Source organism: Nitrosospira sp. Nsp13 (assembly GCF_900101945.1).
Lineage (GTDB): Bacteria > Pseudomonadota > Gammaproteobacteria > Burkholderiales > Nitrosomonadaceae > Nitrosospira > Nitrosospira multiformis_D.
The window spans coordinates 57,672-113,182 of record NZ_FMVD01000011.1 but is presented as its reverse complement, the minus strand read 5'-3'; the positions used below and the strand labels follow the sequence as shown (position 1 = coordinate 113,182).

The window sequence follows — 55,511 nt, the reverse complement described above, 5'->3', positions numbered from 1 at the left end:
CTATCCCCGAAGATGCGCCAAGTCAAGCAGTTTGTCGGACAGGCAATGGCTAAACCCCCACCCGTCAATCCACCCGGCCCTTGCTTTTTTGCGGTTAAGTCCATTGTTTTAAGAAAGATGGCAGAAAACGGATTCCCTGTCCTCTTTCCAAAATGAATTGACATGTCCATTCGGCTTCAATTACGACCGCGCATCGGTTAAATTGCAAGCATATCTCATGCCAATATGGCCGTATCTTTAGAATCAGCGGGTTGAGCATAATTTCCAGGTCCCCGCGCAAAACATGTAAAGAAATCCGACATTCTTGTGCCGCGGGGATATTGACTGAGCATGTCACTTATCCGTCCGTTGCATTGTTTACATAGGTGCTCCGCTGTTGTTTGCAGAACTTGCAAGGATGATATGGATGGCACGCGTAACGCAAACCGCCGGCCTCCGATCCTGATGATAAGTCATTCGTCATATATGATGACGGCTCTCGCAAAGAATCTCTACCAGCGTCCTTAATATTGTTGCGGTTCCAATCAACGGAAGATAAATCAGCGGTAGATTTTCAGAGGATAATATTCGGAATTTCCTATCAATCCAGTTCCAGTCTCCATCCCAAGATGCCTATCATTCGCGTCGCGCTCGACGTTCCTGTCAATACGTTATTCGATTATCTTGCGCAGGACATAACGGCACGGGATATCGGCGTTCGTGTGTCCGTCCCATTTGGAAAAAAGCAGATGATAGGGATGATTATGGAAGTATCCACTCACTCTCTGGTTTCGTCCTCCAAGCTCAGACATGCCGTTCACATATTCCGGGATATTCCCCCCCTGCCCGCGTCATTGCTCGATTTGTTTCGATTTTGCAGTGCCTACTATCACCATCCGCTGGGCGAGGTGGTAATGAACGGCCTCCCCGGCAGGCTACGCAGTATTAAACCCGTTGTGGCCGATCCTGCCGCCTCCCGATATTGCCTCACGCCCGCAGGATACGCAGCCAGCCTATCAGCCATTCCCGCCCGTAATATTGTCAAACGTCGCTTGCTGACAGGGCTGAAAGAATCCGGCGTCATGCACATTGAGGAGGTAAAACGGCTTTCTCGGCGTGCACCCGCCGCATTGAGGGAATTCATAACACTGCGCTGGGTTGAGGAAACATTGGCCGTTCATCCCTCCACCGTGGCTTCCCTTAGTGAAATAACTTCGCCAGGCCCTATCCTTACCACAGATCAGGAAAATGCTGTCAATGACATCGCCGCCAAAATAAGCGATTTCAACACGTGGCTGTTACATGGTATTACCGGCAGCGGCAAAACAGAGGTATACCTGCAACTGATAGCGCTACTGTTGCGTCAAGAACGGCAAGCACTGGTGCTGGTTCCCGAAATCAATCTAACGCCGCAACTGGAAGCAATCTTCCGTGCGCGCTTTCCCGCCATACAATTGGTCAGCCTCCACAGCGGACTCAATCCGGGTGAGCGTTTGAATGCCTGGCTGCAGGCACAGCGGGGTGAAGCCAAAATAATACTGGGCACGCGCCTGGCAGTATTCACGCCACTGCCAAAACTGGGCCTGATCATTGTGGATGAGGAGCAGGATACCTCGTTCAAACAGCAAGAGGGATTGCGCTATTCGGCACGGGACGTGGCGATCTTTCGCGCCAAGCATGCCAATGCACCGGTGATACTGGGTTCCGCCACTCCTTCGCTTGAAAGTTATTACAACGCCCTGAGCGGCCGCTACCTCAGATTGCGCCTGTCATCCCGCGCGGTGAAGAATGCCGCGCTGCCAGTCGTACGCTGTATCGATACCCGCGCCGCCAAGATAAAAGAAGGTTTTTCGGACCCGTTAATCGCCGCGCTGGAGAAGTGCCTCACGTTACATCAGCAAAGCCTGGTTTTTATCAATCGGCGTGGTTACGCACCGGTGCTGCTGTGCAAGTCATGCGCATGGACAGCAACCTGTCATCGCTGCGCCAGCCGCCTGGTGGTGCATCTGCGTGAAAAACAATTACGATGCCACCATTGCGGTCATCAGGAGCGCTTCCCCTCCGTCTGCCCCGAATGTGGCGACCAGGATATCGTACCCTTTGGCCATGGCACGCAGCGGGTGGAAGCCGCATTGACCGAGCGCTTCCCCGAGGCACGAATTGTACGCATCGATCGCGACAGTACGCGCCGAAAGAATGCGTGGCAAAAAATACTGAAGGATATCCAGGAACAGCGTGTGGATATTCTGATTGGAACGCAGATTCTCGCAAAAGGACATGATTTTCCAAATCTGTCGCTGGTTAGCATCCTGAATTCCGATGCCTCGCTATTCAGTACCGATTTTCGTGCGTCGGAGCGCCTGTTTGCTCAGTTGATGCAAGTAGCCGGCCGAGCTGGACGGGCCACTATCTTGGGAGAAGTGCTGATTCAAACCGAATTTCCTGATCACCCCCTCTATCAGGCACTGCGGCGGCAGGATTATGACTCACTCGCGCAAACACTCCTGGCGGAAAGAAAGACAGCGGGATTTCCCCCTTATGTCTACCAGGCCCTGTTGCGGGCAGAGGCGCTGCAAATTGCCGCTGCGCTGGACTTTCTTGCCAGGGCGGCAACCATAGCGAAAGCGCCGAAGCTAGTCGAGATATTCGATCCGGTTCCGGCACAAATGGCGCGGTTAAGAGGAATGGAGCGCGCATACCTGCTTATACAATCCGGCTCGCGCAAGCAATTACAGGAATTTCTCTCTGTATGGCGGGCAAAACTCGACACGCTTTCGGCACACAAGGTGCGATGGACGCTGGATGTCGATCCGCTGGAGTTTTGACTGGGAATCCATGCACCTGAATCCGGCAGTCGACCGCGCATTTTTCGCTACCCGCCTGCCCCCTGCCCGTACCCTCTTAGTGAATTTCGGCAAGTAATCTGCCTGTCATTTGTTCCGCCTGGCGAAGATATCCGCCGCCGAACAGGTTGAGATGATTCAGGATGTGATACAGGTTATAGAGTGTTTTGCGGGTGGAGTAGCCAGGATCGAGCGGATAGGCTTCCCGGTAGGCCGCATAAAAAGCAGCGGGGAATCCTCCAAAAAGTTCGGTCATGGCAATATCCGTCTCGCGATCGCCATAATATACGGCAGGATCAAATAATACCGGTTGCCCCGCATGATCAAAACTATAGTTACCGCTCCACAAGTCGCCGTGCAGCAGTGATGCAACCGGCTTCGCTTCCGGAAAAAAGAAATCCAGCTGCGCCAGCAATTGTTCACCCTGTGTCTGTAATTTTCCGGTGTAGCCATTAACCCGGGCAAGTTGCAATTGATAGCCCAGGCGTTGCTCGCGCCAGAACTGTATCCAGCTGGGAGAATAACTATTGATTTGCAGCGTGGCGCCGATGGTGTTATCGCGCATCCATCCGAATTTTCCGGAAGAGATACGATGCATCGCAGCCAGTCGTGCGCCCAAGGCTGCAGTGCCACTACTGGAAACGTTACTCATTTCCAGATACTCCAGCACCAGCCATGCTTTGGATTTATTTTTCCCCCAGCAGACCGGTACTGGAACACGCAATGTATGGGAGCGGTAAATTTCTTGCAGACCCATCGCTTCCGCCTCGAACATTGCCAGGCTGTCCGCATGGTTCAGTTTGACGAAAAATCGCCGGCCATTACCTTCAATCCGATGCGCTTCGTTGATGCAACCACCACCGATGGAAGCGGCTTTTTCCATCGCGAACGGAAAGCCGGTGGAATTGGAGATTTGTGCGGTGATGTCGCTCCAGGGTAGCATAAGCGAATGCCGGATTATTGCTTCAGGGTAACCACTTCCTTGCTCGCTTGATGGCTGTCCTCACTTGTGCCGGTGCCGTTCCGCCGATATGGTCGCGACTATCTATCGAGCCTTCCAGGGTCAATACGGCGTAGATATCGCTGTCGATCAACCGGGAGAATTCTTGCAATTCCGGGAGAGTAAGCGCGCTCAGATCCCGAGCGCTCCCGTCCGCAAAGCGCACCGCCCGGGCTACGGCCTCATGCGCTTCGCGAAAAGGCAATCCTTTTTTTGTCAGATAATCGGCCAGATCGGTAGCCGTGGCGTAACCACGCATCACGGCAGCGCGCATTGCATCCCGGTTGACGCGCACACCGGTCAGCATATCGGCATAAATACGCAGCGTGTCAGTGAGCGTTTCCACCGTGTCAAAAAGAGGCTCCTTGTCTTCCTGATTGTCTTTATTGTAAGCCAGCGGCTGACCCTTCATCAGCGTCAGTAGCGCAACCAGGTGCCCATTGACACGCCCGGTTTTGCCACGCACTAGTTCCGGCACATCCGGATTCTTTTTTTGCGGCATGATGGATGAGCCGGTACAGAACCGGTCGGCGAGATCAATGAAACCAAACGATGGATTCATCCATAAAATCAATTCTTCGGATAGCCGCGACAGATGCGTCATGATCAGTGCCGCGGCGGCACAAAATTCGATGGCAAAATCCCGATCGGAAACCGCGTCCAGCGAGTTTTCGCAAACCCCGTCAAATCCCAGCTGTTGCGCCACCGCCTTGCGGTTGATAGGATAACTGGTCCCCGCCAGCGCCGCCGCGCCCAATGGCAATTTATTCATACGCCTCCGGCAATCGGATAATCGCTCGACATCGCGCTTCAGCATTTCAAAATACGCCATGAGATGATGACCGAAGACAACCGGCTGTGCCACCTGCAAATGAGTAAAACCTGGCATCACGGTATCCACATGCTGTTCGGCAAGCTCCAGCAATGCGCGCTGCATACTATGGATAAGCCCGATGATATCGTCTATCGCGGCACGCAAATAAAGCCGCACGTCGGTGGCGACCTGATCGTTACGTGATCGCGCGGTATGCAGCCGTTTGCCGGCATCGCCGATCAGTGTGGTGAGGCGTTTCTCGATATTGAGATGCACGTCTTCCAGTTCCAGGAGCCAGACGAATTCACCATTGCGGATTTCGTCGCGAATCTGGCCCAGGCCAGATTCGATGGCAGCCAAATCATGCTCATCGATAATGCCTGCGCCAGAGAGCATTCGTGCGTGAGCAAGCGATCCCTGGATATCGTATTCCGCCAGCCTGCGGTCAAAACCGACCGATGCGGTATAACGCTGCACCAGCTCCGAAACCGGCTCATCGAACCGCCCCGACCAGGTATTTCCGTTTTTGTTGGCGGCCGATGCATTTTTCTTTTTTGAAGTTGCCATTATCCTAAGTTCGGCAGTTGCCGCTTATTTTTATCCGTTTTTCAACTCGACACCATCACCCGTCATAACACCTTATTCCACTGAATTTTCCAGGGAATTTGCTACAAAATATCCCTCTGCCGGATTCAAGTCGAACGATGAGTATAAATCAAAATAACTTTCCTGACGTCACGCCGGATTTCCGCATCAAGGGACTTTGCGGCATTCACAACAAGGTGGCAAGAGATAGCGAATTACCCCTCCAGATGGGTCTGGAATACCAGCCCGGCATGCTCCCGCAATCTGTGGAACTGAATACGCTTCCAGCTCTCCTGAGCGACACTCAATTCTGCTCCAAATGACGCCAGAAAAGTGGGCGCATCCACCGCATCGTAGGCTACCCGATGCGCGTTGGTGTCGATGAACCGCTTCAGTTCGCGCGAATCATCGGACGTGACCCAGCGCGCCATCTGATACTTTGCTGAAGCGAGACGGGCATCTACACCATACTCGTGCTTGAGCCGGTGCGCCACCACTTCGAACTGCAATGTGCCCACCGCACCCAACAGCAAAGCACCTCCGGCATGGGGCCGAAATACCTGGATCGCCCCCTCTTCACCCAACTGGGTGAGTCCCAACTTGAGCTGCTTGCTGCGCATTGGATCGGCAATCTCTACCGTCTGAAAGATTTCAGGTGCAAAAAACGGCAAACCGGTAAACTGCAAGCGCTCGCCTTGCGTCAGTGTATCTCCCAACTGCAACGTTCCATGATTGGGAATGCCGATAATATCGCCGGAGTAGGCGATATCAAGCAACTCGCGCCGCTGTGAGAGAAAGGATACTACGCCGTTGGTACGGATATCCTTATCGCTACGTACGACCCTGAGGTTCATTCCACGCTCGAAGCGGCCCGAACAGATCCGCACGAAGGCGATGCGATCCCGGTGTGCGGGATTCATGTTCGCCTGAATCTTGAATACGACGCCTGAAAACATCGATTCCGCGGGTTGCACCTGACGCTGCAAGGCTTGGCGCGATCCGGGTGATGGCGCCAGGTCGACCAGTGCGTCAAGTACCTCGCGTACGCCAAAATTGTTGATGGCCGAACCAAAAAACACCGGGGTCTGCTCGCCGGCGAGGAAAGCCGCGTGACTGAATTCTGGTGAGGCACCACGTATCAGCTCGATTTCCTGCCGGGCGTGGGCGGCATTCGCCGCGAAACGTATCGCGATTTCAGGATTATCCAGACCTTCGATAATCTCGTCCTGCTCATCCAGCCTATCCGCGCCTGGACGAAAAACGCGCATGCGGTCGCGCCGCAAGTCGAATACACCATGAAAACCACGGCCCATACCCAGCGGCCAGGTAAAAGGCACCGCCGTCATGTTCAACGTCCGTTCGATTTCGTCAATGAGATCGAGCGGCTCACGTACTTCGCGATCCATTTTATTCACGAAAGTGAGGATGGGCGTATTACGCGCACGGCACACTTCCAGCAGACGCAATGTCTGGGCCTCTACACCATTGGCGGCATCGATCACCATCAACGCCGCATCCACCGCGGTCAGCACCCGGTAAGTATCTTCGGAAAAATCCTGGTGACCCGGTGTATCCAGCAGGTTGATGACGCAACCCCGGTACTCCATCTGCATCACGGAACTGGCAACGGATATACCCCTTTGCTTCTCGATCTCCATCCAGTCCGAGGTGGCGTGACGGCTCGCTTTCCGCGCCTTGACGCTGCCGGCGATATGAATGGCACCGGCAAACAGCAACAACTTTTCCGTCAGCGTGGTTTTCCCCGCATCCGGGTGTGAGATTATGGCAAACGTGCGGCGACGCGCCACTTCCTGATTGACCGCCATCAAATATTCCTCATGCTGAATCTTGTTCCTGTGGGTAAAGGTAGCACCGCGCCGTGTGCGTTGAACTGAATGCGCTTGTTTCGGGGTAATGCTCACGGCATATCGGCATGACATGCGGACAACGAGGATGAAAGTGGCAGCCGGATGGCGGATTGGCTGGAGAAGGCAGATCCCCATGCAGGTGGATGATCTGGCGCTTTGATGCGAGATCAATGACCGGTACCGCCGACAGTAGCGCCTGAGTATAGGGATGCCTGGGATGACCCAATACTTCATCCACCCGCCCCTGCTCCACGATTCTTCCCAAATACATCACCGCCACCTCGTCGGCGATATATTCCACCACCGAGATATTATGAGTGATGAATAGATATGCCAACCCCAGGCTGCTCTGCAAATCCTTCAGCAGATTCAGGATCTGTGCCTGTACGGACACATCCAGCGCACTGGTGGGCTCATCGCAAACAATCAGCCGGGGATTGACCGCCAGGGCGCGGGCAATGGCGACACGCTGGCGCTGACCACCCGAGAACTCATGCGGATAGCGCCATTTGGTTTCTGGCGGCAGCCCGACACTTTCCAGAAGCGCATCCACCCTTCCCTTCTTGCGGGTGGAATGATGCTCCGCTTGACTTGCTTCGCCGCCGTCGCCGCCATCTCCGACGTTCAGGGCATCCATGCCCTCTTCAATGATATCCACGATACGCATTCGCGGGTTGAGTGACGAATACGGATCCTGAAAGATGAGCTGGAATTCAGCGCGCATCTTCCGCAATCGCTTGCGTTCCATCCCGACGAGTTCAAGTCCGTTGTAACGCACGCTGCCTGCGGACGGCGGAATCAACTGCAGAATACCCTTGCCGACCGTCGTCTTGCCACAGCCGGATTCTCCCACCAGCGCCAACGTCTTGCCCTGCTGAATCGTCAGCGACACGCCATCCACCGCCTTGACATATCCGGTGATACTTTTCATCAGTCCCTTATGTATCGGGAAGTAAACTTTGAGGCCGGTGACGGACAACAAGCAGCTGGAGTCTCGTGATTCAGAAGCCCGTGTGGGCTGAGGACTTGATTCCGCTGATCTTTCAGAGTCCTGAACGGCAGCTTCGAAATGCTGACTCCCGAGTTTCGGGTCCTGAATGCTGGGACGGGTATCCTCATTAAAGAGATGACACCTCACCTGGTGTCCGCCTGCCACCACATTCCACCTCGGCGCGATCTCATGGCACAGTTCCCACGCATGGTCGCAACGGTCGGCAAAACGGCAACCGGTGAATTCGCTTGACAGCGGCGGGACATTTCCGCCAATCGCCGCCAGCCGCAATCCCTGCTCGCGCAGGGCTTTGCCCGGCAGGGAAGCAAACAATTTCTGCGAATAAGGATGCGCCGGACCGCTAAAAAAATCTTCGCGAGTCGCCGTCTCCACAATTTCACCCGCGTACATCACCGCCACCCGATGCGCCATTTCCGCCGCCACCGCGAGGTCATGAGTAATGAGTAGAATCGCCATGCCGTCGCGCTGCTGCAAGCTGCGCATCAGATCCAGCACCTGCGCCTGAATGGTGACATCCAGCGCGGTAGTCGGTTCATCGGCGATGAGTAGCTCCGGCTCCCCGGCCAGCGCCATGGCAATCATCATTCGCTGCTTCATTCCACCCGAAAACTGAAAGGGATATTCATTCATGCGGCGCGCCGCATCCGGTATACCCACCTGATTCAATATCTCCAGTACGCGTTCTCGTGCCGCCATACCGCTTAAATTGAAATGCCGCCGCAACACTTCACCAATCTGGTCCGCCACCGTCATTACCGGATTCAAGCTTAGCATCGGCTCCTGAAATATCATGCTGATGCGCTTCCCACGAACATCGCGCATGGCGGCTTCCGGCAGCAGAAGCAGATCTTCCTCGCCGATCCTGATAGATCCCGCCACGATCTCTCCCGCCTCTGGCAACAGTCGCATAACCGAGAGGGCCGTCATGGATTTTCCGCAACCGGACTCGCCCAGCAACACGAAGGTTTCACCCCTAAGAATCTGTAGCGTAAGACCATCCACCGCCCATACCGGCGCTGCACCGGTGTGGAGAACGGTTTCGAGATTCTCAATTTTCAATAAGGGACTCATGGCTGGGAGGAGCCTTCAACCGTGGGGGAAACGGATTGAGCCTCCGATTTCTCTCCGCGTCCTCGGCGATGCAATATTACCGCCTTTGCCGGCAACGTTTTTGCTCGTGGATCAAAGGCATTCTGTACCGCATCGGCAAAAAGATTGGCACTCAATACCAACGCGAACATAAAACCGAAGGCCGCAAGCAATGCCCACCACACCATCGGTTCACGCGCCATTTCCAACCGCGCGGCGTTAATCATGGTGCCAAAACTAATCATGGAAGGATCGACACCGACACCCACATAAGACAATACGGCTTCCGCCAGAACCAGTCCGCTGAAATCCATCACGGTGGCAATCAGCACGATATGCATCACATTGGGAAGAATGTGGCGACTGATGATACGCCAATGGGAAACACCGAAGGCATGGGCCGCCTGAATGTATTCCATTTCGCGCAGCTTCAAGGTTTCCCCCCGCAGCAACCGGCATAGGCCGGTCCAGCTGGTGACCCCGAGTATGATGCAAAGAAACAGCAGACGCAGGTCGGCACGCGCGGCAATGGTGTCGAATAACTCGGGATGGGTTTCTATATAGACCTGCATCATCAATACCGTTGCCGCAATCAGCAGGACACTCGGGATTGAGCTCAGCGTGGTGTACAAGTATTGAATGACATCATCCACCCAACCACGAAAATAGCCGGCCATGATGCCCAGAAGCAACGCGAATGGCAGCATCATCAGCGTGGTGAGCGTTCCGATCACCAAACCCGTGCGGATGCTTTTGAGAGACTGATAAAATACGTCCTGCCCCACTTTATCGGTACCAAATATGTGGTAACTACCGGATAGTGCCAGCGCGGCACCGCAGAATAGCAATATGAATGCAAGCGTGATACATACCGCATTCCATGGAACCTGAGTGGTGCCGCGCCAGATGGCGGAAAGCACCGACGAGAATTTTTCACCGCTACGGCGCGCCAATAGTCCGGTCAAGGAAACCACCACGATGCCCCATAGGAGAAGCCCCAAACCTCCACCCACGCCTGCTTTCCAGGCCACATCGGCCGTAAGCTCAGATTCGGGATCCTGCAAATGCGCGCCGCCGAATTGCAACCGGGGGAATTCCCGTACCTGCCGTCCATCCGGAAGCTCCGTTGTTTCTCTGGCGTAAAGAAAGGCGGCAAAAGGCGCGGAATAAGTCTTTTCCACGCGCGTCCGCAAAGGGGCTGCAATCACGTCGAGCAAACTCAGCACTTCCACACCGTAAGCTTTCTCGCCGTTGCCACTGTTACTATTCTCAACGGCAGGGCGTATATGCACTGTATCGAGCAATCCAACGGCAATAAAAAATACCAGAACCGTAAGTGCCGCCATTCCGCTCGCACTGTGTCCCACACGCCGCCATGGCGCCAGAAGATATTCATTGCGCCGCACATACCAGACGAAGGCGATAATCACCGCCACCAACAGGTAGACAAGTGCATCTGTCCAGAGAATTACCGGTTTGAAAGACATTTTAGCGTCGTCATGCCAGTCTCACCCTTGGATCCACCAGCGTATAGGAAATGTCCGTCAATATCAGTCCGACGATATAAAGCAACGATCCCAGAAAAACCATGGCACGCACTACGGCAAAGTCCTGTGAGTTGATCGCATCAATGGTATAGCTGCCTAATCCGGGAATGCCAAAAAAGGATTCGGCAATCAGGCTTCCCAGAAATAGCAGCGGGATCACTACCACCGCGCCGGTGAGTATCGGAATCATTGCGTTCCTGAGCACATGCCTGAAGAGTACAAGACTTTCAGACAATCCTTTGGCGCGGGCGGTGCGAACGTAATCCTTGCCCATTTCCTCAAGGAAAATGGTGCGATACCAGCGAGTGCTGGCGCCTGCACCGCTAATTACGCCGATGATAACCGGCAATACCAGGAATTTAGCGGCATTCAGGCCACTTCCATAACCTGAAATGGGGACCAGATGCCATATCTTGCTGATCAAAAACTGACCGCCAATGATATAGAACAAACTGGAGATTGACATCAGGGCGACGCATAGTACCACACCCCAGAAATCCACGTAGGTAGCCCGGAAAAATACCATTGCCAGCGCAAAAAAAATGTAGACAAACAATCCCAGCAGGAACACGGGCAGCGCAATGGCAAGGCTGGGTATCATGCGTGTTTTGATTTCGTGAGCAATATCGCGTCCGTCATCGGCCCGTCCAAAATCAAAGGCAAACATGGCAACTGATTTCTCAAAAAAAATAGTGCGCGTAAATTTTGCGGTACCCTCCACCGTATCATTAAACATGAGCGGTTTATCATACCCCCGCTCCTGCTTCCACTTGGTAATGGCCTCGGGCGTGACACGCTTGATTCCCAACTGCATCCGCGCCATGTCATCAGGGCTGTTAACCACAAAAAACAGGGTAAAGGTGATTAGATTCACGCCGATCAGAATGGGAATGGCATAAAGCACGCGCCGAATGATGTAATTAAGCAACGTCGCCTCTTGACCCCGGATTCCCGGTCTCTGATTCCCTGCTCCTGATTCCCGCCCTTTGTTCCCTGCGGCGGTAAACGACCACGGCCGGGGTCAGGCCTACCGCCAGCACGATCAATCCCAACACAATGGGCCACAACACCGGCTCATTCCATTCGCGCCGCTTCTGATCCCGCAACTCCGCATCTACACGGAAGTATTTAATGTTATTGTGCGATAGCCTGTTCGGCTTAACATTGCCGTACCAGGCGTGATACAACCCATAATCCTTGGGGTGATATCCCCAAAGCCAGGGCGCGTCGTGACGCAGAATGTCGATCATCCGATCGATGATTTGCTGGCGTTCGGGACTGTTTTCCATATTCTTCATTTCCTCGAACAGCCGGTTATACTCGGAATTGGAGTAATTGGCGGCGTTCTCGCCTTCATTACCGACCTTTTGTTGCGGACCATGCAACAGGAACAGGAAATTCTCCGGATCGGGATAATCGGCGTTCCAGCCCCACTCGAAGATTTGCGCGTTGCCCTTGCGTATCTTGTCCTGGAAACGGTTGTAGTCGGTGCTGCGAACCACCAGCTGAATATTGAGTTTCTGGAATTGCTTGCGCATCCAGTCGAGACTCGATTTATCATCGACACCTCTCGCGGTTACATCAAAATACAGCACCAGCGGCGTACCCGTTTTCGCGTCCATCCCGTTGGGATAACCCGCCTCCGCTAACAGCGCCCTGCCGGCTTCAATCGGTTTGCGCCGTGCCCGTCCGTTTACCCAATCGTAGACGACCGGGTTGATTCCCTCCTCGCCCTCCCGATGACCGGCAATGCCCGGTGGAATAGGACCCTGGGCCGGAATACCGCGGCCATTGGCAAATATCGAAACATATTCTTCGTAATCCACCGCGATCGAAATGGCTTGGCGTAGCTTTCTGGCAGATTCGCGCTCCTGCTTGGTTACTCCGCCGACTACCGGGTCAAGCATATTGAAACCCATGTAGTTCGTGGAGGTCGCCACAGCGGTTTCCAGCCGGATACCCTGGCGCTTCATCGCTTCAGTCACGGTGGCTTCTCCCTGGCCCGTCAGTTGCACCGCCTGATCGAAACTGTCAGATCCAATGCCCGAGGCGTCATAGTAACCCTGGAGGAATTTGTTCCAGCGCGGAATACTTTCCTTATCGCGGCTGGATATCACTTTATCGATAAAGGGTAGGGGCTTGCCTGCATCCGCGAGCAAGCCCGCCTCCGCATCATCCGGCATACCCTCGGACGGATAGGCCTCGCCGTGAAAATTGGGATTTTTTTCCAGTATCATCATACGATTGGGATCGTTCTCGGTGAGCATATAAGGTCCGGTGCCCACGGGATACCAATCAAAGGTGATATTTTTTTCCGCCAGCCCTTTCTGGGTATAAAAACGTTCCGCTTCCCATGGGATGGGCGCAAAAAAAGGCATTGCCAGCCAGTACATAAACTGTGGATATTTCCCCTTGATCTTGATGCGATAAGTATAGCGGCTCACTGTTTCCGCGCCTTCCAGCGGATAATTGTTCAAATCCAGATAGACATCGCTACCCTGCCCATTGAACTGCGCCACGACGGCGGTCTGAAGCGTCATGGAGTACTCTTTAAGACCTACAATGTAATCGGCCATCAGGCCGAAGATTGGCGAATGCAATTTGGGATGCGCCAACCGTTTGATCTCGAAAATATAGTCTTCAGCCGTCAATTCGCGGGAACCCATGTGGCGAAAATCGGACAGTTTGTAGACGTTGGCCAGATCCTCCGCAGTGAGATTATGATAAAGAAACTCTCCCTGCTCATTTCTGGCGAAGGCCGGGTGAGGCTGATATCGGATACCGGGCTTGATGGAAATTTCATAAATTGTATAGGCGATTTGCGCGGCATCCACGCTGTCGTGCAGGCGCTTCCCATTCTTGTCGAAATATTGCGCAACCGGCATTTCGGCGGCCGCCGATGGGATGAGCGTATAGGGACGTTTCAGATAATGGTATTGCAGCGGCGGTTCGTAAATCTGCGCTGTCAGCAGAATTTCGTTGGAGCTGTATGACTGCACGGGGTCAAGGTGCTTTGGGCGCTCGGCAAACGGAGTATAGAGGATATTTTTTCCCGTATCGTCTGCTGGATAGGGACTGTTCCATGAATTACCGCTACAGGCACAAATGAGGACCACAAGCGATGCCGGCAGATATTTGGATAGGGCCTTCATTGATGCGATAGTGTAGCGTAAATATCAGAAATGGAAATGACGCTTCAACGCCGGCGGCGTTCATGATTCTACAAGTGGGAAAGACTTGAAGTTATAATCCTGAATCCGGCAGCTGACCACTCACTTTTCGGCTGGACACCATGATCCACACAGACTTTTGGCGCCATTTGATCTTTACCTTTTTGGTGAGTGCTATGGGATGGATTGCATGGTTTGTGCGGCACATGGCTGCGTTGCAACCCCTTACCCTGCATCCGGGAAAACCATACGCTCCACTCCGCTCAACTGCCGGAATCAGGATAATTCCCCAAACTCCTCATCACTTCAAGGATATGACATGACACTCCTCGCTGACAAACGCATTCTCATCACCGGACTGCTTAGTAATCGCTCCATTGCCTATGGTATTGCAAAAGCCATGCATCGCGAAGGCGCGCAACTGGCCTTTACCTATCAGGGAGAGGGAGTGCGCGGACGAGTTGAAAAAATAATCGCTGAATTTGAGAGTGATTTGCTGTTTCCCTGTGATGTTTCGAACGATGATGAAATCGTCCTCTGCTTTGATAGCTTAGGAAAACATTGGGATGGTCTTGACGGCATCGTTCACTCGATCGCCTTCGCCCCGCGAGAAGCATTGAGCGGAGACTATCTCGAAAGCGTGAACCGCGAGGCCTTCCGCATCGCCCACGATGTCAGTTCCTACAGCTTCGCGGCCTTGGCAAAAGCGGGGATGCCGCTGATGCAGGGCAGGAATGGCTCGCTGCTTACGCTTACCTACCTCGGCGCGGTACGGGTTATGCCGAATTACAATGTGATGGGCCTGGCTAAAGCCAGTCTTGAAGCCAATGTGCGCTTCATGGCATCCAGCCTTGGTCCCAAAGGAATACGCGTCAACGCGATTTCCGCCGGTCCGATCAAAACCCTGGCAGCGGCGGGCATTGGCAATTTCGGAAAACTGCTGAGCTATACGGAGAAGGTTGCGCCATTACGACGCAATGTTTCCATCACGGAGGTCGGTAACGTCGCGGCTTTTCTGTGTAGCGATCTGGCTAGCGGCATTACTGGCGAAGTTACCCATGTCGACGCAGGATTTAATACGGTCGCTTTTGATATCAGCGAACCCTAACCTTGAAGAACCTCTGAACAAACTTCCCGGGCTTGCCGCCAAAGCACTCCACGAGTAATTCAGAGGTCCCTGACCATGAATACAGGACTCTTATTTCTTTTCTAAACTCTCATTCCTGACCGTCACGTCATACTGTTTTCTGACCCCGGCAAGATAAGATGAGAGCTCCTCCTGGGCGTGTACCTGTTGCAATTGCCGGGCAAAGGTCCTGCGTTCGGATGCTTCCGCTGGAACCGGTTCAATGACACGGCTAATGCGGATCAAAGTAAATCCTCCCTGAGAATTCTCCACACCGGCATACGATGGCAGTCTCCCGGCTTCAGCCTTGAAAACCGCGCGCAGGGTTTCATTGTCCAGAGCTTGGGGCTCCTTCCTGGAAACTTGCTGGGTGGCGCCCCACGTAACGGCTCCATCCTTGCCTTCCTGCAACTGCGCAAATTTTTCCCTGCCTGTTTTTTTGGCCGCTTCCACCGCATCCTTGCGGGCCACTTTCTCGCTAATTTTATCCCGCAACATCGCAATGGAAGGCGTCGTCGCCGGCCTGTGTTCCAGAACTCTGGCTGAGACGAGCGTATTGGGCGTCACTTCCACCGCCTCGGTGTTACGCTTATTCTTGAGCGCATCTTCTGAGAATATCGCCTGCAGCAACCTTCCATTAGTAAAATAAGACGGCTCACCCGCGTTTCTTCCAATCCAATCACTCTGCTGGATACGCAAGCTAAACTTCTCGGCGGCGGGCCGCAGGCTATCACTCTGCTCATACACCATGTTGCTGAAGCCTTCAGCCATTTCACCAAAAATTTTTCCGGCTTTTTGCTTCTTCAGTTCCTGCTCGACTTGACTCTTTACTTCCTCAAAACTGACCAGTTTTGGAGGTTTTATGGCGGAAAGTTTAATAATATGAAAGCCGTGATCTGTTTCAACCAGATTACTGATCTCTTCTGGTTTCATCTGAAAAACCGCATCTTCGAACGCCTTGACCATCATGTTACGTGCGAAAAAGCCCAGGTCACCCCCCTTGATCGCCGAACCCGGGTCTTGGGAATGCTGCTTGGCAAGTTCCGCAAAGTTTTGCGGGGCCTGCTTTACCTGAACAAGCAGCTGTTCGGCCTTGGCACGCGCCACGGCTTTCTCCGCATCGGACGCCGTGGCGGGAACCGTTATCAGTATGTGGCTCGCACGGCGCTCCTCGGGTTGCTCAAACTCACTCCGATGCTCCTCAAAATACTTTATTTCCTCGTCAGTGCTCACTTGCAGGTCTTTAGTCAAATCATCCAGAGACAGCACCAGATATTCAACACGCACTTGCTCCGGCAACTGAAACTCGGCCTGGTGACTATCATAATAAGACTTGATAGCCGCGTCATCGGGCCTCATCTGCGACAGGAATTGTTCCGGTAGTATTTGAGTCAGGCTAATTTCGCGTTTCTCACCCCCCAACCGCATAATTCTTTCCGCCACCGAGACGGGAACGAAACCGTTCGCGGTATATGCGTCAGTCAATTGCTGCCGCATCAGTTCCTGGCGCACACGCGCTTCAAATGTTCGCGGATTCATTCCCTGTCCGCGCAGCAGCTCTTCATAGCGCTGCTTGGAAAATTTGCCATCCTCCTGAAATGCGGAAATATCTTGTATGACGGATATCAGTTGCGAATCCGGCACGGTCAACCCAACACGCGCGGCTTCATGCTTCAGCAGCCGCTGCTGGATCAGCCCCTCCAATACCGCAGACCGTAGTTCCGGATTATTCAGCATTGCATCGTTAAAATTTTCTCCCATGGTCGCCCGCATGCTTTCCTGCTGATTGCGCAACGCCTGCTCGAATTCCTGACGCGGGATCTTTTCGCCCGCCGCCAATGCAAGATAGTCTTCGCCGTCACTACTGTTATAGGACTCGATTCCCCAGAAAAGAAATGGCAATGCGGCAAGTGCCAGGATGGCCTGGACGATACGTTTTTTTCTATGAACAAAATCAAACATTATTAAAAGCTTAAGAAATGCATAAAAAAGGCGAACTCGCGTTCGCCCTGGTTTAGCACAAAATCTGGCGGAGTGGACGGGACTCGAACCCGCGACCCCCGGCGTGACAGGCCGGTATTCTAACCAACTGAACTACCACTCCAACAATCTGTAAGTTTCTGCTGGTGGGTGCTGACGGGGTCGAACCGCCGACATTCGCCTTGTAAGGGCGACGCTCTACCAACTGAGCTAAGCACCCCGTCCGAAGAATGCTAGTTTACTGCATCCTTGAGCGCCTTGCCAGCGCTGAATTTCGGAACTTTCGCGGCTTTTATCTTGATTGCCGCACCCGTGCGAGGATTGCGGCCGGTGCGGGCTGCCCGTTTACCTACTTTAAAAGTTCCAAATCCGACGAGTGTTACACTTTGACCTTTTTTTAGAGCGGATTTGATTGCGGATAATGCTCCATCCAGCGCGTTACCTGCAGAGGCCTTGGAGATGTCCGAAGACTTGGCGATGGCATCAATGAGTTCAGATTTATTCACGGTGATTCCCCTTTCGTTATTTTAGTTACAGAAAAACCCTTGCAATTGTTTTATATCAAGCCGTTTGTGCTTGGTCAAGCAATTGTGAAAATATTTCAGAAACATTTTGTACATAAACTTACGCGGGAAAATCCTGCTTTCTCCAGTAAACCCGGTCTGTTTCATGAAATGGAATAAACCGGAGATTGAAAAATAAAAGTTACACGAACCTTTCTGGAATCTAGTGCTTGATAACCGTGGTGGCGCTGTCCTCCTCGACCGCAACGGGACCAGGCACGGGCGCAGGGGTAACGGGAAGCGCTTCCGGCTTGCGTTCCAATGCCAGATCCAGCACCTGATCTATCCATTTAACCGGATGAATATCCAGCCGATTCTTGATATTCTCTGGAATCTCGGTCAGATCCTTGACGTTGTCCTCCGGAATCAGCACTCTCTTTATGCCGCCGCGGTGCGCAGCCAGAAGCTTTTCCTTGAGACCACCGATGGGCAGCACCTCGCCGCGCAATGTTATTTCCCCCGTCATCGCCACATTCGCCCGAGCCGCGATGCCTGTCAGCGCCGATACCATCGCTATGCAAATGCCGATCCCCGCGCTGGGGCCGTCTTTGGGCGTCGCACCTTCAGGCAAATGGATATGAATGTCGTTCTTCTGATAAAAATCATCAGCGATACCCAACGTTCTTGACCGGCTGCGTACCACCGACAGCGCGGCCTGAACCGATTCCTGCATCACCTCCCCCAATTTTCCGGTAGTGATGGTTTTTCCCTTGCCCGGCAACACAACCGCCTCAATGGTCAGCAACTCTCCACCTACCTCGGTCCATGCCAGACCTGTCACCTGCCCTACCTGATTTTTCTCTTCCGCAACGCCATAGGTATACCGTCTTACCCCCAGGTATTTATCCAGATTCCGCCCGCTGATGGTGATCTTTTTCTGATCACCTTTGAGCAGCAATGCCTTGACCACTTTACGGCATATTTTTGAAATTTCCCGCTCCATCGCCCGTACACCGGCCTCTCGTGTGTAATAACGGGTAACATCACGCAGGGCGGATTCGGACACCGCCAGTTCATCTTCCCTGAGTCCGTGATTTTTTATCTGCTTAGGCAATAGGTAACGTGTTGCGATATTGAGTTTTTCATCCTCGGTATAGCCCGACAACCTGATCACCTCCATGCGATCCAGTAATGCCGGGGGTATATTCAGGGTGTTGGCGGTAGCGACAAACATGACGTCCGACAAATCATACTCAACCTCGATGTAATGATCCACGAATGAATTGTTCTGCTCCGGGTCCAGCACTTCCAGTAGCGCGGATGATGGGTCGCCACGGAAATCCATACCCATTTTGTCCACTTCGTCGAGTAGGAATAATGGATTTTTGACACCCACCTTGGTCATGTTCTGCAAGATCTTGCCCGGCATCGAACCAATGTAAGTACGGCGATGGCCGCGTATCTCAGCCTCGTCGCGCACGCCGCCCAGGGGCATGCGCACGAACTTGCGGTTGGTGGCACGGGCAATGGATTGTCCCAATGAGGTCTTGCCCACACCAGGCGGCCCCACCAGACAAAGAATGGGTGCTTTCAGCTTATCAACGCGCTGCTGCACGGCCAGATATTCGACGATGCGTTCCTTGACCTTGTCCAGGCCATAATGATCCTGCTCCAGCACCACTTCGGCGGCGTTAAGGTCCTTGCTGATTTTATTTTTTTTCTTCCACGGCAACGCTACCAGCGCGTCAATATAATTGCGAACTACCGTAGCCTCAGCCGACATGGGAGACATCAAACGCAATTTCTTCAATTCCGCTTCCGCCTTTGCGCGACCCTCCTTGGACATCTGTGCGGCCTTGATCTTCCTGTCGATCTCTTCCAGATCGGCACCATCCTCACCCTCACCGAGCTCCTTCTGGATGGCCTTCACCTGCTCGTTGAGATAGTAGTCGCGCTGGCTTTTTTCCATCTGGCGCTTGACTCTCCCACGGATACGTTTTTCCACCTGGAGGATGTCAAGTTCGGTTTCAAGTAATCCCAGCAGATGTTCCAAACGTTTTGGAACATCGAAAATCTCCAGTACTTCCTGCTTTTGCTCAAGTTTCAATGGCAAGTGGGCGGCGATCGTATCAGCCAGACGTCCTGCTTCATCTATCCCGCTAAGCGAAGTCAGTATTTCGGGCGGAATTTTCTTGTTGAGCTTCACATACTGGTCGAACTGGGCCAGCATTGCGCGCCGCATTGCCTCAACCTCGTGGTTGTCAACGGCATCCGGCGGAAGCAATGCAGCCTGGCCGGAGAAGTAGTTGCCGTCATCAATCACCTTCATGATGCGCGCACGGCGGCTCCCCTCAACCAGCACCTTGACGGTGCCATCGGGCAATTTAAGCATTTGCAGCAGATTTGCAACGCTGCATACGCCATAGAGATCGTCAGGAGCCGGCTCATCCTTGGCAGCAAACTTTTGCGCAACCAGGAGAATGCTCTTGCCGGACTCCATGGCGATTTCCAATGCCTTGATGGACTTGGGCCGTCCGACGAATAAGGGAATCACCATATGCGGAAACACCACTACGTCGCGCAACGGCAATAATGGTAATGACACCTGATTGGGATCGTTAACTGGGGAGGACATATCGGCTCACCTATAAAAGACGAACAAAGGTTATGGGGACGCCGCGAGGAAATTCAAGGCAACGGACCAGGTAATATCAGAACCCGGGTTAAAAACTTTTGGCCACTTTCGGTTTATCCGAGTAAATCAGAATGGGTTTGATATCGCCACCTACCGAACCATGATCAATGACCACCTTGGCAACGTTTTCCAGTGATGGCAGATCGAACATGGTATCCAGCAGTGTACTCTCCAGAATGGAGCGCAGACCGCGTGCGCCAGTCTTGCGCGCCAGCGCTTTCTTGGCAATCGCTTTGAGTGCCTGCTCGCGGAACTCGAGATCGACGCCGCCCTCCATGTGAAACATCTTTTGATACTGCTTGATAAGTGCGTTTTTGGGCTCGGTCAGAATTTGAATCAGTGCCGATTCGTCCAGTTCTTCGAGGGTGGCGACCACCGGCAGGCGTCCGACGAATTCCGGAATCAAACCATACTTGACCAGATCTTCCGGCTCCACTCCCCGCAATACGGCACCGAAGTTCTTGCGATTGTCGTGGCTTCTTACATTGGCGCTAAAACCTATCCCACCTTTCTCGGAACGGGCGCGTATCACCTTCTCGAGACCGTCAAACGCACCACCGCAAATGAAAAGAATATTGGTGGTGTCCACCTGAACAAATTCCTGATTGGGATGTTTTCTCCCACCCTGGGGAGGCACCGAGGCGATCGTTCCCTCGATCAGCTTCAGCAGAGCCTGCTGAACACCTTCCCCCGACACATCCCGGGTAATTGACGGGTTATCCGATTTACGCGAAATCTTATCGATCTCATCGATATAGACAATGCCCTGCTGCGCCTTTTCCGCGTCGTAATTACATTTTTGCAGTAACTTCTGGATGATGTTTTCCACATCCTCGCCGACATAACCCGCTTCGGTTAGTGTTGTCGCATCGGCCATGACGAAGGGCACGTCCAGCAAACGAGCCAGCGTCTGCGCAAGCAGCGTCTTGCCTGAGCCGGTCGGACCGATAAGCAGTATGTTGCTTTTTGCCAGCTCAATATCATCAGCGTCCGTGCTTTTTGCGAGATTCCTCAGACGCTTGTAATGATTGTACACCGCCACCGACAGGATTTTTTTCGCCGGTTCCTGACCAATTACGTATTGATCGAGAATCTGGCAGATCTCATGCGGCACCGGCAAATCCGACTTGGTGAGCTTGGCGGCTTCAGCACCTTGTATCTCCTCACGGATGATGTCATTGCAAAGTTCTATGCATTCGTCGCAAATGAATACCGATGGACCCGCAATGAGCTTCTTTACTTCGTGCTGGCTTTTGCCGCAGAAGGAACAATAAAGCAGTTTTTCCCCGCCAGTTTTCTCTGACATAGTTTTATCCCGCATTATCCGAGCCGGTACGCTCGTAGCTAAAAATTAAATCTCCATCCATGATCATTATAGATCACTCTGGATCATTCAGCCCGCACTCTCACTTCTGGCAGTGAGCACAGAATCCACCAAGCCGTATTTTACTGACTCCTCCGCGCTGAGAAAGTTATCCCGGTCGGTATCTTTCTCGATGGTCTCTATGTTTTGGCCCGTATGCTTTGCCATGAGCGCATTTAATCGGCCTTTAAGAAACAGAATTTCTTTGGCATGTATTTCGATATCAGAAGCCTGACCCTGAAAACCACCCATTGGCTGATGAATCATAACACGTGAATTGGGAAGGCAAAAACGCTTGCCGTTTGCGCCCGCTGTCAACAGGAGGGAGCCCATGCTCGCGGCCTGGCCTATGCAAAGCGTGCTGACATCAGGTTTTATGAACTGCATGGTATCGTATATCGCCATTCCGGCGGATACCAACCCCCCTGGAGAATTGATATAGAAATGAATGTCCTTGTCCGCATTTTCCGATTCCAGGAACAGCAGCTGCGCCACAATCAGATTGGCGGAAACCTCGGTCACCGGTCCCACCAGAAAGATCACCCTCTCCTTCAGTAAGCGGGAATATATATCGTAAGCACGTTCGCCCCTCCCGCTTGTCTCGATCACCATGGGGATCAATCCTAAATTATTAGGATCGAGGTTGCGCTGTTTCCAATCGAATTGTTGCATCATGTCATGATTTTCCCATCAATTCATCCAGCGTCATTGGCTTATCCGCTACCGTGACTTTATCCACCACCCACATCACCACGTTATCTTCCAACACCGCCGACTCCGCCTCGTTCAGGCGACCCTGTGAAGCATAATGCCATTTAACCACTTCAGCCGGATTCTCGTAGCTTTGCGCGAGATCCTCCACCACTGTTCGTACCTGTTCGGGTTTTGCATGTAAGCCGTTAATCTTTACCACTTCGGCCAGGATCAACCCCAGAGTCACCCGGCGTTGCGCCCGCTCGTGAAACAAATCCCGGGGTAGCGGCACATTTTTAGCGTTCATGCCACGCGATTCAAGATCGTTACGCGCATCCTGCATGAGCCGCTCCAGTTCCTGTTCCACCAGTGCTTTGGGTGCCTGAATCGTAGTCGCATCCAGCAATGATTGCATGACCTGTTCCTTGATTCTTGCTTTTACCCGTTTGGATACTTCCCGCTCAAGGTTAGCCCGAATTTCATTGCGCATTTTTTCGATGTTGCCATCCGCAACGCCTAGTGATACGGCGAATTCAGCATCCACTTCCGGCAGCTTTGCTGCTTCCACGCTGTGGAGCTTCACTTCAAACGTGGCCGTCTTTCCGGCGACCTCTTTTCCATGATAATCCGCCGGAAAGGTTACTTCAAACGTTTTTCCCTGCCCGGCGCTCATGCCCGCAAGAGGTCCTTCAAAGTCCTTGAGAAGCCTGCCTTCACCCAGTACAAGAGCAAAATTCTCGGCTTTGCCGCCCGCAAATTCGACTCCATCGATGACGCCACTATAATCGATGGTGACACGGTCACCTATTACCGCGGGCCGCTCCGCCGGCTCATACTGAACTCGCTGCTTGCGCAGAATCTCCAGCGTCTTATCGACATCAGAGCCGGTCACGTTGACTACCGGTTGATCGATTCGGGTTCCGCTTAAGTCACCCAGGGTCACATCTGGATAGACCTCAAAGGTTGCACTGAATTCAAATTGAGAGGTATCCTCCGCCACCTGCTTCGGTTCAAAATGCGGGTAACCCGCAACCCGCAGCTTTTGCTCACGCACAGCCTCGCTGAAATTTTTCTGCAGTACATCCCCCATCACCTCCTGACGCACCTGCGGGCCGTATTGCTGCATGACAATTTTCAGCGGCACCTTGCCTGGCCGAAAACCGTGTATTTTTGCCGTGCGCGCCAAACGCTTCAGGCGGCTTTCAACTTCCGTTTCGATTTTTTCCTGAGGAATCGAAACGTTAAGGCGACGCTCTAGCGCACCCAGGTCTTCGACATTCGATTGCATCACATTTCCCGACTGGTTGATAACATTCATGCGGCGCTACCACGACAATAGCAATAGCAGCCAACGGTCATGTGGCCGTCAATACACGACTCGCGCAACATCACTCGCACCGCTTATAACTCCCTGGTGCGAAAGGGGGGACTCGAACCCCCACACCTTTCGGCGCCAGAACCTAAATCTGGTGCGTCTACCAATTCCGCCACTTTCGCGCGCCGCTCCGGGCCAATTATACCTATTTCTCCCTGCAGCGGCAGCCTGTACGGGAACGATCTAGCAAAATACGGTCTGGCCGCTAACAGCTTTACTCTCTGGGCCCATCAAATACAAGTACCCTGGCATTAGATCCTCCGGTTGACGCAAATCCTGCTTGACCTCACCGGGATGAGTCCTCGTCCGCTGCGGCGTATGCGCCGGCCCCGGGATTATCACGTTGACGCGCAGGTTTGGAAGCATTTCCCATTCCTGTGCCTGAATTTTCACCAGCGCCTCGAGCCCCGCCTTGGCCACCGCAAATCCGCCCCAATAGGCGGCGGGGTCATGGCCATGCATTTCCGAGGTCATTACCACGCTGGCATCCGGCGAAGCTTTCAGCAGCGGCAGGCAGGCGCGTGTCAGTGCAAATGGCGCAATCAGATTGACGCGTAACAGCGATAGCCATTGTTCCAGCGTCTGGTTCTCTAATGGCGTCAGGCTGAATATCAATGCCGCGTTGTGCAAAATGCCATCCAGTCTGCCTAACTGCAACTTGATGGCTTGAGCAATCGCTTGAAAATCCTTGTCTCCCGCCTTTTCCAGGTCAAGCGGAAAGATTGCCGGCTGTACCCCGCCTCTGGTTTCAATTTCATCATACACACTTTCCAGTTTCTCAACCCGGCGCCCATGCAGAATTACGGTGGCACCGTGAGCGGCATAGGTAAGTGCTGCAATACGCCCGATGCCCTGGCCTGCGCCGGTAACGAGAATCACGCGATCCTTGAGCAAATCCGGCGACGCGTGGTAATTTTTAAAATTATTCATCCTGAATCCGATAGTTGGCCGATGGTCAGCAGAAGGACATGCTGCCAATCATCCCTTGATCCAGGTCGTCCATGCTATCCATAATTTACGCATCGGCGTAAGACTGACGCGCTGCCGCATGATATGACAACCGTCCTCCTTGATTTCCTTGAGCAGGGTTTGATAAATCGCTGCCATGACAATGCCGGGCCGCTGGTTTTTACGGTCCTCCGGAGGCAAAGCAGTGAAGGCCCGCGCGTAATAGCTTTCCGCACGTTCAATCTGAAATTCCATCAACTGCCTGAAACCGTCCGTTTCACGCGAATGGAGGATATCCTCGTTGGATACTCCAAAACGAACCAGCTCGTCCTGAGGCAGATAGATTCGGTCGCGGCGTGCGTCCTCGCCGACGTCGCGTATGATGTTGGTGAGCTGGAAAGCGAGTCCCAGATCCTGCGCATACTTCAGGGTGTCAGGATTGCGATAGCCAAAAATCTCCGCTGAACATAATCCCACCACGCTCGCCACATGGTAGCAGTAAAGCCTCAGGGTTTCGAAATCAGCATAGCGATTATAATTAAGATCCATTTCCATGCCATCAATGATTTCATTCAAGCGCTCAGCCGTGAGATTGAATGTTTTTGACACGTTAACCAGCGCTTTAGCCACCGGGTGACTAGGCTCATTTCCATGTCCGGCATCAAATATGGCTGCGACTTCCTGCCGCCACCACGCAAGTTTCGTTCGCGCTACCGACGCATCGGTGCACTCATCCACCACATCGTCCACCTCACGGCAGAAAGCATATAGGGCAGTAATGGCGCGGCGTTTTTCCGATGGCAGATAGAGAAAGCTGTAATAAAAACTGGAACCGCTCTGAATCGCTTTTTCCTGGCAATACTGATCTGGGGTCATAATTTATTATGAAAAAACATTTGGCTGCTACCACCCTGCAATTTATAAGTGTCCGCCATGACTTTAGTGAGTTGCCTGACACTTTCACATGAACAAAGAAACAAGCTTTTATTTAATGGAGCATTATCCTAAATTCAGCGGTTGACCGCTCTCATCTGTCAATTAAATTTTCCATCAATTTCTACGGTGCCTGATCTTCATCTTTTTGATGAGCGCGCTAAAAGACGGATTTAGGATTATAAAGGGATGTAGCACATATCGTGCACCTCAAAATGAATCTCGGCTTACAGTAGCTTATGCGGGTCGTAATAATAAAAAACCCCACCGTAGCGGGGTTTTTTATTGTGCTTCATTTCCAATAAGACCGGTACGGCAAAATGCTACATATCCATGCCGCCCATGCCACCCATGCCACCCATGCCGCCCATGCCACCCATACCACCGCCTCCGCCAGATTCTTCCTTCGGCGATTCTGCCACCAGAGCGTCAGTGGTAAGCATCAAGCTCGCCACAGAAGCGGCGTGCTGCAGGGCATAGCGCGTAACCTTGGTAGGATCCAGAACGCCCATTTCCACCATGTCGCCATACTCGCTAGTGGCGGCGTTGTAACCGAAATTACCCTTGCCTTCCAATACCTTGTTGATGACTACCGAAGGCTCATCACCGCAATTGGCAACAATCTGGCGTAACGGCTCTTCCAGTGCCCGCAGAACGATCTTGATCCCTGCATCCTGATCATGGTTGTCGCCTTTGAGGTTGGCTACCGCGGCCCGGGTGCGCAACAATGCCACACCACCCCCGGGAACAATACCCTCTTCCACCGCGGCGCGAGTGGCGTGCAGCGCGTCTTCCACACGCGCTTTCTTCTCTTTCATTTCCACTTCGGTGGCTGCACCGACCTTGATCAGCGCTACTCCGCCAGCCAGCTTGGCCACACGCTCCTGCAATTTTTCCTTGTCGTAGTCGCTGGAAGCTTCTTCGATTTGATTGCGAACCTGCTTGACACGGCTTTCGATGTTTGCGGCATCTCCAGCGCCATCAATGACGGTGGTTTCTTCCTTGCCAACTTCAATGCGCTTGGCTTGTCCCAACTCCTTGAGGGTTGCTTTCTCCAGCGACAAACCCACTTCTTCGGCAATCACTGTGCCGCCCGTGAGAATGGCGATGTCTTCAAGCATGGCTTTACGGCGATCACCGAAACCAGGCGCCTTGACTGCGCAGGTTTTCAGGATGCCACGGATATTATTCACCACCAGGGTCGCAAGAGCCTCGCCATCCACGTCTTCAGCGATGATCAGCAGTGGCTTACCGGCTTTGGCCACCAGTTCCAGGACCGGCAGCAATTCGCGAATATTGGAAATTTTCTTGTCGTGCAGCAAGACGAAGGGATTTTCCAGCAATGCGATCTGTCTGTCGGGATTGTTGATGAAATACGGTGAAAGATAACCACGATCGAACTGCATACCTTCGACGACTTCCAGCTCATTTTGCAAACCGGAGCCATCTTCCACTGTAATGACGCCTTCCTTACCCACTTTTTCCATCGCATCGGCAATGATCTTGCCAATTTCCGGATCTGAATTGGCGGAAATACTTCCTACCTGCGCGATTTCCTTGCCGGTGGTACAGGGCTTGGAAAGCTTTTTGAGTTCTTCAACCGTTGCGACAACGGCTTTATCAATGCCACGCTTCAGGTCCATGGGGTTCATCCCGGCGGCGACATACTTCATGCCTTCCTTGACGATGGACTGTGCCAGAACAGTGGCAGTGGTGGTGCCGTCGCCCGCGACATCAGACGTCTTGCTGGCCACTTCCTTCACCATTTGCGCGCCCATATTCTCGAACTTGTCCTTCAGTTCAATTTCTTTCGCTACCGAAACACCATCCTTGGTAATGGTGGGCGCACCATAGGAGCGCTCCAGCACCACATTGCGGCCTTTAGGCCCAAGGGTAACTTTAACCGCATCGGCCAGAATGTTGACGCCGGCCACCATTTTGTGGCGGGCTGAATCGCCAAATTTCACTTCTTTCGCTGCCATAATCTCTTTCTCCTAGTTTCCAGAAAATATTGTTTAATCGTAGTTGGCAAACTAACCTTCGACGACACCCATGATGTCCTCTTCGCGCATCACCAGGAGTTCTTCTCCCATGACCTTAACCGTCTGCCCGGAGTATTTACCAAATAGCACCTTGTCGCCAACCTTAACATCCAGCGGACGGACCTTGCCATCGTCGCCAACCTTGCCGTTGCCTACAGCAATGATTTCGCCTTGATCAGGCTTTTCCGCCGCGCTGTCAGGGATGACAATACCAGATGCGGTCTTGCGTTCTTCTTCCAGCCGCTTGACAATAACGCGGTCGTGTAACGGACGAATTTGCATGTTTCTTTCTCCTGTTTTGGATTAATACGATGAAATCTATGGGAAAACTGATATTTTTGTGTTCAGACTTCCGGACTTACCACAAAAACCTGTTAGCACTCACTGCCAACGAGTGCTAATAATAGAGCTTATGGCAGGGAGTTTCAAGTAGATGAGCCACAAATACTTACTGAAACGCCGCTTAAAGTCGGTCTGGCACCCCTGCACTCAGATGAAACAGCATGATGTATCACTCGTTCCTATTGATCGAGGCAGAGGTATTTGGCTTCATGATTTCGAAGACAGATGCTATCTCGACGCCATTCGTTCTGTACATAGTGAGCAGGAAATGGATTTGCTGGCAGCGGGACTTTGCAGACGCTTGATTCATTCTAAAAATTAATGGCGGATACCGAAACTCATTACAACGGTTACACCGGAAGCATGGCTCACTTCAGAATAGCAATTGTTCTGTGTGCTGTGCTTGCCGCCGCACCGCTCCCCGCGTTTTCATACAACATACCGGTCCCTGTCAGCCAGGCACTCAAGCAGGCAGGTATTCCACAATCCGCGGTGGGTATTTACGTTCAAGAAATCGGCGCAACCAAGCCATTGCTTGCCGTCAACGCCGGCACGCCGATGAATCCCGCGTCGGTAATGAAGCTGGTCACGACTTTTGCCGGACTGGAACTGCTGGGACCGGCTTATACCTGGAAAACCGAGCTGTATGCCGACGGCACGCTGGAAGGTGGCACGCTACGGGGAAACCTGGTGATCAAGGGTTACGGCGATCCCAAGCTGAATCTGGAAAATTTCTGGCTGCTTACGCGACGCCTGCGTCAGACCGGGTTACATGAAATTACCGGTGATCTGGTGCTGGATAGCAGCCATTTCGATTTGCCCAGCGACAATCCGGCCGCCTTCGACGGCAAGCCCCACCGTGCATACAACGTGCTTCCCGAAGCGCTGCTGGTGAACTATCGGACCCTGGCGCTGCGCCTGATCCCGCAACCCGGAAGCAAGACCGTTCGCATCGTAGTCGATCCATCCCTGCCATCACTGGAACTCAAGAACAGTCTGAAGCTTACCAATGGCCCCTGCAACGAATGGCGCGATGCGCTTGACGCCGATATTCGCACCACCATCAACGGCAATGTCCGCGTATCAATCGCCCTCAACGGCAGCTATTCCACTAACTGTGGCGAAAAGACCCTATATCTCAGCGTGCATGATACGGCCGATTACATCTTCGGCCTGTTCAGGCAATTATGGGAAGAACAAGGGGGGATATTTCGCGGTAACGTACGCACCGGCATAACTCCGGAAGGAATGACGCCGCTGGAAACCCATCAATCCCCCCCGCTCGCGGACATCGTGCGCGACATCAACAAATTCAGTAACAATACTGCGGCGCGACAACTATACCTTGCGTTGGGACTGACTAGTGCGCTGACCGCAAAACTGGTTACCGGGCTGACTGCGGATCCGGCTGCCGGGTTACCGCCGAGGGTGCCTGCCGGTGGAGTCGGCAACACAATCCCTAATATAGCGAGTGCTTATGATAAACCTCCCGCAACGCTGGCCAAATCGGAGATGGCCCTCCGGCGGTGGCTCGCGTCCAAACGGCTCAGTTTCCCGGAGCTTGTCATCGAAAACGGCTCGGGGCTATCACGCAACGAACGCATTAGTACCGGTCACCTGGGAGCACTTTTGCTGGCGGCATTCCAGAGCCCGGTCATGCCTGAATTCATTTCCTCTCTGCCGATCGCGGCGGTGGATGGGACCATGAAGAAGCGGCTGAACGACAGCGCCACCGCGGGCCAGGCCCATATCAAGACCGGCTTGCTGGACGGTGTGAGAACCATGGCGGGTTATGTGCTCGATAAATCCGGCAGGCGCGTGGCCGTGGTTTTCTTTATCAATCATCCAAAATCAGGAATTGCGCAGCCAGCGATGGACGCGTTGCTGCATTGGACTTACGAAAGACCGTGATAGGGCTAATGTCTTAAATAGGGAAGCTAATGGGGAAGCTAATGGGGAAGCTTACGGAGCACTCGAGCTCAAACCGTCACTGACCAATGATCAATGATCAAGTGAATTGATCATTTGAATATTTACCGCCATTTATTCTCCATGCGTTATTTTTGGAATGATGAACATAACATCTAGGTACTATTATTGCCTGGTTATGCGCATCTAACGAATCTAAAATTTTTTTATTTTTTGGAGTAGTGGTGGCTGGTGTTAAATTAAATAATCTTACTTGAAATTCTGTTTCATTCCCTCCAAAAGGAAAATATGGATTGAAATAAAACGTTTCATTCCACCTGTTATTTGCAAATGTTTTCGATGTGCATCCAAAACAAAAACCATTAACAAAACCCACTTTTTGGGGATTTTCATCTCTACCATCCCGGGTATAAGCATATTGTATTTTAATGCCTTTTTTATTAATCCAGGCGTGACCAGGCTCATTTGTTATCGGACCGTAAATAACATTATCATCTGTAACAGATGAAACAAAATGCTCCCAGGTTTCATTAATTAAAATATCATCATTTATAATGAAAATAACATCACATTTATTTTCAATACATAAATCGACACCTTTATTCCAAACCCCCGTCAACCCGCCATTCTTAATCTGGTCATCTATTCTAATATAGCTAAATTCATTATTCATGCTGCAAAAATCTGTAACTTTATAATTGTCTTTATGGCTAGATTCGTTATCAAATACGCATACGAATTTTTCGTACTTAATATTTTCCCGCATGGAACTTAAACAAGGCAAAATAAATTTATTCACAAAGTTGTGATAGGCAACGACTATTCCAATTTTCATAATATGTGCTTATTTGCGAGTTATATTTCTTTGGCCCAGGTAATATTGTCTAAACACAGATAAAGCCATTTTCAGATGCTTCCTATGAGTAATAAGTCGGCTTACAGCCTTACACTTCAGCACCCAATCTTTTCTCGATAGTTTGTTCCAGACTAAAGCGCTTCTGCGGCCCTCCAAAGTAGATCCCGCGCCTTAATCCAATCCTGTTCCGTACATTCATTCCACTCATCCATACGATCGCGAAAAGCCGCCACTTCCTGGGTGAGATCAAGTTGCGTATAGTCAGGCGAGGTAAAGACTCTGGATACGAGCGCCCGGTCGGCTCGCAGGCGTGCATACTGCGCATAGACAAGGTCAGACGGAATGGGCAAGCGGGCATCTTTTACCCGACCGACGCCACCGAAACCGAAGGGGATACCCGCGTTATGAACGATGTCTGACAGGTTATTCATAAATTGGGAGCGCAGCAATTCGAAGTGACTCTTCAGCCCGATATCCAGATGCAAGTCATTCAATCCAATATGGATCTCGTCGATTCCTTTAAGCTGCACAATTTCCTCAAGACGTACTGCCGCCGCCGCTGTTTCGACTAGTAACGAAACCTCTGCTCGACCGTCTATATATTCAATGAAATTGGCAGCATCTTCAGTAGTCCTAAACATGGGAAGCATGATTACTTCTGCACCCGCTTCAACGAAGCGATCAATTTCTTCATCCAAACGAGGATGTGGTGGATTGGTCCGCACGAAAAGCTTGCTTTTTTTGAGAACCTGCCTTAACGCTGGCAGCTGATTTTCTTCATGATCAGAAATCCAGGTGTTCAAATGCTGCTGTCGTACCGCTTTACCCAACATCTCCAGATCAAGACCGATACGGTTAATCCCTGCCTCGTCAGCCCGCCTGGCCAATTCAATGTCATTAGTAAAAAGCGTTAATACGAAATCGTTTCCGTAACTCATCCTCAGTTTCCTTCCGCCAGGTCATTTATGGTGATTAAATCGAGCAATGTTTCGCCATTAAAATATCTTGTTACCTGATTTTCAATGAATGCTTCGAGCTTCTTTTGATGTTCAGGATGAAATACCGCGACCTTAGGGGTAATAAGTAAACGGGGTGCTGTCCAGACGGGATCGGAGGATGAAGATGGGACAGGATCGACAACATCGAGCGCAGCGCCCCCCAGATGACCTTCCTGCAAGAGACGGACCAGCGCATCAGTGTCAACAACCCCACCTCGGCCCACGTTGACGAGAACAGCATGTTTCGGAAGTGCACGCAAGATAGTCTCGTCAAAAAAACGGCTGGTATATTTGGTCAGCGGAAGGGTGATAAAACAAAGGTCGGCACGATGCAATTGTTCAAACCAGCTATTGTAGTCACAAAATAATTCATCGCACGCAGCGCTCGCTTTTGGCGAGTACTTCCTCGTCACACCCAAAACTGACAGCCCGTTTCTGCGGAGAATCATGGCCAACTCTCTTCCAATACGGCCCACGCCGAAAACCATGGCGGTTTGAGGGAAGGGTAGCATATTGAAACGAGAGTGAGCCCATACTCCTTGCTGCTGCGCCTTGACCGCTTCAGGGATTCGCCGCACGACGGACAGAGCCAATGTAAAGGCATGCCATGCGATAGCATCTGAAAAGGCTGTGCAACGGCTGAGAATCGGATTCACTCTGCGCAAATCAGAGGACAGCAGATGATGCGGTCCGGCTGCGGTACTTTGCACCCACTTAAGGTGTTGCACATAAGGAAGTGTTTGACGCAGATATCGATGTCCCAGGATGATATCCGTATCAGCAGCGTGGCGAACAGCAATTTCTTCTGAATCAGCGACGACCACCGACACGTCTTGCTGCACTTTTTTCAATCGCTCAACATGCCCCGGAGAAGGCTGGCCGTTACTATACATCACCAGTATCTTACTCATTTTGTTTTACGCGATTTCATAAAGGCGCGCCAACGTTCCTTAAAGTTTCTCAGGGTTTTGCGGAACTGGTATTCAAAATTTCCCATGGGACTAACTTTGGACGTTGCTGTCGAAAGTGATATTTCAGAAGAAGCCTCACGCACGGCAAGGAACTCTTTTTCAATTTTCTCCCGATCCAACAGATATTGACGACCCCAACGTTTTTCGAGGTCGACGCGAGACAAACCCGTACGAAGCTCGGCATAGCGTGTAATAAGATAATCCAGGCCAAGGTATTTGTAATGAAGCAGCTTGAGATCCCTTTTTTTGGGGAATACCACTCGGCCACTCGGATCGGCCTTATGTCGACCTGGAACGAAATTGGTTTCTTCGATTGCATCAGGATTAAATATGCAGAATTTATCCATCTTTTTAAAACGCATGCCGCGGGTGATCAGATCACATAAACGTTCGTCAGAATCCGGGAAAGAATCTGAAACCATCTGATAACCTTCGGCTGGTGGAATGGCGGTGATACCCGCCTTCCGGCATTGTTGGAGATAACCCAGTAGATCAGGGTGGTATAGGTGTTCGTCCATACTGCAGATGATCACCCAGTCCGCTTTTTTGCGGCTCCGCTTCCATATATTGTCGTTAAACATAGCAGCGCTACCCACAAGCGAATCAGTTTGCTTATGGAAACGGTCAAGTTCCACCTTCGGATGCTTGGCCAGTATTTCAAGCGAGGCATCGGTGGATGCGTCGTCAAAAATGAAAAAACGATCGGCAATTGAATCGTAATGCCGAAAGTAATAGGGAAGCATTCTTTCCTCATTCCAGCACAGCGAATAAATATGGATAATCATAGGCTATCGGGTGCAGGTAAGGATTTGTGTTAAAGGGGACAATAATATATGCGAACCCTTAACCAAGTATGGCGTATGCTATAGTAAAGTGACAATCTTTTCCGTACTTTATTTGATACGTTCTGGCTGGCAATGCTAAATCTTATTTAGCCGAAATCAGATAATTTGCCTGCAACCTACGGATTTAATATAGCACTCCTACCAACCTCCCGGCTATTTGGAAAGTCGCACCAACATGTCGCCGGTTTTCTCGCTGACTATGTTGTGGCTATCATTAGAATTCATGCGTGTTTTCAGCGATGAAACCGTGAACTGGGATTTGTTTGGGTTCAGGGCATTGCACAAGCCCGGCTAGGCGAGCATGGGGCTCTCCGGACGTCAGTTATTGCAGGCGAAACAAGAAAGTACCTATCGAATCATCCTCTACTCGATCTTACTGTCCAATCCACCTTCCGCAATCTCCGCCGCACACAGCAGCGCCTTGGCTTTGTTCTGGGTTTCGATCCATTCGCTTTGCGGCACGGAATCGGCAACAATGCCCGCACCCGCCTGCACGTGCAACTTGCCGTCTTTGATGACGCCGGTACGGATGGCAATAGCCAGATCCATATCGCCATTGAATCCGAGATAGCCTACCGCGCCTGCGTAGATGCCGCGCCTGGAAACTTCCAGCTCATCAATGATTTCCATCGCCCGCACTTTGGGCGCACCGCTCACGGTACCCGCTGGAAAAGTGGCGCGCAGCACATCCATCGCATTCAGGCCTGGCTTGAGCTTGCCATCCACATTGGAAACAATGTGCATAACGTGAGAGTAATGCTCGATTTGCATGTTTTCTGTGACTTTAACCGTTCCGGTCTGCGCGACGCGGCCGACATCGTTGCGCCCGAGGTCCATCAGCATTAAATGTTCCGCACGTTCTTTCGGGTCGTCCAGCAGATCGGCCGCCAGCGCGGAATCTTCCTGGATGGTTTTGCCGCGCGGACGTGTACCGGCGATTGGACGTACGGTCACGGTGCCGCCTTCCAGGCGTACCAGGATTTCGGGTGATGCACCAACCACGTGAAACTCGCCAAAATGATAATAAAACATGTATGGCGAAGGATTGAGACTGCGCAGCGCGCGATAAAGCGCCAGCGGCGAGGCACCATAAGGCTTGCTGGTGCGCTGCGACAAAACCACCTGCATGATGTCGCCATCAAAAATATAGCGCTTGGCGCGCTCCACCGCTTCAATGAAATCTGCTTCATTGAATTCCGAGACAGCCTCGGCGGGCTTGCTCGGCACTTCAAGCGGAATTTCCACCGGTTTACGGAGATTGACAAGCAACTCCTTCAGGCGTTTTTTTGCGACTTTATACGCTTCCGCTGCTTCCATTGAACCCGTGTCGCCAAGGGCTGCATACACGATGAGATAGAGTTTGCCGGAAAGATTATCCACCACCACCAGCTCTTCAGACAGCAATAGCAGCATATCGGGTGTATTGAGCGTATCCGGGCGGGCATGACCTGCAAGTTTATGCTCGATGTATCGTACGGCATCGTAGGCAAAATAGCCTACGAGACCGCCGCAGAAACGGGGCAAACCGGGGTATGGCGCTGCCTTGAAGCGCGACAGATAGGACTCCACGAAAGCCAGCGGATCTCCTGCCTCAACTTCCTGCGATCCCGCACCATTGATGATTCTGACACGGTTGCCTCGCGCCTCTATGCGAGTCCGGGCAGGCAAACCAATAAAAGAATAGCGTCCGAAGCGCTCGCCACCCTGCACCGACTCCAGTAAATAGGAGTAAGGCCGGTTGGCAAGCTTTAGATAAACCGACAGAGGCGTATCCAGATCGGCGAATGTTTCCAGCACCACCGGGATACGGTTGTAGCCTTGCGCGACAAGGTCATTGAATTCAGTTTCAGTCATGATTTGATCCCACAAAAACCGGAAGGGCAGAAATACCGTGGTGTGTGAATGCTAGGCACGCCAGCGATCAAGGCCAGGGCGCCAGGGACGCCAGGCCTTGATCGCGTATTCCTCGATTCCGGTGTTTTCGCGGATCATGACAATTTCTGAATTAATTTTGTAGCATCGTATACGGACGTAACGATGGCGTCGCAATCCAGTTCGCGCACATCGCGCCCCTCATTGTAGCCATAGGGTACGCAAAAGACATGGCAGCCCGCTGCACGTGCCGCTTCGGCGTCATTGAGGGAGTCACCGATCAGCAGCATTTCATGGGGTAGAATGCCGAAATGCTTGCAGGCATGCAGCAGGGGCATCGGGTCAGGCTTCTTTTTCGGGAGGCTGTCACCTGACAGGACGATATCAAAATAATCGAACAGGCCAGTGGCGCGGAGCAACGGCAAGGTGAACGCCTCAGCCTTGTTGGTGACACAGGCCAGACGAAAATCCGCTTCCCGCAGGCCGTTCAATCCCTCTATTACGCCTGGATAGGGCCGTGTATTAACGCACAGCGTTTTCGCGTAATCGCGCTCGTAGATCGGCATCGCTTTGTCGAATAATTCAGCATCGGGTTCATCATCGAGACTGCCGGTCAGCGAACGCTTCACCAATTTCTGTATGCCCTTGCCGATATAGGATTGAATAGTCTCCAGCGGTAGTTCGGCCCTGCCCAGTTCCCGAAGCATCATATTGGCCGCCGCGGCAAGATCGCCCGCCGTATCGAGAAGCGTACCATCCAGATCGATCATTACAGCCTTGATCAACAGGGGAAATTCGATGTCGGCCGCAGAGGTATCTGCGAGCCGCGAAGCGCTTTTGTTCACGTAGTATATTCCTGACAGTCAAGTAAAGTTCCGTAGCTTACGACGCATTCGCAAATCTGGATTCTCCGAGGCGCCCTGTTGTTTCGGGACTGAAATCAAGCTTTCGCCAGCTCGGCCCGCAACGCTGCGACTACCGTATCATAGCGGTGCGGATCGCTGTCCTTGCCTGCGCCATAAATGGCGGAACCCGCCACAAAAGTGTCGGCCCCGGCGCGGGCAATCTCGGCGATGTTATCTACCTTTACGCCACCATCAATCTCAAGCATGATGTCTTTGCCGGTTGCATCAATGCGTTTGCGCACCGCTTTTAATTTTTCCAGTGCTTCAGGGATGAATTTCTGCCCACCGAAACCGGGGTTTACCGACATGATCAGCACCAGATCCAGTTTATCCAGCACATGATCAAGATAATATAAAGGCGTCGCGGGATTGAATACCAACCCTGCTTTGCAGCCCTGTTCCTTGATGAGCCCGATGGTGCGGTCGATATGCCTGGACGCTTCCGGGTGAAAGGAAATAATATTGGCGCCAGCCTTGGCAAAGTCCGGAACAATGCGGTCAACCGGCTCAACCATCAGATGCACATCAATAATCGCCTGGGTCAGGGGACGGATTGCTTCACACACGAGCGGGCCAATGGTGAGATTAGGCACGTAGTGATTATCCATCACATCAAAATGGATGATATCCGCACCTGAATCGATAACGGCGGTGATTTCTTCGCCCAGCTTGGCAAAATTTGCGGAAAGAATGCTCGGAGCGATGCGATAATTAGCCATGAAGGCTTCCTTATAATCAAAAAACACCATTTTAACCGCAAATAGCTGTTTCGCGCTAACAGCTTCATCCTGTAAGCCATCATTCTGTCATTTTTATCACGCAGCACCATATTTTGTAGCCACCACCCTTGCCGTGACTCAAAAAATAGTGTGCAATGCGGGGATGGCTGAAAGTAAAAAATATGAGATTATTGTAACGGTTCACACTACCTACCTCCCGGAACAATCGGACGAAGCGCTCGACCGTTACGTTTTCGCGTATACCATTATGCTTGCCAATACCGGCACGGTCGCGGCGCAGCTCATCAGCCGCCACTGGATTATTGCAGATGGAACGGGCGGCGTGCAGGAGGTACGGGGGCTGGGAGTGGTTGGCGAGCAGCCGCTCCTAAAACCCGGCGACAGTTTCGAGTATACAAGTGGTACCGCCATTTCCACGCCGGTTGGGTCGATGAAAGGCAGCTATCAAATGGTGGCTGAAGACGGTCTGCGCTTCGATGCAACCATTCCTGAATTCATCTTGAGTGTACCAAGGGTATTGCATTAAGGGGTTCGCCGCATGTTTGCCGCGAACGCGACGCTGGCAAGATCAAGAATTGAAACATTCGATTAGGTTTAATTTGGGCCTGTTAACAGGCCCTAACCATATTTCTTCCGGCCAACCATGCGGCGGCGGTGAGCACGTTTTGCTTCCGCTTCGCTGAGGGGTGCCGGACTTCTTTCAGCGTAGGGATTTCGACCCGACCTGAATACAACCCGCAACGGTGTACCTTCCAGCCGGAAGGTTTCGCGAAAAGTGTTTTCAAGATAGCGCTGATAAGTTTCGGGAACCTTATCGAGGGCACTACCATGGATCACAATCAATGGCGGGTTGGAGCCGCCCTGATGGGCATAACGAAGCTTGGGACGTGATAAGCCGGCGCGCGGTGGCTGCTGCTTCTCGACCGCCGCCAACAGGGCGCGGGTAAGTTTGGGGGTGGATAGATTTGCCATCGCGGCCGCATAAGCCGCATCAATCGATGGGAGCAGTCCTTTCATGCCGCTGCCTCGCAATGCCGAGATATAGTGGAGTTTAGCGAAATTCAGTAAAAAAGCGAGTTTCCGGGCAATATCGTTCTTGATGGTATCGCGCTGATAATTGTCCAGACCGTCCCATTTGTTAACGGCCACCACCAGCGCGCGCCCCGTTTCCAGGATAAACCCGGCGATGTGTGCATCCTGGTCGGAAATTTCGTTTCCCGCGTCCAACACCAGCACCACCACATTGGCATCTTCTACCGACTGCAAGGTCTTGACCACCGAAAATTTTTCCACGGTCTCAAATACCTTGCCGCGACGGCGCAAACCGGCGGTGTCGATCAACGTATACGGACGTCCGTTGCGGTGAAAGTCAATATAGATACTATCGCGGGTGGTACCTGGCTGATCAAACGCAATGACGCGTTCCTCGCCCAGCAGCGTATTCACCAGCGTGGATTTGCCAACGTTGGGACGCCCCACAATAGCAATTTTTGGGTGCCTATCCTCTTTTTCTTCTTCTTGCGGCAGTGGAAAATCCGCTAACGCCAGCTCCACCAGCTCGTTCACATTATCGCCGTGCGCGGCGGAGATCGCACAGGGTTCCCCCAGACCCAGTTCGTGAAATTCGGCGGTGACAACGGATGACGCCATGCCTTCGGTTTTATTCACCACCAGTATGATTTCGCGTCCCGTTTTACGCAGTTGCTCCGCAATTACCTTATCATGCGGCGCCAAACCGGTTCTGCCATCGACGATGAACAGCACCCTATCCGCTTCGTCCACCGCTTGTCGAGTCTGCTTGGCCATCTCATGCAAAATGCCTTCCTTCACCATCGGCTCAAAGCCACCGGTGTCGACTACCAGGTAGGGTTTATCGCCCAGTCTGCCATGGCCGTAATGGCGATCCCGCGTCAACCCCGGAATATCCGCCACAATGGCGTCACGGCTGCGGGTCAGGCGATTAAAAAGCGTTGATTTGCCGACGTTGGGCCGCCCGACCAGTACTAGGGTGGGTTTCATGACTTCCGGTTCTTATGCGCAGACCATCTATCCTTCTGCTCAGAAGGATAACGGTGAGCGTATTCCAAAATAAACAAATGAGCCCAAAATGAAGGAGCCCAACGAGACCGGTTACATACCGAAAGCATAAAGCCCGCCTTTCATGGTCTGCACCACGAAACCATTAGGCAGAGATACGGGACGGGCAACGATGGCGCTCCCGTCAGTGGCGGATCGAGCGACAATACTACCGGTGTCGTTCCTGATGAGATTTACATAGCCTAGAGAATCCCCCACCACCACATGCTCATCCCGAATGAGCGGGGGAGATAATTGGACGCCCTTGAGCATATCCTGTTTCCAGATACTGGTGCCATCCTTTTTATTGTAAGCTACCACCGCGCCTTGAACGTCGCTCACGTAGATGTAATGATCATTCATGGCGAGACCCGCGCTGCTCGACGCGTCTCGCGCCCAAATCTGAGTACCGTTAGCGATCTCAAAACAGGCAACGCGTCCCTGATAAGCGACAGCGCATATTTGCTGTTCGTCAGCCACTGGCAGGCTGGTGACATCCGTCATCCGCTCCAGTTCTGTCGCACCCCGTGGCCGCGATACCACCGCCTCCCACGTTACCGCGCCGTTTGCCAGATTTATCGCCACCAGTTTTCCGCCCGCGAATCCGGCGAATACCATCCCTTGCGAGATCAGTACGCCGGCATAGCTCCGAACCGTCAGGGATGGCGTTGCACCCTGGTATATCCACTTACGTTTACCGCTGCCGGCATCCAGACTGAAAATACGGCCATCTCCAGTGCGCACCACTACCGTGCCGCTATCCGCTCGCGGCGGACTTAACACTTCAGTGGATACTTGGGCCGTCCACAGGGCTTTACCATCTTTGCTGCCATATGTCAGGACCTCGCCTTTGAGGGTCCCAACCAGCAACATTCCGTCACCCGCACCCACGCCACCCGACAATTTATGCCTGGTATTGACATTTCCCGCTTGTTTGCCCGTAACGGGATCAAAACGCACCAGGAACCCATCCATACTGGCGGCATAAACGGCGCCATTCTCGTATACCGGCATAAATCCCAGCGCCTTACTTTCTTCAATGCCGTTCTGCCACAATGGGCGCGCTCCCGGAATTGTCTTTAATTGGGCAGCCTGTTCCGGGCTCATCTCAAAGGTTTCGCCTCCAAGGAGCCCGCCGCTGATACCCGCCACATCGATATCCGCCAAGTCACGCGCAATGTCGCGCGCCATATCAATGAGACTCACACATCCGGAAAATGCCAACAGCGGCACCAGCAGCAGGATATGCCGTCGAATCATCTTAAATCCGGCAGTTGTAGCGAACTCACCAGAAAGGTGAAGATCAAATGGTGCAAAAATTCATTATGGGTCATGACGTTAAACAAGGGAATGAGCGATTAACCACCGGATTCAGGATCATGCAAATAATCCTGGAGAATCTCTGCATCAGTCTTCCGTGGATAGTTTGCCGTCTACGCCTCATTCTTGCGGTCTTATTATGCGCACAATCGAAAATTCGAGGTGCCTCTATTTACCTTCCGCCAGGGCATCCAACTTCATTTGAACGATACTATGATAGGTGCCTTTTTTACTCAGCTTGTCGAGTGCCATTTGATAAGCGGCACGTGCTTCGGGAACCTTACCCGCCGAAGTAAGGACATCGCCTTTGAGATCCGCATAAAGGCCATCAAAAGATTCACCATGCTTGGTATCCAGCAGCCTCACGGCATCGTCGTATTTTTTCTCGTCCAGGGATATGCCTGCCAACCGCAACCGCACAAGATCCTTCAACTCTTCTTCCTTGGCATTATCCAGCACCCACTGAAAACGGCTTTTGGCATTTTGCATGTCGCCCCCCTCGAGACTCGCACGTGCCGAAATCAATGCGGCACGCGCCGCGTAGCCACTGGTGGGGAAGCCTTCCATCAGCAAATGTGAGGCATCGCTAATTTTCTTGGGATCACCACTTGCCTCGACTTGCAACAGCGAGGCATATAGTTCCGCTGCCTGCTGAGTCTGTTGCGCCTTATAGTATTTCCATGCCTGCTGGCCACCCATGCCTGCAATCAAAGTCGCCACAATTATAATCACCAGCGTGCCATAGGCTTCCCACCAGGATTTAAGCCCATCAATTTTTTCCTGCTCTTCCAGATCATAGGTCGCCATTTAATTTCCTGATAAGAATTTTCTGATTCAAGTTCTCTTAAGCAGATCCACTGCTTCCGCCAGCCCGACTCTCACCTGCTCCGCCGCCTCACGTAGCGGCTTGATGCTTATCTCACCGGCTTGTGCTTCATCATCACCAATAATAACGGCGAAACGCGCGCCGCTGGCATCCGCTTTTTTCATCTGCGCCTTGAAGCTGCCATCGCCACAATGCAGAATTGACTTGAGTCCGCTATCGCGCAAATATCTGACAGTCTTCCAGGCGGCTCCATTCGCAGCCTCGCCTTGATGTATCACATACACATCCGGCACGGGGCGCGGTATTTCCCCGCCGCATTCCACCATCAGCGCCAGCACACGCTCCACGCCCATGGCAAAACCGCACGCTGGCGCCGCCGATGCCGGTTTGCCGCCGATCTGCTCCACCAGTCCGTCATAACGGCCGCCGGCGCATATGGCGCCTTGCGCACCGAGCTTCCCGGTGACCCATTCGAATACGGTGCGGTTGTAATAATCCAGCCCTCTTACCAGCCGCGGGTTGATCTCAAAGTCCACTCCCTGGTCGCGCAGGAGTCGCTGTAACGTCTCGAAATGCGCCAGCGAGTCCTCGTCCAGGTCATCCAGCAACCGCGGTGCACCGTCAATGATCTCTCTCATTTCGGAATTCTTGCTATCGAGTATCCGTAACGGATTGCTGTGCAACCGCCGGCGGGCATCATCATCGAGCCCATCCAGATGCCGCTCCAGATACCCGATTAATCGCGCCCGATGCAATGCGCGCGATTCAGCGCTACCCAGCGTGCCAATTTCCAGGCGTACATCCGAAATACCCAGCTTCTTCCATAATTCCGCACACATGACGATGAGCTCGGCGTCAATATCCGGGCCGGTATAACCCAGCGCTTCTACGCCTACCTGATGGAACTGACGGTAACGTCCCTTCTGCGGACGCTCATGGCGAAACATCGGACCGGAATAGTACAGTCTCTGCGGCCCCGGATAGAGCAGATTATGTTCCAGTACCGCGCGCACACAGGAGGCGGTTCCTTCCGGGCGTAATGTTAGGCTGTCGCCGTTGAGACTATCCAGAAAGGAATACATCTCTTTCTCGACGATATCGGTCACCGCGCCTATGGAACGCACGAACAGATCAGTCTGCTCGACGATCGGCATGCGGATGTTACGATAACCATAAGCCGTCATCCATTCCCGCACGGTCTGTTCAAAAAAATCCCAAAGGTATATCTGGTCAGGCAGGATGTCATTCATCCCGCGGATGGCCTGGATGGATCGGGTCATTGCCTGATTTCTGCGGTGCCTGACTTCTTCGGATATTTCGCCTGCACATACTCATCGACGATCTGGCGGAATTCTCCTGCAATATTGTCGCCTTTCAAGGTCACCGATTTTTGCCCATCTACATAAACCGGTGCCACCGGCCTTTCACCCGAACCAGGCAGGCTGATGCCGATGTTGGCATGCTTGCTTTCCCCGGGTCCGTTGACTACGCACCCCATCACCGCCAATGTCATATTTTCCACGCCTTCGTATTCCTCGCGCCACACCAGCATCTGGGTACGTACATAGCCTTGGATACTTTCCGCCAGCTCCTGGAAATAGGTGCTGGTGGTACGCCCGCAACCAGGGCATGCTGCGACCAGCGGGACAAACGCGCGCAGACCCGTGGTTTGCAGAATCTCCTGCGCCACCACCACTTCGCGAGAGCGGTCACCGCCTGGCTCCGGTGTAAGCGATATGCGGATGGTGTCGCCTATGCCGTCAAGAAGCAGCACTGACAGCGCGGCGGTAGAGGCCACGATTCCTTTCGAGCCCATACCGGCTTCCGTCAATCCAAGATGCAAGGCATAGTCGCAACGCGATGCCAGGTCGCGATAAACAGCAATCAAGTCCTGCACGCCGCTTACCTTGCAGGACAATATGATTCTGTCACGCCCCAGTCCGATCTCCTCCGCCCTGGCGGCACTTTCCAGCGCGGAGGTAATCAATGCCTCACGCATGACAAGCGACGCATCCTTCGGATCACCAGATCGGGCGTTCTCATCCATGATACGCGCCAGCAGTTCGGGATCGAGGCTACCCCAGTTAACGCCGATACGTACCGGCTTCTCATATTTACAAGCCGCTTCAATCAGGATGGAAAATTGCTCGTCACGTTTTTTTCCGTGCCCCACATTACCCGGGTTGATACGGTATTTGGCCAACGCCTTCGCGCAATCGGGATATTCGGTCACCAGCTTATGGCCGTTGAAATGAAAATCGCCTATCAGCGGCACATGGCAGTCCATGTCATCGAGACGCGCACGGATGCCCGCCACCGCTTTAGCGGCTGCGGCGGTATTAACGGTGATGCGCACCAGTTCCGAACCGGCACGTGCGAGCTGGGCCACTTGTACCGTGGTGGCAATTTCATTTTCCGTATCGGTATTGGTCATGGATTGCACCACCACCGGCGCACCACCGCCCACTGTGATGGACCCTACACGGACGCCGACACTATTTCGGCGCGGCGGAAAAATATTTTGTATCATAGTCATGATAGGTATGAGAATCTTATAAAAGTGAAAATTTCATTTGAGCGACAGACGTGCCGTCCCTCCATAGGCATTGATATAAGGTGCCAGATCCACCGGATTGTTATTGTAGACCAGCTTAACTGCAGCGGCGTTACCGATCGTAAGGGAGAATGGCGGCTTACCGTGTAACACCTGCTCTGTGCCGCGGGGATTAATCCGCGAAAGTAGCAACCTGCCTCCACTATCCTTGACTTCAGTCCATGATTCTCCTTCAAATACGAGGCGAAGAACATCTCCGCCACTTGCCGGTTGAGGGGCAGAGATATTTGCTGATTCACGGGCAGAGGCGTTTGCCGGTTCAGGAGCGACAGCCGCTGGCGCGCTTTGCCGCGCCAGCGGCGCAGCGGGAATAGGAGCTGGGGCCGGAAGAGGAGCCGGTACCTCGTGTTTTTGTTCAGTTACCGTGGCTTCTTCAGCAGATGATACCAGGCCGCCGGTCGAGTTTGCGGAGGGTAACTGATTTTTTGGTGGCACATCACCTCGCTCCGGCCCGGTTCCAGTTTCCATTTTTACGGCCGGCTGCTTTCCTTTATTGCCTTCACTGGTATCATAAATTTCAAAGATCAGCAGCAGCACCAGAACGGCCACTCCCGCAATAATCAGGTTACGCTTCCCACTTCCCTGATTTGAAGGGAAGGGAATCCCCTCGGTCTGATACGAGATGGTTGGGGTGGGAGTGGGTGGAAGCGATTGCTCCAGGCGCTGCAATAACGGTGCAGCATCTATCTGCAGCAACTTGGCGTAGTTTCGTACGAAGCCGCGCAGAAATGTTCCGCTTGCAAGATTGTCGTAGTCATCCTGCTCCAGCGCGGTAACCTGTCGCACCGATAACCGCAATTGCCGTGCCACGTCCTCAATATTCATGCCACGCGCCAGCCGCGCAGCCCGGAATTCGCGGCCCACGCCTATTTCCACCTCGGCTGGCTTCGAACCCGCTCCGTGGTTGGCGCCACCATTCCTGTCAGTGGCGTTCATTACTCGAATCCGTGATTGCGCGGCGCCAATGCTTGTTTGGAATTTGGAAACGGTTTCCATGACCTGCACGGCGCCAATGACACTGTGAAGATATCCATCTGACTTTGCCTCATCTTGCCACTTCGACAATTCCACGGCTTGTTCGCCGGGTTTTGTCATGCACTTTTCCCGCAAGTTGCCCGCAGGCAGCGGCAATATCGTCACCACGGGTCTTGCGCACGGTTGTTACCAGTCCAGCCTCCATCAGCACATCGCGGAAGCGACGCACCGCCTCCGGCGATGAACGCCTGTACCCGGAATTGGGAAAAGGATTAAACGGGATCAGATTGAATTTGCAAGGCGTATCTCGCACCAATTGTACCAATTCATGCGCATGGCCCAGACTGTCGTTGACACCATCCAGCATGACATATTCAAAAGTGATGAAATCCCGCGGCGCGGACTGAAGGTAGCGCTGACAGGCCGCCAGCAACTCCTTGATCGGATATTTCTTGTTAATGGGCACCAACTCGTCGCGCAGTACGTCGTTCGGCGCATGCAGCGACACCGCAAGAGCCACCGGACAACGCTCGCGCAACCGGTCCATGGCCGGAACCAGGCCCGAAGTACTCACCGTCACGCGCCGCCGCGATAGCCCATAAGCATTGTCATCCAGCATCAAATCGAGCGCGGTCACCACGTTTTCAAAATTGGCCAGCGGCTCGCCCATGCCCATCATGACGACATTAGTGACGGCACGGCTACGATTCTGAATGTTGGGATGGTTTGGAGGGTACACCCCTTTCTGACCATCAGGGATTCCCTCAAGTTCCACGATGGGCTCGCCATTAGATGTTCCCGCTAACGCTTTATTCGCCCACCACAACTGGCCGATAATTTCCGCAACCGTCAGATTGCGATTAAATCCCTGCCTGCCGGTAGAGCAAAATGTACATGCCAGTGCACAACCCACCTGGCTGGAAACGCACAGCGTGCCACGGCTGGTTTCGGGTATGAAAACTGTCTCGATGCCATTACCGGCACCTACTGACAATAGCCACTTGCGGGTGCCATCCGCGGCGGCATGATCGCTGATTACCTGGGGTGGCTCAATCACGGCGGTTGCGGAAAGCTTATCCCGCAATCCCTTCGCTAAATCACTCATACCCGCGAAATCGGCCTCGCCCGACCGATGTATCCAGCGCAGCAGCTGCCTGGCACGAAACGGCTTCTCGCCAATTTCCACACAGAAACCGGCAAGAGCGTTCGCATCGAAATCGAGTAGATTGACGCTCATGATGTTGAGCCAGAAACCCTTTTAACCCTTTTTATCTGGAATAAATATTCAGTGCTGGAAAATAATAGGCAATTTCAACCGCCGCGGTTTCAGGTGCATCGGAACCATGCACCGCGTTGGCATCGATACTGTCGGCAAAATCTGCGCGTATGGTTCCTTTTTCCGCCTTTTTCGGGTCGGTCGCACCCATCAGATCCCGGTTCTTCCTGATCGCGTCTTCGCCTTCGAGCACCTGCACCATGACAGGCCCAGAAATCATGAATTTAACCAGATCATTAAAAAATGGGCGGCTGCGATGCACGGCATAAAAGCCCTCGGCTTCCGCCTGCGAAAGGTGCATCATACGTGCCGCAATTATTTTCAAGCCGTTGCTTTCAAAACGCGAATAGATTTCTCCAATTACATTTTTTGCCACCGCATCCGGTTTGATAATAGACAATGTTCTTTCGACAGCCATTAAATACTCCACTAAATTAAGAAATTAAAGTGTATTTTAACAAAGAAACCCTCTCCAAAGGCGGAAAAAAAGAAAAGGGCGGTTATTGGTCGAGATCGATCTGATAAACCCGGATAATCCATCAGGATGCGAGATGATGGCAAGGTGGGTTGCGAGACAGTTTTTCCGGTTGGGAGAAGCCTATAGCGTGCTCTATGGATGTCGGGCAAGCAACGAAAATGGCCGCAAACCGGCCACCAGCACTCGGGCAGGCTCGGAGAACCTGCCCACGGATTATCGGGTTAAGTACTCAATGGATGAGTTTTGTAGCAGCTTTTTGGATCCGGAGTTCTCCGTGCATTCACGCCATCAATCAAGTTTCACCGCCTGTACACGTGTGGGCCACGCGCCCCGGCCAATCGCTTTTGCTCCATCGAAAATGACATAACTCTGACGGCCGTAATGCGGCAGAGGCCGTATCAGCGCCGCAAGCGAAGCCGCCTCCCGTGCGGACACCACCGCGAGCGTCATGCCATCGGAACGGCTTACCGTCCAGGCCTGCGCCGAACCCTTGTCCCGCACGATCTCCGGCCGGCGAGGCAACTGATGCCGCGCAAGCCACGCATCGACTTGTTCCTCCAAACCAATCACCAATGCAGGCGCGGAGGGCAGACTATCCGTCGCCGGGACCAGTTTCAGGGCACGATTCTGAAGTTTACCTGCAAGCGTCTCGGCGGTACCGCGCACTTCACCGCTTTCCGGGAGCAGAATGGTTACTGCTGCCCTGTCAACCATGATCTGGCGCAGAATCGGCGGCGCCTCGTCGGGCATCAAGCGCCGGAATAACCGCAGATCCGGATCAAGGATCACCTCCAGCGGAAGGGCGCGTACATCAAGCGTAAAAGTCTGACGTCCATGTTCCAAATCAAGGGTCCGCATCTCTTCACCTTCTCCGGTACGAATCGCGACAGGTACCCGCAACCGGTACTCGGGCGCCGCCTGCTCGAGCGTGACGTTAACGCGATAACCGGAATCCGACTTCGTACGTTTGGCTTCCGCAATGCGCACGACGGGTGCTCCCGCGCGCGTGAGCCACTGGTCGAAGAAACTATTTAAATCCTGTTTGGACACTGTCTGGAATGCACCCCGTAGATCCGCCCACGAGGCGATACGAAAGCGCTGCTCGCGCCAGAACGCCTGCAGTGCTTGATCGAAGGTCTCGCGTCCGAGCAGATCGCGCAGCATCAGGAACGTCATCGCGGCCTTGTTGTAGCCCACGATCTGAGTAGCCCCGTGAGTACGCGAGGTAAAAGTGGTAAGCGGCGCATCCTGACCGGGCGACAGCGCGGCAAAATCGCGCAGCCAGCCACGACGCATCTCCCGCGCGGCTTCCGGACTTTCACGCTCCTTGTATGCATAGTCCGCCATGAATGTGGTCAGCCCTTCTGACCAGTTGCCCTGCGCGTAATCGGGATACACGCCGTTTCCCCACCAGTTATGCAACACTTCATGACCCAGCGACGTGGAACGGATGAACGGCAGGCGCAGCACCTCGATGCCGAGATAGGTGAGTGTTGGCATGCCGAAACCCGTCGGGGTCGGACTCGATACGACACTGAATTCAGTAAACGGATACGCTCCGATCCACGACTCGTAAAGTTCGATATAGCCTTTTACCGAACTAAGATAGGCAGACGCAAGATCTGCGATCTGGGGATGAAAGTAGGTTCGCAACTGGATAGTCTTGCCTCCCGCGCCACGCATCGTGCTTGTTTCCACTTTGTAGGGACCGGCCATGAGATCGATGCCGCCGGTCGGCGCAGGAAACTCGAAATGGGCACGATATCCCTCATCCGTTTCGGATTCCTCGACGAGGCGGCCCGCGACAATGCCGCGCTGCCCGCCTGGCAGTTCGATGCTCACATGGTAGCTAGCGAGTTTTTCCGCTATGTAAGGATACCAGCCGCTCGAATCGGGCAGGAAGGTCCCCGCGTCGCTACTCGCCGGTTCGTTCCTTCCCAGCGTCTGCGGATGATCAAGCGAAGTATCCAGTGCCGAAAGTTCGCCACGCCAATGAACCTCGATACGGCGTGGCATCTGCTTATCGCCCGGAATACGCCAGGCACGCATCTTGCCGGTAATTGCAGACGGACCGAGCGACGTCGCGTCAACACGCCCGTGCATGACCTCGAAACGACGGCCCAGCACCAGAGTCAGCTCCTCCGATGTCTTCGCTGTAATGACACTGCGTCCCTCAATGGTGCGTGCACCCGGATTAATCCGTACTGTAATGTCATAGTGGATTTCCGCGGTGTCTGCCGCTGCAGCAGGTACGACGGACGCGGCAGATGTGGCGGTTGCAACAAAAAACGGAAGTAGAACCCATGCAACGTTTCTCCCAATGCGGTAGAGGCGCGCGCCGCCTATCCGTCTCATTTCGGCACCGCCGGGAACCTGGCGATAATTTCCATCGTTTCGCCGCCACGTCTCAGTTTAAGTGGCAGCCATGTTCCCGGGGCCTGCTGTTTGACGATATCTACAATATCATTGATACGCTTGATCGTGATACTTGCGGCTTCGGTGATGATGTCACTGTCGCGGATACCGGCTGTTTCGGCGATACTCCCCTTCTCCACCTGCAACACGCGGGCACCACCATCCTGCGCCAATTCGAAACGGATACCCAGGCGCTGCCGCGGCAACTCATGCGAAACGAATGATAACGAATTAACGCCAAATACCGCATCGGCCAGCCCCCCGACCACCTGTCCGCAATGGGTGCCGCTATTCCATGGTAACAGCGTGCCCACATCGGTAACGCGAAGGTCCTTCAACTGATGGGGGACTCCATAACCATATTTGATATGTCCCGAGCCCATAATGCCGACCACAAGGGGGCGGCCCGGCCGATCCAACGCCGAGTGTATGGCTTGCGCCATTGCCCTATCCCACAGCTGCTGGCTCTCCACAAAGCGCCGAAAATCCGGATCATCCCGGCTGATTTCACCTTTCTTCCTGCCACCGCGGTCATGCTCACCGTAGAACGGCAGCAGGTAATCAAGATAAGCCGTACTTGGCGCAGCGGGTGGCATCACGCCTTCGCGCTCGCTCTCCGGAACCCCGTCGAAGCCCTTCTGGGAGGTTGCTCGCCGCAAACGCGCGTCGATATTGAGCGCCACCATTGGCACACGATTCATGCGCGCAAAATGAAACAGCGGCATATAAAGGCTCGCGTCCGTACTCCAGACGGCGTCCCAGTCCGCGGCAGCGAGAAACTGCACTTCCGAAAACTCACCAGCTACCCACTGATCGAGCGCTTTCTGTACCCTGCGCGGAAACATCTCGAAACCGATTACCATGTCGGGACGCATTGCATGCAGTGCAGCGAGTACCTGCAATTGCCATCGGTGGTGTTCAGGGTTGTCATGCATTTCACCCAGCAACACCACCGAGTTCCTTGCGGCGCGGGCGATGACATCGGCGCCGGATATCTTCCCGCCGCCAGGTATGCTCCAGCTTCCGGCCGGTACACAATCCGCCTTTTCCTTGTTGCCCGCTTTGGCTTGGGCCCATGCGACGCGTGGACCGGCGGCGAACGCGAATAGCATGACGGCCAGAAATATCCCTTTGTACAGGACACCCCAGGGCAGAGTGCTTCGAGAAATTTTCAAGCTGGATACTCCCTCATCGTGAATTATCGAACTTATCTCATCCGTATCCGAGTTATTATAGTCGCAGCAGGCTGCCATACTCCGCACCTCATCCCACCCATTTTCGAGCATTCCTGAACATCCGCATCCACGGCGCATCGTCACGCCAACCGGGATGCCAGGAATTCTGGGCGGCACGAAACCCGCGCTCCGGGTGTGGCATCAGTATGCTAAAGCGCCCATCCGGGGTGGTCACGCCGGCAATGCCGTGGGGAGAACCACTGGGGTTGAGCGGATAAATCTCGGTGGGCTGCCCCCGGTTATCGACAAAACTTAGTGCAACCAGAGATGCAATAGCTGAGATCTTGTTCCGTCCGGCAAATTCAGCACGACCTTCCCCGTGCGCAACGACAACAGGCATTCGGCTCCCGGCCATGCCGCCAAAAAACAATGACGGGCTCTGCTGGATTTCCACCATGACGAAGCGCGCTTCGAACTGCTCCGATTTATTGCGCACAAAACGCGGCCAATGTTCCGCGCCAGGAATGACCTCATGCAGGTTACTCATCATCTGACATCCGTTGCAGACACCCAGCGCAAAGCTATCGGTCCGCTGGAAGAATGCTTCAAATTCGTCGCGGGCGCGAGGGTTGAACAGGATCGAGTTGGCCCAGCCTTCCCCGGCTCCCAGCACGTCGCCGTATGAGAATCCGCCGCATGCGGCGAATCCCTCGTAATCCCTGAGAGAAACACGTCCTGCGACGATATCGCTCATGTGCACGTCGGTCGCCGAAAATCCTGCCCGATCAAAGGCGGCGGCCATTTCCACGTGACCGTTCACGCCTTGCTCGCGCAAAATGGCCATTCGCGGCCGGATGCCACTATTGATGTAAGGCGCGGAAATATCGTCGTCCATGTCGAAACTCAGTTGCGCATGCAGACCAGGATCGGTGATATCGAGAATGCGATCATATTCCTGCTGCGCGCATTCGGGATTGTCGCGCAGCGTCTGCATCCGATAAGTGGTCTCTGACCATGCGCGGTGCAAGTCAACGCGCTTCTCGGCGAATATCGGCTTATTGTTGCGCAGGAACTGGACTTCGTCCTTGTCATTGACTTCACCGATAACGAAGCACGCATCGCGCAAGCCTGCTTCCGACAGGATAGCCATCACATCACGGTGGTGTTCCGTTTTTATCTGGATCACCGCCCCCAATTCCTCATTGAACAGAACGGACATGATGCGCTCCATAAATCTCCCGCCCAGCGCCTCCGGCCGCAATTCATGACCGTCCACGTCATTCGCGAGCACATCAAAACATAGCTGATCGAGATTGATGGCTATGCCAACATGACTGGCGAACGCCATTTCACACAATGTCGCGAATACGCCTCCATCGGAGCGGTCATGATAAGCAATTATTTTATCCTCATGATTCATACGCTGTATCGCGGCGAAAAAGCCTCTGAGTCTCTCCGCTCCCTCCAGACCTGCCATGTCTGGCGCGTCATCGCCCACCTGCTTATAAACTTGTGCCAGCGCCGAACCGCCCAGACGGTTCCTGCCGCCACCCAGGTCGATCAGGACAAGTTCCGTCTCGCCACAATCCTTGCGTAACTGCGGTGTAAGTGTTTTGCGCGCATCCGCTACCCTCGCAAAGGCGGAAACAATCAGCGACAGCGGCGCGGTCACCTCTTTTCTGATACTCGCGCCGCCATGGTCGGATGCCGACTCCCATACGGTCTTCATCGACATGGAATCCTTGCCTACCGGAATACTGATTCCCAACTGGGGGCAAAATTCCATGCCTACCGCATGCACGGCGTCGAACAAAGCCGCATCTTCCCCAGGGTGCCCCGCCGCAGCCATCCAGTTGGCGGAAAGCTTGATCTCTCCAATATGTTCAATCCGCGCGGCTGCGATGTTGGTGATCGCTTCGCCCACCGCCATGCGTGCTGAAGCAGCGGGATCTATGAGTGCCACGGGTGTGCGCTCACCCACAGCAAAGGCTTCGCCCAGATAAGTCCGGTAACCCATCAGTGTCACCGCCACATCCGCTACCGGTACCTGCCACGGCCCCACCATCTGGTCACGTGCAGTCATACCGCCGACGGTACGATCGCCGATGCTGATGAGAAAAGTCTTGTCTGCCACTGCGGGTAATCTCAACACCCGGTAGGCCGCTTCTCGCAAATTTAATCCCGCCGTATCGAACGGCAACAGCGTTCTCCCGATATGCATCACATCCCGAATCATTTTTGGCGGCTTGCCCAACAGTACCGAGAGATCCATATCAACCGGCTGATTGCCAAATACGGGATCGGTCACGGCAAGCTGTTGTTGCGCCGTCGCTGTGCCCACCACCGCGCACGGACAACGTTCACGCTCACAAATTGACTGGAACAGCGCCAATGACTCCGGCCTGATTGCGAGCACATAGCGTTCTTGCGCCTCGTTGCTCCAGATTTGCATTGGCGACATGCCCGGTTCTTCCGAGGGGATATCACGCAAATTGAAACGCCCCCCGCGTGCGGAACCATGCAGTAGCTCGGGCAGTGCGTTCGATAAGCCGCCTGCGCCGACATCGTGAATCGAAAGAATCGGATTAGGCTCGCCCTTTCTCTCCATCTGCCAGCAGTAGTCGATGACTTCTTGTGCGCGCCGCTCCATTTCCGCATTGCCGCGTTGCACCGAATCAAAATCGAGACGCTCTGCATTCACCCCGGTATCCATACTGGAAGCCGCACCGCCGCCAAGACCGATCAGCATCCCCGGTCCGCCCAATTGAATCAATAGGCCGCCGGCTGAGAATTCTTCCTTGAAGGAATGGCGTTCGGCGATATGACCTATCCCTCCAGCCAGCATGATGGGCTTGTGATAACCGCGCATTTCGCCCGCGACAAATTCCTCGAAGGTACGGAAATACCCCGCCAGATTGGGCCGTCCGAATTCATTGTTGAATGCCGCGCCCCCGATGGGGCCCTCCAGCATGATTTGCAGGGCCGACGCGATGCGCGATGGCTTACCGTAAGAATGCTCCTCCCCCGATTGCTGGTGCACTTCCCAAGGCTGAACAAATCCGGGAATACTCAAATTGGAAACCGAGAAACCGCTCAGTCCAGCCCTGGGTTTGGCGCCCCGGCCAGTTGCGCCTTCATCGCGGATTTCCCCGCCTACCCCGGTGGCGGCACCCGGATAAGGTGAAATCGCGGTGGGATGATTGTGCGTTTCCACTTTCATCAGGATATGCGTTGGCTCCTCCGCATAACCGTAAGCATTATCCTCGCCGGGGTAAAAACGGGCGACCTTCGCCCCTGCGATAATGGAAGAATTATCCGCATAGGCCACCACTGTACCTTGCGGATTCTGGTGGTGAGTATTGCGTATCATCGAGAACAGCGACTTCGCCCGTGGCTCGCCGTCTATCACCCAGTCGGCGTTGAAAATCTTATGACGGCAATGCTCGGAATTGGCCTGGGCAAACATCATCAACTCCACATCGGTGGGATTGCGTCCGATCCGGGTGAAATAGGCTGCAAAATAGGCAATTTCGTCCTGCGACAATGCAAGCCCCATTGCGTTGTTGGCGTTCTGCAATGCATCGTCTCCACCTGCCAGCACATCCACTGTGGCGAGCGGTACGGGCTCAAAATGTCTGAACAATTTTCCCGCATCGTCGAATGAGCTGAATACCGCTTCGGTCATACGATCGTGTATCAGCCCAAGCACCGCAATCCTGCCATCGGCCGAGAGTCCAGCAGCAGACTTATCTTCCGTCTGAACATAAAATGCCACGCCGCGTTCCAGCCGCTCCACCGCTTCCAGTCCGCAATGGTGGGCGATATCGGTGGCTTTGGATGACCATGGAGATATGGTACCGGGACGAGGCAGCACCAATAGCAGCTCACCTGTGGCATGACTGGCCTGCCGTTCGATATCGCCTCCCAGGGGAATGTCCTTCGGCGTGACCTTGAGCAACCTTTCAAGAATGACACTTTCATTTGGCTGCAGAGCGCGCCCGAGCGCGCAAAAATGCCAATATTCCGCATAAATGTGGGAAACTTGCGGAGCGGCAATTTTGAGCGCGCTCGCCAATTTTTCCAGGCGGAATGGAGAAAGCGCGCTGCCACCACGAAGTCGAAGCATCCGGCGAAATGAGTCAATAAGTTGAAAATGTAATTTTACCCCAGATAATCCATTAGGACGCGAGATGATGGCGAGGCAGGTTGCGAGACAGTTTTGTTGGTTGGGAGAAGTCCATAGCTGGTCTATGGACGCCGAGCAAGCGGCGAAAATGGCCGCAAACTGACCGCCAGCACTCGCGTAGGCTCGGAGAGCCGCCTAATGGATTATCTGGGTTTACACGAGAAGACAAGCTGGCCACAGCCCGATAAACGTTTGATAAACGATAATATGCGTAATTACTCCACCGCCGTTTACACCACTGCCGAGATCCGGGAAATCGAGCAACTCGCGGCTGCATTGCCTGGACCCCCTGCCTTGATGGAAAAAGCCGGTCTTGCCGCTGCCGAAGTCGCACGGGACAGGTTGTTGATCTACGGAAGAACTCGAGTGCTGGTGCTGGCAGGTCCGGGCAATAACGGCGGCGATGCTTTCGCGGCGGCACGCCATCTGCAAGCCTGGTGGTTCAAGGTGACGCTGGTATTCACCGGCCAACGCTCAACCTTGTCCAGCGATGCCCAGCGCATGCTGGATGCCTGGCTTACTGCGGGAGGCAAGCTATTTGCCGGGATCCCGGAGAATGAAAGATGGGATATGGTGATAGATGGACTGTTTGGCATTGGTCTCGATCACCATGAAGGAAGAGAACTGGCGGGTCAATACCTTACCCTGGTTAATACCGTCAACCGCATGAACCTGCCTGTGCTTGCCCTCGATATTCCCAGCGGCCTGGGCAGTGACAGCGGCCAGGTACGCGGCGCGGCGATCCGGGCCGCCATGACGGTCACGTTTATTGGCCTCAAACCCGGCCTCGTGACTCATCAGGGTCCTGAATATTGCGGTGAAATCTTGTTGGACGATCTCGATCTCAATACGCTTTCCCTAAGAGAACCCGCCTCATGGATCATGGACCAGCTTTTGGCTCAAACGCTACTGCCGCCGCCCCGCTCCGCCAGCAGTCATAAAGGCACGTATGGCAGTGTCGGTATAATTGGTGGATCAACAGGAATGATGGGTGCGGCACTTCTGGCAGGCACAGCGGCATTGAAGCTGGGTGCGGGCCGCGTCTATCTCGGTTTGATTGCCGGTAAGGCACTTGAGGTGGACACTACGCAGCCTGAACTGATGCTGCGTCCTGTACATGAAATATTCAAGCTCGATCAACTGAGCT

The 55,511-nt window shown here is 53.3% G+C and carries 40 protein-coding genes and 3 tRNA genes (1 of these 43 only partly in view); 5 read left to right on the top strand and 38 right to left on the bottom strand.

Going from position 1 to position 55,511, the window contains the following annotated elements:
• Nucleotides 1–608: 608 nt before the first annotated feature.
• Nucleotides 609–2,804, top strand: coding sequence for a primosomal protein N' (locus tag BLO43_RS12810; protein ID WP_090907393.1), 2,196 nt, complete (start codon nt 609–611; stop codon nt 2,802–2,804).
• 76 nt (nt 2,805–2,880) lie between these two features.
• Here the strand turns inward: BLO43_RS12810 and BLO43_RS12805 are convergent, their stop codons facing one another.
• The 7 genes from BLO43_RS12805 to BLO43_RS12775 all read right to left on the bottom strand — a co-directional run bounded on the left by BLO43_RS12805 (nt 2,881) and on the right by BLO43_RS12775 (nt 13,889).
• Nucleotides 2,881–3,765, bottom strand: a complete 885-nt coding sequence (locus tag BLO43_RS12805; RefSeq protein WP_090907383.1) for a fructosamine kinase family protein — start codon at nt 3,763–3,765, stop codon at nt 2,881–2,883.
• Between the two features lie 22 nt (nt 3,766–3,787).
• Nucleotides 3,788–5,203 (bottom strand): argininosuccinate lyase, encoded by a 1,416-nt coding sequence (gene argH / locus BLO43_RS12800; RefSeq protein WP_090907382.1) that lies wholly within the window; start codon nt 5,201–5,203, stop codon nt 3,788–3,790.
• A 233-nt stretch (nt 5,204–5,436) separates the two neighbouring features.
• Nucleotides 5,437–7,047, bottom strand: coding sequence for a peptide chain release factor 3 (locus BLO43_RS12795; protein ID WP_074630236.1), 1,611 nt, complete (start codon nt 7,045–7,047; stop codon nt 5,437–5,439).
• A 10-nt stretch (nt 7,048–7,057) separates the two neighbouring features.
• The gene (locus BLO43_RS12790; RefSeq protein ID WP_090907381.1) at nt 7,058–9,172 is read right to left on the bottom strand and encodes an ABC transporter ATP-binding protein; all 2,115 of its coding nucleotides are present in this window, start codon (nt 9,170–9,172) and stop codon (nt 7,058–7,060) included.
• Nucleotides 9,169–10,677: an ABC transporter permease gene (locus BLO43_RS12785; RefSeq protein WP_090907380.1), complete on the bottom strand. Its 1,509-nt coding sequence runs from the start codon at nt 10,675–10,677 to the stop codon at nt 9,169–9,171. Before BLO43_RS12785 ends, BLO43_RS12790 begins: the two co-directional genes overlap by 4 nt.
• 10 nt (nt 10,678–10,687) lie before the next feature.
• A complete protein-coding gene (locus tag BLO43_RS12780) occupies nt 10,688–11,665 on the bottom strand; it encodes an ABC transporter permease (RefSeq protein ID WP_090907379.1) in 978 nt (325 codons plus the stop codon).
• Entirely contained in the window at nt 11,658–13,889 is a 2,232-nt protein-coding gene (locus BLO43_RS12775; RefSeq protein WP_175443954.1) for an ABC transporter substrate-binding protein, read from the bottom strand. Before BLO43_RS12775 ends, BLO43_RS12780 begins: the two co-directional genes overlap by 8 nt.
• Before the next feature lie 337 nt (nt 13,890–14,226).
• On the opposite strand from BLO43_RS12775, the gene BLO43_RS12770 reads away from it, so the two are divergent.
• The gene (locus tag BLO43_RS12770) at nt 14,227–15,015 is read left to right on the top strand and encodes an enoyl-ACP reductase FabI (protein ID WP_090907378.1); all 789 of its coding nucleotides are present in this window, start codon (nt 14,227–14,229) and stop codon (nt 15,013–15,015) included.
• Nucleotides 15,016–15,105: 90 nt separating this feature from the next.
• On the opposite strand, the gene BLO43_RS12765 is transcribed toward BLO43_RS12770, so the two are convergent.
• The 13 genes from BLO43_RS12765 to groES all read right to left on the bottom strand — a co-directional run bounded on the left by BLO43_RS12765 (nt 15,106) and on the right by groES (nt 27,847).
• The gene (locus BLO43_RS12765) at nt 15,106–16,995 is read right to left on the bottom strand and encodes a SurA N-terminal domain-containing protein (protein ID WP_090907377.1); all 1,890 of its coding nucleotides are present in this window, start codon (nt 16,993–16,995) and stop codon (nt 15,106–15,108) included.
• Between the two features lie 65 nt (nt 16,996–17,060).
• A tRNA-Asp gene (locus tag BLO43_RS12760) sits at nt 17,061–17,137 on the bottom strand.
• 20 nt (nt 17,138–17,157) lie between these two features.
• A tRNA-Val gene (locus BLO43_RS12755) sits at nt 17,158–17,233 on the bottom strand.
• 13 nt (nt 17,234–17,246) lie between these two features.
• A complete protein-coding gene (locus BLO43_RS12750; RefSeq protein ID WP_090907376.1) occupies nt 17,247–17,519 on the bottom strand; it encodes an HU family DNA-binding protein in 273 nt (90 codons plus the stop codon).
• A 220-nt stretch (nt 17,520–17,739) separates the two neighbouring features.
• A complete protein-coding gene (gene lon / locus BLO43_RS12745; RefSeq protein WP_090907375.1) occupies nt 17,740–20,151 on the bottom strand; it encodes an endopeptidase La in 2,412 nt (803 codons plus the stop codon).
• Between the two features lie 88 nt (nt 20,152–20,239).
• Nucleotides 20,240–21,517: an ATP-dependent Clp protease ATP-binding subunit ClpX gene (gene clpX / locus BLO43_RS12740; RefSeq protein ID WP_175443953.1), complete on the bottom strand. Its 1,278-nt coding sequence runs from the start codon at nt 21,515–21,517 to the stop codon at nt 20,240–20,242.
• Between the two features lie 87 nt (nt 21,518–21,604).
• Entirely contained in the window at nt 21,605–22,246 is a 642-nt protein-coding gene (gene clpP, locus BLO43_RS12735; protein ID WP_175443955.1) for an ATP-dependent Clp endopeptidase proteolytic subunit ClpP, read from the bottom strand.
• A 4-nt stretch (nt 22,247–22,250) separates the two neighbouring features.
• A complete protein-coding gene (gene tig / locus BLO43_RS12730) occupies nt 22,251–23,555 on the bottom strand; it encodes a trigger factor (RefSeq protein ID WP_090907373.1) in 1,305 nt (434 codons plus the stop codon).
• Between the two features lie 124 nt (nt 23,556–23,679).
• A tRNA-Leu gene (locus BLO43_RS12725) sits at nt 23,680–23,764 on the bottom strand.
• 61 nt (nt 23,765–23,825) lie between these two features.
• Complete coding sequence (locus tag BLO43_RS12720) at nt 23,826–24,572, bottom strand: YciK family oxidoreductase (RefSeq protein ID WP_090907372.1); 747 nt, start codon at nt 24,570–24,572, stop codon at nt 23,826–23,828.
• Nucleotides 24,573–24,620: 48 nt separating this feature from the next.
• Complete coding sequence (gene hpnD, locus BLO43_RS12715) at nt 24,621–25,466, bottom strand: presqualene diphosphate synthase HpnD (RefSeq protein ID WP_090907371.1); 846 nt, start codon at nt 25,464–25,466, stop codon at nt 24,621–24,623.
• Between the two features lie 380 nt (nt 25,467–25,846).
• The gene (groL, locus tag BLO43_RS12710) at nt 25,847–27,505 is read right to left on the bottom strand and encodes a chaperonin GroEL (RefSeq protein ID WP_074630249.1); all 1,659 of its coding nucleotides are present in this window, start codon (nt 27,503–27,505) and stop codon (nt 25,847–25,849) included.
• Between the two features lie 51 nt (nt 27,506–27,556).
• The gene (gene groES / locus BLO43_RS12705; RefSeq protein ID WP_074630250.1) at nt 27,557–27,847 is read right to left on the bottom strand and encodes a co-chaperone GroES; all 291 of its coding nucleotides are present in this window, start codon (nt 27,845–27,847) and stop codon (nt 27,557–27,559) included.
• A gap of 381 nt (nt 27,848–28,228) precedes the next feature.
• Between groES and dacB the strand changes: the two genes are divergently transcribed.
• Nucleotides 28,229–29,818, top strand: a complete 1,590-nt coding sequence (dacB, locus tag BLO43_RS12700; RefSeq protein ID WP_254773460.1) for a D-alanyl-D-alanine carboxypeptidase/D-alanyl-D-alanine endopeptidase — start codon at nt 28,229–28,231, stop codon at nt 29,816–29,818.
• Between the two features lie 97 nt (nt 29,819–29,915).
• Here the strand turns inward: dacB and BLO43_RS12695 are convergent, their stop codons facing one another.
• The 7 genes from BLO43_RS12695 to rpe all read right to left on the bottom strand — a co-directional run bounded on the left by BLO43_RS12695 (nt 29,916) and on the right by rpe (nt 37,002).
• A complete protein-coding gene (locus BLO43_RS12695) occupies nt 29,916–30,671 on the bottom strand; it encodes a glycosyltransferase (RefSeq protein WP_090907370.1) in 756 nt (251 codons plus the stop codon).
• 152 nt (nt 30,672–30,823) lie between these two features.
• Nucleotides 30,824–31,630, bottom strand: a complete 807-nt coding sequence (locus BLO43_RS12690; protein ID WP_090907369.1) for an aldolase/citrate lyase family protein — start codon at nt 31,628–31,630, stop codon at nt 30,824–30,826.
• Nucleotides 31,631–31,632: 2 nt separating this feature from the next.
• Nucleotides 31,633–32,601, bottom strand: a complete 969-nt coding sequence (locus BLO43_RS12685) for an NAD(P)-dependent oxidoreductase (RefSeq protein ID WP_090907368.1) — start codon at nt 32,599–32,601, stop codon at nt 31,633–31,635.
• A complete protein-coding gene (locus BLO43_RS12680; RefSeq protein ID WP_217628069.1) occupies nt 32,598–33,404 on the bottom strand; it encodes a glycosyltransferase family 2 protein in 807 nt (268 codons plus the stop codon). Before BLO43_RS12680 ends, BLO43_RS12685 begins: the two co-directional genes overlap by 4 nt.
• Before the next feature lie 465 nt (nt 33,405–33,869).
• A complete protein-coding gene (gene trpE, locus BLO43_RS12675; protein ID WP_090907366.1) occupies nt 33,870–35,360 on the bottom strand; it encodes an anthranilate synthase component I in 1,491 nt (496 codons plus the stop codon).
• A gap of 134 nt (nt 35,361–35,494) precedes the next feature.
• Complete coding sequence (locus BLO43_RS12670; protein WP_090907390.1) at nt 35,495–36,178, bottom strand: phosphoglycolate phosphatase; 684 nt, start codon at nt 36,176–36,178, stop codon at nt 35,495–35,497.
• A gap of 140 nt (nt 36,179–36,318) precedes the next feature.
• Nucleotides 36,319–37,002: a ribulose-phosphate 3-epimerase gene (rpe, locus tag BLO43_RS12665; RefSeq protein ID WP_074634044.1), complete on the bottom strand. Its 684-nt coding sequence runs from the start codon at nt 37,000–37,002 to the stop codon at nt 36,319–36,321.
• A gap of 163 nt (nt 37,003–37,165) precedes the next feature.
• On the opposite strand from rpe, the gene apaG reads away from it, so the two are divergent.
• Nucleotides 37,166–37,549, top strand: coding sequence for a Co2+/Mg2+ efflux protein ApaG (gene apaG, locus BLO43_RS12660; protein ID WP_074630256.1), 384 nt, complete (start codon nt 37,166–37,168; stop codon nt 37,547–37,549).
• A gap of 92 nt (nt 37,550–37,641) precedes the next feature.
• On the opposite strand, the gene der is transcribed toward apaG, so the two are convergent.
• From der to purL, 11 genes are all read right to left on the bottom strand, one after another.
• Nucleotides 37,642–39,042, bottom strand: a complete 1,401-nt coding sequence (gene der / locus BLO43_RS12655; RefSeq protein WP_090907365.1) for a ribosome biogenesis GTPase Der — start codon at nt 39,040–39,042, stop codon at nt 37,642–37,644.
• Nucleotides 39,043–39,153: 111 nt separating this feature from the next.
• Complete coding sequence (gene bamB, locus BLO43_RS12650) at nt 39,154–40,359, bottom strand: outer membrane protein assembly factor BamB (protein WP_074630258.1); 1,206 nt, start codon at nt 40,357–40,359, stop codon at nt 39,154–39,156.
• Between the two features lie 228 nt (nt 40,360–40,587).
• Nucleotides 40,588–41,226 carry a tetratricopeptide repeat protein gene (locus tag BLO43_RS12645; protein WP_090907364.1) on the bottom strand — a complete coding sequence of 213 codons (639 nt, stop codon included), beginning with the start codon at nt 41,224–41,226 and terminating at the stop codon, nt 40,588–40,590.
• A gap of 27 nt (nt 41,227–41,253) precedes the next feature.
• Entirely contained in the window at nt 41,254–42,525 is a 1,272-nt protein-coding gene (gene hisS, locus BLO43_RS12640) for a histidine--tRNA ligase (protein WP_090907363.1), read from the bottom strand.
• Nucleotides 42,522–43,775: a flavodoxin-dependent (E)-4-hydroxy-3-methylbut-2-enyl-diphosphate synthase gene (ispG, locus tag BLO43_RS12635; RefSeq protein WP_074634045.1), complete on the bottom strand. Its 1,254-nt coding sequence runs from the start codon at nt 43,773–43,775 to the stop codon at nt 42,522–42,524. The genes hisS and ispG overlap by 4 nt, the downstream gene beginning before the upstream one ends.
• 39 nt (nt 43,776–43,814) lie before the next feature.
• Entirely contained in the window at nt 43,815–44,954 is a 1,140-nt protein-coding gene (locus tag BLO43_RS12630) for a RodZ domain-containing protein (protein ID WP_090907362.1), read from the bottom strand.
• Complete coding sequence (locus tag BLO43_RS12625) at nt 44,905–46,071, bottom strand: 23S rRNA (adenine(2503)-C(2))-methyltransferase RlmN (protein WP_090907361.1); 1,167 nt, start codon at nt 46,069–46,071, stop codon at nt 44,905–44,907. Before BLO43_RS12625 ends, BLO43_RS12630 begins: the two co-directional genes overlap by 50 nt.
• 31 nt (nt 46,072–46,102) lie before the next feature.
• Nucleotides 46,103–46,528, bottom strand: coding sequence for a nucleoside-diphosphate kinase (ndk, locus tag BLO43_RS12620; protein WP_090907360.1), 426 nt, complete (start codon nt 46,526–46,528; stop codon nt 46,103–46,105).
• Nucleotides 46,529–46,876: 348 nt separating this feature from the next.
• Entirely contained in the window at nt 46,877–48,943 is a 2,067-nt protein-coding gene (locus BLO43_RS12615; RefSeq protein WP_090907359.1) for a M1 family metallopeptidase, read from the bottom strand.
• Complete coding sequence (locus BLO43_RS12610; protein ID WP_254773459.1) at nt 48,940–50,178, bottom strand: ChaN family lipoprotein; 1,239 nt, start codon at nt 50,176–50,178, stop codon at nt 48,940–48,942. Before BLO43_RS12610 ends, BLO43_RS12615 begins: the two co-directional genes overlap by 4 nt.
• Nucleotides 50,179–50,266: 88 nt before the next feature.
• A complete protein-coding gene (gene purL, locus BLO43_RS12605) occupies nt 50,267–54,304 on the bottom strand; it encodes a phosphoribosylformylglycinamidine synthase (RefSeq protein WP_090907358.1) in 4,038 nt (1,345 codons plus the stop codon).
• A 267-nt stretch (nt 54,305–54,571) separates the two neighbouring features.
• Here purL and BLO43_RS12600 point away from each other — a divergent pair, with 267 nt between their 5' ends.
• A protein-coding gene (locus BLO43_RS12600) for an NAD(P)H-hydrate dehydratase (protein WP_090907388.1) crosses the window boundary here: on the top strand, nt 54,572–55,511 show its 5' portion. 584 nt of this gene lie beyond the right edge of the window; the window shows 940 of its 1,524 coding nt (coding positions 1–940); it begins with the start codon at nt 54,572–54,574; the stop codon falls past the right edge of the window.

Bases quoted from the DNA above. Each gene is read 5' to 3' on its own strand.
- rpe (WP_074634044.1), bottom strand. From the start codon at position 37,002: ATGGCTAATTATCGCATCGCTCCGAGCATTCTTTCCGCAAATTTTGCC.
- BLO43_RS12720 (WP_090907372.1), bottom strand. From the start codon at position 24,572: ATGAATAATTTTAAAAATTACCACGCGTCGCCGGATTTGCTCAAGGAT.
- BLO43_RS12810 (WP_090907393.1), top strand. From the start codon at position 609: ATGCCTATCATTCGCGTCGCGCTCGACGTTCCTGTCAATACGTTATTC.
- dacB (WP_254773460.1), top strand. From the start codon at position 28,229: ATGGCGGATACCGAAACTCATTACAACGGTTACACCGGAAGCATGGCT.
- BLO43_RS12695 (WP_090907370.1), bottom strand. From the start codon at position 30,671: ATGAAAATTGGAATAGTCGTTGCCTATCACAACTTTGTGAATAAATTT.
- BLO43_RS12625 (WP_090907361.1), bottom strand. From the start codon at position 46,071: ATGAGCGTCAATCTACTCGATTTCGATGCGAACGCTCTTGCCGGTTTC.
- hisS (WP_090907363.1), bottom strand. From the start codon at position 42,525: ATGACCCGATCCATCCAGGCCATCCGCGGGATGAATGACATCCTGCCT.
- BLO43_RS12790 (WP_090907381.1), bottom strand. From the start codon at position 9,172: ATGAGTCCCTTATTGAAAATTGAGAATCTCGAAACCGTTCTCCACACC.
- purL (WP_090907358.1), bottom strand. From the start codon at position 54,304: ATGCTTCGACTTCGTGGTGGCAGCGCGCTTTCTCCATTCCGCCTGGAA.
- BLO43_RS12785 (WP_090907380.1), bottom strand. From the start codon at position 10,677: ATGTCTTTCAAACCGGTAATTCTCTGGACAGATGCACTTGTCTACCTG.
- der (WP_090907365.1), bottom strand. From the start codon at position 39,042: ATGAAACCCACCCTAGTACTGGTCGGGCGGCCCAACGTCGGCAAATCA.
- BLO43_RS12645 (WP_090907364.1), bottom strand. From the start codon at position 41,226: ATGGCGACCTATGATCTGGAAGAGCAGGAAAAAATTGATGGGCTTAAA.
- BLO43_RS12765 (WP_090907377.1), bottom strand. From the start codon at position 16,995: ATGTTTGATTTTGTTCATAGAAAAAAACGTATCGTCCAGGCCATCCTG.
- clpX (WP_175443953.1), bottom strand. From the start codon at position 21,517: ATGTCAGAGAAAACTGGCGGGGAAAAACTGCTTTATTGTTCCTTCTGC.
- ndk (WP_090907360.1), bottom strand. From the start codon at position 46,528: ATGGCTGTCGAAAGAACATTGTCTATTATCAAACCGGATGCGGTGGCA.
- BLO43_RS12680 (WP_217628069.1), bottom strand. From the start codon at position 33,404: ATGCTTCCCTATTACTTTCGGCATTACGATTCAATTGCCGATCGTTTT.
- clpP (WP_175443955.1), bottom strand. From the start codon at position 22,246: ATGCAACAATTCGATTGGAAACAGCGCAACCTCGATCCTAATAATTTA.
- BLO43_RS12805 (WP_090907383.1), bottom strand. From the start codon at position 3,765: ATGCTACCCTGGAGCGACATCACCGCACAAATCTCCAATTCCACCGGC.
- BLO43_RS12685 (WP_090907368.1), bottom strand. From the start codon at position 32,601: ATGAGTAAGATACTGGTGATGTATAGTAACGGCCAGCCTTCTCCGGGG.
- ispG (WP_074634045.1), bottom strand. From the start codon at position 43,775: ATGATACAAAATATTTTTCCGCCGCGCCGAAATAGTGTCGGCGTCCGT.
- groES (WP_074630250.1), bottom strand. From the start codon at position 27,847: ATGCAAATTCGTCCGTTACACGACCGCGTTATTGTCAAGCGGCTGGAA.
- BLO43_RS12770 (WP_090907378.1), top strand. From the start codon at position 14,227: ATGACACTCCTCGCTGACAAACGCATTCTCATCACCGGACTGCTTAGT.
- apaG (WP_074630256.1), top strand. From the start codon at position 37,166: ATGGCTGAAAGTAAAAAATATGAGATTATTGTAACGGTTCACACTACC.
- BLO43_RS12775 (WP_175443954.1), bottom strand. From the start codon at position 13,889: ATGAAGGCCCTATCCAAATATCTGCCGGCATCGCTTGTGGTCCTCATT.
- lon (WP_090907375.1), bottom strand. From the start codon at position 20,151: ATGTCCTCCCCAGTTAACGATCCCAATCAGGTGTCATTACCATTATTG.
- hpnD (WP_090907371.1), bottom strand. From the start codon at position 25,466: ATGACCCCAGATCAGTATTGCCAGGAAAAAGCGATTCAGAGCGGTTCC.
- BLO43_RS12795 (WP_074630236.1), bottom strand. From the start codon at position 7,047: ATGGCGGTCAATCAGGAAGTGGCGCGTCGCCGCACGTTTGCCATAATC.
- trpE (WP_090907366.1), bottom strand. From the start codon at position 35,360: ATGACTGAAACTGAATTCAATGACCTTGTCGCGCAAGGCTACAACCGT.
- BLO43_RS12690 (WP_090907369.1), bottom strand. From the start codon at position 31,630: ATGAGTTACGGAAACGATTTCGTATTAACGCTTTTTACTAATGACATT.
- BLO43_RS12615 (WP_090907359.1), bottom strand. From the start codon at position 48,943: ATGAGACGGATAGGCGGCGCGCGCCTCTACCGCATTGGGAGAAACGTT.
- BLO43_RS12630 (WP_090907362.1), bottom strand. From the start codon at position 44,954: ATGACAAAACCCGGCGAACAAGCCGTGGAATTGTCGAAGTGGCAAGAT.
- groL (WP_074630249.1), bottom strand. From the start codon at position 27,505: ATGGCAGCGAAAGAAGTGAAATTTGGCGATTCAGCCCGCCACAAAATG.
- argH (WP_090907382.1), bottom strand. From the start codon at position 5,203: ATGGCAACTTCAAAAAAGAAAAATGCATCGGCCGCCAACAAAAACGGA.
- tig (WP_090907373.1), bottom strand. From the start codon at position 23,555: ATGCAATCGAATGTCGAAGACCTGGGTGCGCTAGAGCGTCGCCTTAAC.
- bamB (WP_074630258.1), bottom strand. From the start codon at position 40,359: ATGATTCGACGGCATATCCTGCTGCTGGTGCCGCTGTTGGCATTTTCC.